Annotated in this window: 46 protein-coding genes, 1 other RNA gene and 1 pseudogene (1 of these 48 running past the window's edge); 27 read left to right on the top strand and 21 right to left on the bottom strand. The window is 46.0% G+C overall.

Features of this window, described 5'->3' with window-relative positions; translation table 11 throughout:
- Positions 1–217: 217 nt before the first annotated feature.
- Positions 218–1,717, bottom strand: a complete 1,500-nt coding sequence (locus tag QUA45_RS02625) for a GUN4 domain-containing protein (protein WP_333219246.1) — start codon at positions 1,715–1,717, stop codon at positions 218–220.
- Positions 1,718–2,404: 687 nt separating this feature from the next.
- Here QUA45_RS02625 and QUA45_RS02630 point away from each other — a divergent pair.
- Positions 2,405–3,778 carry a hypothetical protein gene (locus QUA45_RS02630; protein WP_333219248.1) on the top strand — a complete coding sequence of 458 codons (1,374 nt, stop codon included), beginning with the start codon at positions 2,405–2,407 and terminating at the stop codon, positions 3,776–3,778.
- On the opposite strand, the pseudogene QUA45_RS02635 reads toward QUA45_RS02630, so the two are convergent.
- A pseudogene (locus QUA45_RS02635) lies at positions 3,778–3,898 on the bottom strand (IS5/IS1182 family transposase); the annotation flags it as partial. The gene QUA45_RS02630 and the pseudogene QUA45_RS02635 overlap by 1 nt on opposite strands.
- An 859-nt stretch (positions 3,899–4,757) precedes the next feature.
- Here QUA45_RS02635 and QUA45_RS02640 point away from each other — a divergent pair.
- The 6 genes from QUA45_RS02640 (at position 4,758) to QUA45_RS02665 (ending at position 12,273) form a co-directional block, all read left to right on the top strand.
- Entirely contained in the window at positions 4,758–7,583 is a 2,826-nt protein-coding gene (locus QUA45_RS02640; RefSeq protein ID WP_333219250.1) for an ATP-binding protein, read from the top strand.
- The gene (locus QUA45_RS02645) at positions 7,580–8,971 is read left to right on the top strand and encodes a response regulator (protein WP_333219252.1); all 1,392 of its coding nucleotides are present in this window, start codon (positions 7,580–7,582) and stop codon (positions 8,969–8,971) included. The genes QUA45_RS02640 and QUA45_RS02645 overlap by 4 nt, the downstream gene beginning before the upstream one ends.
- Positions 8,972–9,169: 198 nt before the next feature.
- Positions 9,170–9,352: a hypothetical protein gene (locus tag QUA45_RS02650; protein WP_333095986.1), complete on the top strand. Its 183-nt coding sequence runs from the start codon at positions 9,170–9,172 to the stop codon at positions 9,350–9,352.
- Positions 9,353–9,678: 326 nt separating this feature from the next.
- Positions 9,679–10,146: a ribosome maturation factor RimP gene (gene rimP, locus QUA45_RS02655; RefSeq protein ID WP_333040953.1), complete on the top strand. Its 468-nt coding sequence runs from the start codon at positions 9,679–9,681 to the stop codon at positions 10,144–10,146.
- A gap of 276 nt (positions 10,147–10,422) precedes the next feature.
- Complete coding sequence (nusA, locus tag QUA45_RS02660) at positions 10,423–11,712, top strand: transcription termination factor NusA (RefSeq protein ID WP_333095988.1); 1,290 nt, start codon at positions 10,423–10,425, stop codon at positions 11,710–11,712.
- Positions 11,713–11,991: 279 nt separating this feature from the next.
- Positions 11,992–12,273, top strand: coding sequence for a YlxR family protein (locus QUA45_RS02665; protein ID WP_333066666.1), 282 nt, complete (start codon positions 11,992–11,994; stop codon positions 12,271–12,273).
- 74 nt (positions 12,274–12,347) lie between these two features.
- Here QUA45_RS02665 and QUA45_RS02670 read toward each other — a convergent pair whose 3' ends face one another.
- A complete protein-coding gene (locus QUA45_RS02670) occupies positions 12,348–12,635 on the bottom strand; it encodes a hypothetical protein (RefSeq protein ID WP_333077133.1) in 288 nt (95 codons plus the stop codon).
- 54 nt (positions 12,636–12,689) lie between these two features.
- On the opposite strand from QUA45_RS02670, the gene infB reads away from it, so the two are divergent.
- The 3 genes from infB to QUA45_RS02685 all read left to right on the top strand — a co-directional run bounded on the left by infB (position 12,690) and on the right by QUA45_RS02685 (position 17,470).
- Positions 12,690–15,857 carry a translation initiation factor IF-2 gene (gene infB / locus QUA45_RS02675; RefSeq protein WP_333095989.1) on the top strand — a complete coding sequence of 1,056 codons (3,168 nt, stop codon included), beginning with the start codon at positions 12,690–12,692 and terminating at the stop codon, positions 15,855–15,857.
- Positions 15,858–16,290: 433 nt separating this feature from the next.
- Positions 16,291–17,004, top strand: a complete 714-nt coding sequence (locus QUA45_RS02680; RefSeq protein WP_333219254.1) for a low-complexity tail membrane protein — start codon at positions 16,291–16,293, stop codon at positions 17,002–17,004.
- Between the two features lie 241 nt (positions 17,005–17,245).
- The gene (locus QUA45_RS02685; RefSeq protein WP_015178993.1) at positions 17,246–17,470 is read left to right on the top strand and encodes a hypothetical protein; all 225 of its coding nucleotides are present in this window, start codon (positions 17,246–17,248) and stop codon (positions 17,468–17,470) included.
- A gap of 507 nt (positions 17,471–17,977) precedes the next feature.
- Here QUA45_RS02685 and QUA45_RS02690 read toward each other — a convergent pair.
- The 7 genes from QUA45_RS02690 to QUA45_RS02720 form a co-directional block, all read right to left on the bottom strand.
- The gene (locus QUA45_RS02690) at positions 17,978–18,997 is read right to left on the bottom strand and encodes a glycosyltransferase family 4 protein (protein ID WP_333095992.1); all 1,020 of its coding nucleotides are present in this window, start codon (positions 18,995–18,997) and stop codon (positions 17,978–17,980) included.
- A 509-nt stretch (positions 18,998–19,506) separates the two neighbouring features.
- The gene (locus QUA45_RS02695; RefSeq protein ID WP_333095993.1) at positions 19,507–20,715 is read right to left on the bottom strand and encodes a DegT/DnrJ/EryC1/StrS family aminotransferase; all 1,209 of its coding nucleotides are present in this window, start codon (positions 20,713–20,715) and stop codon (positions 19,507–19,509) included.
- Between the two features lie 607 nt (positions 20,716–21,322).
- On the bottom strand, positions 21,323–21,898 hold the full coding sequence (locus tag QUA45_RS02700) for an alpha/beta hydrolase (RefSeq protein WP_333066676.1): 576 nt from the start codon (positions 21,896–21,898) through the stop codon (positions 21,323–21,325).
- Positions 21,899–22,492: 594 nt separating this feature from the next.
- The gene (locus tag QUA45_RS02705; protein WP_333057719.1) at positions 22,493–22,801 is read right to left on the bottom strand and encodes a DUF3493 domain-containing protein; all 309 of its coding nucleotides are present in this window, start codon (positions 22,799–22,801) and stop codon (positions 22,493–22,495) included.
- A gap of 168 nt (positions 22,802–22,969) precedes the next feature.
- Entirely contained in the window at positions 22,970–24,202 is a 1,233-nt protein-coding gene (locus QUA45_RS02710) for a DUF445 family protein (protein ID WP_333095994.1), read from the bottom strand.
- Positions 24,203–24,298: 96 nt separating this feature from the next.
- A complete protein-coding gene (gene ubiE, locus QUA45_RS02715) occupies positions 24,299–25,000 on the bottom strand; it encodes a bifunctional demethylmenaquinone methyltransferase/2-methoxy-6-polyprenyl-1,4-benzoquinol methylase UbiE (protein WP_333219256.1) in 702 nt (233 codons plus the stop codon).
- A gap of 213 nt (positions 25,001–25,213) precedes the next feature.
- Positions 25,214–26,158, bottom strand: a complete 945-nt coding sequence (locus QUA45_RS02720; protein WP_333219258.1) for a response regulator — start codon at positions 26,156–26,158, stop codon at positions 25,214–25,216.
- A 156-nt stretch (positions 26,159–26,314) separates the two neighbouring features.
- On the opposite strand from QUA45_RS02720, the gene QUA45_RS02725 reads away from it, so the two are divergent.
- A complete protein-coding gene (locus QUA45_RS02725) occupies positions 26,315–27,409 on the top strand; it encodes a RuBisCO accumulation factor 1 (protein ID WP_333219260.1) in 1,095 nt (364 codons plus the stop codon).
- A 93-nt stretch (positions 27,410–27,502) separates the two neighbouring features.
- On the opposite strand, the gene QUA45_RS02730 is transcribed toward QUA45_RS02725, so the two are convergent.
- The gene (locus QUA45_RS02730) at positions 27,503–28,510 is read right to left on the bottom strand and encodes a DUF4349 domain-containing protein (protein ID WP_333219262.1); all 1,008 of its coding nucleotides are present in this window, start codon (positions 28,508–28,510) and stop codon (positions 27,503–27,505) included.
- Positions 28,511–28,953: 443 nt separating this feature from the next.
- Here QUA45_RS02730 and QUA45_RS02735 point away from each other — a divergent pair, with 443 nt between their 5' ends.
- Positions 28,954–31,416 carry an ATP-dependent helicase gene (locus tag QUA45_RS02735; RefSeq protein WP_333219264.1) on the top strand — a complete coding sequence of 821 codons (2,463 nt, stop codon included), beginning with the start codon at positions 28,954–28,956 and terminating at the stop codon, positions 31,414–31,416.
- Positions 31,417–31,589: 173 nt separating this feature from the next.
- On the opposite strand, the gene QUA45_RS02740 is transcribed toward QUA45_RS02735, so the two are convergent.
- Entirely contained in the window at positions 31,590–33,428 is a 1,839-nt protein-coding gene (locus tag QUA45_RS02740; RefSeq protein WP_333219266.1) for a pseudouridine synthase, read from the bottom strand.
- A 282-nt stretch (positions 33,429–33,710) separates the two neighbouring features.
- Here QUA45_RS02740 and QUA45_RS02745 point away from each other — a divergent pair, with 282 nt between their 5' ends.
- A complete protein-coding gene (locus QUA45_RS02745; RefSeq protein WP_333219267.1) occupies positions 33,711–35,393 on the top strand; it encodes a tetratricopeptide repeat protein in 1,683 nt (560 codons plus the stop codon).
- Positions 35,394–35,939: 546 nt separating this feature from the next.
- On the opposite strand, the gene QUA45_RS02750 is transcribed toward QUA45_RS02745, so the two are convergent.
- The 3 genes from QUA45_RS02750 to QUA45_RS02760 all read right to left on the bottom strand — a co-directional run bounded on the left by QUA45_RS02750 (position 35,940) and on the right by QUA45_RS02760 (position 38,646).
- Positions 35,940–36,680 carry an MBL fold metallo-hydrolase gene (locus QUA45_RS02750; protein WP_333219269.1) on the bottom strand — a complete coding sequence of 247 codons (741 nt, stop codon included), beginning with the start codon at positions 36,678–36,680 and terminating at the stop codon, positions 35,940–35,942.
- Between the two features lie 321 nt (positions 36,681–37,001).
- Positions 37,002–37,811, bottom strand: coding sequence for an SDR family NAD(P)-dependent oxidoreductase (locus tag QUA45_RS02755; protein ID WP_333219271.1), 810 nt, complete (start codon positions 37,809–37,811; stop codon positions 37,002–37,004).
- Positions 37,812–38,493: 682 nt separating this feature from the next.
- Positions 38,494–38,646: a hypothetical protein gene (locus QUA45_RS02760; protein WP_333096004.1), complete on the bottom strand. Its 153-nt coding sequence runs from the start codon at positions 38,644–38,646 to the stop codon at positions 38,494–38,496.
- A gap of 109 nt (positions 38,647–38,755) precedes the next feature.
- Between QUA45_RS02760 and QUA45_RS02765 the strand changes: the two genes are divergently transcribed.
- Positions 38,756–39,070: an RNA-binding protein gene (locus tag QUA45_RS02765; RefSeq protein WP_333077113.1), complete on the top strand. Its 315-nt coding sequence runs from the start codon at positions 38,756–38,758 to the stop codon at positions 39,068–39,070.
- Positions 39,071–39,479: 409 nt separating this feature from the next.
- On the top strand, positions 39,480–40,091 hold the full coding sequence (locus tag QUA45_RS02770; RefSeq protein ID WP_333219273.1) for a hypothetical protein: 612 nt from the start codon (positions 39,480–39,482) through the stop codon (positions 40,089–40,091).
- A 176-nt stretch (positions 40,092–40,267) separates the two neighbouring features.
- On the opposite strand, the gene egtD is transcribed toward QUA45_RS02770, so the two are convergent.
- The 3 genes from egtD to egtC all read right to left on the bottom strand — a co-directional run bounded on the left by egtD (position 40,268) and on the right by egtC (position 43,759).
- Complete coding sequence (gene egtD / locus QUA45_RS02775) at positions 40,268–41,311, bottom strand: L-histidine N(alpha)-methyltransferase (protein WP_333096005.1); 1,044 nt, start codon at positions 41,309–41,311, stop codon at positions 40,268–40,270.
- Between the two features lie 380 nt (positions 41,312–41,691).
- Entirely contained in the window at positions 41,692–42,999 is a 1,308-nt protein-coding gene (locus tag QUA45_RS02780) for an ergothioneine biosynthesis protein EgtB (RefSeq protein WP_333219275.1), read from the bottom strand.
- Positions 42,971–43,759, bottom strand: coding sequence for an ergothioneine biosynthesis protein EgtC (gene egtC, locus QUA45_RS02785; protein WP_333219276.1), 789 nt, complete (start codon positions 43,757–43,759; stop codon positions 42,971–42,973). The genes QUA45_RS02780 and egtC overlap by 29 nt, the downstream gene beginning before the upstream one ends.
- Before the next feature lie 165 nt (positions 43,760–43,924).
- Between egtC and QUA45_RS02790 the strand changes: the two genes are divergently transcribed.
- The 3 genes from QUA45_RS02790 to QUA45_RS02800 all read left to right on the top strand — a co-directional run bounded on the left by QUA45_RS02790 (position 43,925) and on the right by QUA45_RS02800 (position 48,067).
- Positions 43,925–44,143, top strand: coding sequence for a hypothetical protein (locus QUA45_RS02790; protein ID WP_190736419.1), 219 nt, complete (start codon positions 43,925–43,927; stop codon positions 44,141–44,143).
- A 1,449-nt stretch (positions 44,144–45,592) separates the two neighbouring features.
- Complete coding sequence (locus tag QUA45_RS02795; RefSeq protein WP_333219318.1) at positions 45,593–47,158, top strand: methyl-accepting chemotaxis protein; 1,566 nt, start codon at positions 45,593–45,595, stop codon at positions 47,156–47,158.
- Positions 47,159–47,779: 621 nt separating this feature from the next.
- The gene (locus QUA45_RS02800) at positions 47,780–48,067 is read left to right on the top strand and encodes an RNA-binding protein (protein ID WP_333096010.1); all 288 of its coding nucleotides are present in this window, start codon (positions 47,780–47,782) and stop codon (positions 48,065–48,067) included.
- A gap of 269 nt (positions 48,068–48,336) precedes the next feature.
- Here QUA45_RS02800 and QUA45_RS02805 read toward each other — a convergent pair whose 3' ends face one another.
- Positions 48,337–48,783 (bottom strand): hypothetical protein, encoded by a 447-nt coding sequence (locus tag QUA45_RS02805; RefSeq protein WP_333096011.1) that lies wholly within the window; start codon positions 48,781–48,783, stop codon positions 48,337–48,339.
- 401 nt (positions 48,784–49,184) lie between these two features.
- Positions 49,185–51,671, bottom strand: a complete 2,487-nt coding sequence (locus QUA45_RS02810) for a putative PEP-binding protein (protein ID WP_333219278.1) — start codon at positions 51,669–51,671, stop codon at positions 49,185–49,187.
- A gap of 72 nt (positions 51,672–51,743) precedes the next feature.
- Here QUA45_RS02810 and QUA45_RS02815 point away from each other — a divergent pair, with 72 nt between their 5' ends.
- The gene (locus tag QUA45_RS02815; protein ID WP_333219280.1) at positions 51,744–52,430 is read left to right on the top strand and encodes a ComF family protein; all 687 of its coding nucleotides are present in this window, start codon (positions 51,744–51,746) and stop codon (positions 52,428–52,430) included.
- Positions 52,431–52,562: 132 nt separating this feature from the next.
- Here the strand turns inward: QUA45_RS02815 and QUA45_RS02820 are convergent, their stop codons facing one another.
- Positions 52,563–53,117: a 2'-5' RNA ligase family protein gene (locus QUA45_RS02820; RefSeq protein ID WP_333096014.1), complete on the bottom strand. Its 555-nt coding sequence runs from the start codon at positions 53,115–53,117 to the stop codon at positions 52,563–52,565.
- Positions 53,118–53,237: 120 nt separating this feature from the next.
- On the opposite strand from QUA45_RS02820, the gene QUA45_RS02825 reads away from it, so the two are divergent.
- From QUA45_RS02825 to QUA45_RS02860, 8 genes are all read left to right on the top strand, one after another.
- Positions 53,238–53,504: a YciI family protein gene (locus tag QUA45_RS02825; RefSeq protein ID WP_006632991.1), complete on the top strand. Its 267-nt coding sequence runs from the start codon at positions 53,238–53,240 to the stop codon at positions 53,502–53,504.
- 23 nt (positions 53,505–53,527) lie between these two features.
- An RNA gene (gene ffs / locus QUA45_RS02830) (signal recognition particle sRNA small type) lies at positions 53,528–53,624 on the top strand.
- 23 nt (positions 53,625–53,647) lie between these two features.
- Positions 53,648–54,028 carry a phasin-related domain-containing protein gene (locus tag QUA45_RS02835; protein ID WP_333040711.1) on the top strand — a complete coding sequence of 127 codons (381 nt, stop codon included), beginning with the start codon at positions 53,648–53,650 and terminating at the stop codon, positions 54,026–54,028.
- Between the two features lie 198 nt (positions 54,029–54,226).
- The gene (locus tag QUA45_RS02840) at positions 54,227–54,670 is read left to right on the top strand and encodes a hypothetical protein (protein WP_333096015.1); all 444 of its coding nucleotides are present in this window, start codon (positions 54,227–54,229) and stop codon (positions 54,668–54,670) included.
- A gap of 34 nt (positions 54,671–54,704) precedes the next feature.
- Positions 54,705–55,274 carry a Uma2 family endonuclease gene (locus QUA45_RS02845; protein ID WP_333096016.1) on the top strand — a complete coding sequence of 190 codons (570 nt, stop codon included), beginning with the start codon at positions 54,705–54,707 and terminating at the stop codon, positions 55,272–55,274.
- A gap of 96 nt (positions 55,275–55,370) precedes the next feature.
- Positions 55,371–56,717, top strand: a complete 1,347-nt coding sequence (locus QUA45_RS02850; protein ID WP_333096017.1) for a DNA phosphorothioation system restriction enzyme — start codon at positions 55,371–55,373, stop codon at positions 56,715–56,717.
- An 85-nt stretch (positions 56,718–56,802) separates the two neighbouring features.
- Positions 56,803–57,078, top strand: a complete 276-nt coding sequence (locus tag QUA45_RS02855; protein ID WP_333219282.1) for a hypothetical protein — start codon at positions 56,803–56,805, stop codon at positions 57,076–57,078.
- On the top strand, positions 57,075–57,671 hold the start of the coding sequence (locus QUA45_RS02860) for an AAA family ATPase (protein ID WP_333096019.1). Its footprint extends 1,470 nt past the window's final position; 597 of the gene's 2,067 nt are visible here — the first part of the coding sequence; its start codon is at positions 57,075–57,077; its stop codon lies off the right edge, out of view. The genes QUA45_RS02855 and QUA45_RS02860 overlap by 4 nt, the downstream gene beginning before the upstream one ends.

A 57,671-nucleotide genomic window follows, 5' to 3' on the forward strand; every position in this document is an offset into this window, starting at 1 on the left:
CCCTCAACTTGAGTACAAGTTTCAACCCTGACTCCAGGCAAGGCTAATAGATAGTCTAAATGGAAGCTCATAACGGTCAATGTATTAATAGGTACATTTTACACCATAAACTCAGGAGAGCCATTCCCAACTCAAAACTCTTTCATGACTAACACTTCGACTTCGCTTGGGGTGCAGCCTAACTAATAAATTCTGCCTTCTACCTTCTACCTTCCCTTTACAAATCCCGCCGCGACAGCAGAAACCAGATCCCACCCAAACCCAAAACACCGCACAAAACCCCGCCTTCCCACCCAAAAACAGTCCCCCCCGGCAAATGTCCAGGCTTTGCTTTAGAAGTAAAATTCAGCTCCGAATAGTATACCCACTGGCTGTTAACCCGCCAGCCCACTCGATCGCCAAACTTCTCCCAAACTGTAGCATCATAAACACCAGGCTTTCCCCCCAACTTTAGCCACAAACCCTTTTGCACAGAAAAACCAAATCTGCGGTGACTGTGCCGCACCCAAAGTTGATCGATAGTCTGCAAATCCTTAGCTGGAAACTTCCTAATATCTTCCTCGCTCAAATAACCCCGTGAAATTTGCTGCATCACCTCCAGCATTTTCACAGAAGTTTCCTCATCAGCACCCCGCCAATTTTTAGCAGCCAGCAGCCTTGCCAAGTGAGAATAATCAATACCTTTTTCCGACTCTAAATTCACAGAAACTAGCGGAGGAAGAGTCACAGGTTGAGTAGGAACAGAATGACTAACAACAGTTGCCTGCTGGGAATTTTCCAGCACGGGGACAACAACAACACGAGGTTTTAAAGCCTCCAGAACTTCCACAGCCGATTTGTAACGATCTTTAACATATTCCTGAATCAACTTATCCAAAACCCGGCCTAAATCCTCGCTAATTTGTGTTCCTTTTGGCAAAGCCTCCCTCCAAAGCCACCGGCCTTCAAGTGGATCGTAAAGGTCATCGTGAATGTCCCCATAGATATCCAGGTAAGGCATAACAGAAGTCAGCAAGCGGATGCAAGTCACCCCCAAACTATAAAGGTCGCTAGCAGGAACAGCCCTACCGTGACGCTGTTCAAGAGCCGCGTAGCCGGGAGTTCCCAACTTAGTTCCTGTTTTGGTCGGAGCAGCAGCTACTACCTGTTTAGAAACCCCAAAATCTATCAGCACTAACTTACGATCGCGAGATCTGCGGATCACATTCTCAGGCTTAATATCGCGGTGAATTACATTTCTGTCGTGAACAAACTTCAATAAAGGCAACAAGTCTAACAGCAGTTCGCAAGTTTTAATTTCGCTATAAGCACCGTAGTTATCTAACTCATCCTTTAAATTATTGCCATCAATAAACTCTTGGACTAAATACAAGCGTCCATCTTCCTCAAAATAAGAAATTAACTGAGGAATTTGCGGGTGCTTCAGTTCGTATAACCGCCTTGCCTCTTGTTCAAACAGTCGAACGTATTTTTTAAAATGACCGGGCTTCCGCTGAAATTCTTGAGGGGGTGATAACTGTTTTATCACGCACAATTCCTCAAATTTTCCATGATTAACAGCTCGAAAAGTCCTACCAAATCCCCCATCGCGCAGCGGCTCAGTTGCTGAATAAAGGTCTTTTAGCAGCAGCTTTGAACCACAATTAAGACAATACTTTGTGCCTGGTGGGTTCTGACGCTTGTCTCTTGGGCAATCGAGATTAAGGCAGTATGTCATATATTAAAAAAATGCGAACAAAATTATACTCAGGGTTTTATATTATTCAAGAGTCCGATCGCGAGCTGGTTTTTGTAGAGGCAAGACCTCGAACCTTACGGAGACGGCAGCCACCCTCGCCATCGGAGGGGGCGCTCTCACCAGACTGCCCCTGAGCAAGTATAACTCTCTTGAGGGTTGGACCTCAAACTCGAAGTCCATATCTAACCTTAGACTCCGCTCCGTGCAAAACATTTGATTTAGCGGTCAAAGAGCCACCAGATCAAACAGAAATAGTAATTTATTACCAGCCCCGTGAGTTCTGCAACGACAAAAAAACTGAGGATTCCGCCTGAGATATAATTTTATTGCCAGAGAGAAGCACCCTAACGGGAGCCACAGCTTCCGTCAAGTTCGATCTACTTTAATATCTTACCCGGATAATTTTTAACTTAACCAGGCATAATTAACAATCCAAAAATCCCCAACAAACGCACGTTAAAATCAATAATAGCTTCCTCGGACGCAATCCGAGCCAGACCAGACACTTAGCCAGTTTTCCCTGTTTCCTTTTTTCAGCTATTACCAGTTATATCTAATTCGATCGGTCTACTTAATTAGGAATCGCCAGTGACACCAAAACTACAGCCCTCTCCCACTCCAAACTCCCGCATAAAATCACCAAAAGTACCATGGTTCGAGCGGTTCATGGCACTGGTCGCCCTAGGAAATTTAAGTCTAGTATTATTTGACATAACTTACGTCCCCGGTCGAGATTTCTACCTCCGGCAACTGCCAGTTCTAACTCAAGTATACGACCCATTTAAAGGAATTAAACCCCACCGAGACACCCAGCAATATCTAGAAACCTTAGAAGAGTTAAAAATTCAAGTCGTGCAAACAGGGTTGCCCTCTCCCCAAGTAGCAGCAAAATTGCAGGAAATAAACAATCTGAGCGCGAAAATGATCGACGAAGATCCCTTTCGAGTAGCATCAAAAAGCGGCACCCTAGAAAAAATCAAAGACCGGATGCGCGATCGCGTCCCAAATCCGCAAGACTCCGCTAAAAAATCATTCCAAACATTCTGGAGTCCTGACTATTTAAACAAACAAGGCTGGCAAAAAGAAATCAAGTGGTTTGACACCAAAATCAAGCCATTAATCGCCACTAACTATTACCGCGAGATCGGAGAAAACGGCGAATTTACCGATAAATTCTGGCAAATCGACCTGCCATTCATTGCCATATTCGCGATCGAATTTCTCGCCCGTACCTACTTGATCGGCCGCCGTCACCGCAGCGTCACTTGGCGAGCAGCCATGCTCTGGCGATGGTACGACATCTTCCTGCTGCTCCCATTCTGGCGCCTGTTGCGAATATTACCCGTCACAATTCGCATCCACCAAGCCAAAATGCCAGATCTCCAACCCATACGCACCCAAATCAGCCGAGGTTTCGTCGCCAACTTCGCCCAAGAATTGACCGAAGTTGTAGTAATTCAACTCATCAACCAGATGCAACAATCAATTACCACAGGCGAACTCGCTCGTCAACTATTTCAATCTAAAAAACAGCGCTATCTAGACATCAACAATATCAATGAAATAGAAGCGATCGCCACCCATCTAGTCCAAATAACCGTCTACAAAGTCCTCCCGCAACTCCAACCCGACCTAGAAGCCCTCCTCCGGTACAATATTGAAACCTTCCTCAAACAATCCCCCCTGTATGAAGGATGGAAGCAAGTACCCGGCCTGGGAAACCTGCCTCGACAGCTAGCAGAGCAATTAGTTGCAGAACTTTCAAAATTAGCCACCCTCGGCCCCCAAGATGCCTACGAAGCCTTCAAAATCGCCAGCGAAGACCCCATAAGCATCAAACTCTCCAGCCAGCTAGTCCAACATTTCGGGCAAGCTTTAGGAACGGAACTGCAACAGCAGCAAACCTGGCAAGAAATACAACTGCTGCTGTGCGACTTCCTAGAAGAGTTTAAAATCAACTACATTCAGCGGTTGAGCGAAGAAGACTTCGAGAAAATTTTAGAACAAGCCAAAGAATTGCAACGGATAGCCCCGCGTTAGGGCAAGTCTCCCCAGGTGATGCCCCCTTGGTAGCGGTACAAGACCACTTCCACGAATAACCAATTGTAAGCAGACTGTCCCACCCACATCACCTTCACGTCGCCGCCACAAATCTTCGATCCTTTCCCACTGTTAATCCCGTAGGGCATAACGGCGACTTGTCATGCCGAGCGAATCCTTCTAGTCGGCTATATCTCTCCTTTACATCAACTGATGACAAACCCTAGCCTCTCGGATTTGAAGAACCTTAAAATCCTTGCCAGCCATGTGTTCACCTCTAATACCAAATTCACTATTAAGCTGAGATAGTGTCGCAGAATTAAAAGAATAGCCTCAGCTTTCTCCTCTGTTATAATCCCCTCTGCTCCAGCGCTCTACTTATTTTTTTCTTCTCCAATTAGCAATTAGCAATTACCCTGCTGTAACTCTTGCAAATGAAACTTGCGGGAATTGTAAAGTTTCATTTGCGATCGGCATTCTCTACGAGAGTCATCTGCAGGGTTGTGCATCAAATCTTCAGCGCGGTAGTGAGTTAGACCGCCGTTACGGTTCTCAGCGGCCTGCGTGTCATTTTTTTAGCGAGAAAGGTCAATTTTTTTTAGACGTATATTATATCACTTTATATGTAAGTTTGATGAAATTATACTTTTTAGTAGCACTGTGTAAAGTAAAGTTAAAAACTACTACAAATATCTCTAAACGAGGTAATCTATTAGATAGGATTTCTAACTGCTTTGGTAAGCGATAAAAAATTACAACGGCTATAAAAAATAAGGCGCGTCAGCATTTTAAGTCAGCTATAATTATAAAGCTTTCAGGGAAAATACGTAAGTAGCAATGCTTGTTCAAGTAAATTACTTTCTAAAAATTTACACTAACTCTTATAAATTGCTTTTCAATATATATTTCCTCAGCCTCATTTCACTAAATCCACTGAAAATTTTCAGCCAACTCGTTACCCCAGGAGTAACACCAATCAATGTCACAGACCTCTCCAACCACTTTCCTGTCAAACCGTTCAAAAAAAAAGGTGTCCCTGCGCCTGATTTTAGTATTGCCATTCGTCGTGCAAATCTTTGCTGCCGTCGGACTCACTGGCTGGCTCTCCTTACGCAACGGGCAAAAAGCAGTCAACGAAGTTGCTAGCCAGTTGCGGAGTGAAATTACGGCCCGCATCCAGCAGCAGCTCAACACTTACCTAGACACAGCCCCTCGCGTCAATCAACTGAATGCCAATGCCATTCGACTAGGATACTTAAATCCAGACGATTTGGAGAGTACGGAGCGCTATTTGTGGGAGCAAATTCAAGCCTTTCCTTCTCTGCCCAATATGGGTTTTGCTACTAAAACTGGAGAATTCATTGCCATTGAACGCCAAGAGAATGGCAAAGTAGTTTTTAAAATAGCAGACAAAGAGCATCGCAATGAACTTCATATTTATGAATCTGATAGCAAAGGCAATCAAACGAAGCTTTTAAAAATCTCCCGCAACTACAATATACTCACCCGTTCATGGTATAAAGACAGTGTACGCTTAGGCAAGCCCACATGGAGCGAAATTTTTTCGCTTACAGGTCAGAAAACGCTCTCGCTTCCTGCCGGACATCCTGTTTATGACGAAAGTGGCGAACTGCGCGGGGTATTCGTTGCTAATTTTCTGATCTCTTTCATCAGTGACTTCCTGCACAGCTTAAATATCGGTCGTTCAGGACAAACATTCATTATGGAACGTTCTGGACTCCTAGTAGCCAGTTCAACTCTCAAAGAAGCATTTATCACCAACAATGACAAGCTCGATCGCCTGAATGCTTTAGAGAGCACAGATGATTTAATTCGGCTGACAACAGCGCATTTAAAAGAACACTTTGGCAACCTCACTAAAATTAATAGCTCTCAGCAATTAGATTTTACGATCGCCGGCCAGCGGCAATTTCTCCAAGTTATGCCCTTTCAGGATAGCCGAGGATTGGACTGGCTGATCGTCGTCGTAGTTCCTGAAAGCGATTTCATGGATCAAATTAACGCCAATACCCAGACTACCATTTTGTTGTGTTTCGGAGCCTTGGCGCTGGCTACCGTTTTGGGAATCTTAACCGCACGCTGGATTACCAGCCCGATTCTCCATTTGAGCGCAGCTTCTAGAGCGATCGCCAGTGGCGACTTAGAGAAAAATGTGCAGGTAAAAGGTGTAGAAGAACTAGAAGTTCTGGGGCAGTCTTTCAACCTTATGGCACAACATTTGCGCGAATCCTTTGAGGCGCTAGCCAAGACCAATTCCGAGCTAGAAATCCGAGTAGAAGAACGCACCGCTGAACTCACGGAAGCCAAACAAATCGCTGATAGTGCCAACCAAGCTAAAAGTGAATTTTTAGCGAATATGAGTCACGAATTGAGAACACCACTTAATGGAATTTTAGGATACGCTCAAATCCTAGAACGCTCAAAAACGATGGCTCCGAAGGAACTCCAAGGCATCAGTATTATTCACCAGTGTGGCTCCCACCTGCTAACCCTGATCAATGACATCTTAGACCTCGCTAAAATAGAAGCCCAGAAATTGGAACTATACGCGAAAGATTTCCATTTTCCTTCCTTTTTGCAGGGAGTCGCAGAAATCTGCCGCATCCGAGCCGAACAAAAAGGAATTGCTTTTGTTTATCAACCCAGTTCTGACCTGCCTGCTGGCATCTACGCTGACGAGAAACGCTTACGACAGATACTAATTAACTTACTGAGCAATGCAATTAAGTTTACCGATGGTGGACGAGTGACTTTTAAGATAGAACATCTGGAAAAAGGGACAGGCGAAAAGGTACAAAGCCATCGGCAAAAGGTAGCCTCACCAATTCACAAAATTCGGTTTCAAATAGAAGATACTGGCGTTGGTATGACACCAGAACAATTAAAAAAAATATTTTTGCCTTTTGAACAAGTAGGAGACAGCAATCGTCAGGCGGAAGGAACCGGACTCGGTTTAACAATTAGCCAGAAAATTGTCGAAATGATGGGTAGTAGCATTCAAGTAAAAAGTCAGTCACGAACAGGCAGTGTTTTTTGGCTAGATTTGGAGTTACCGGAAGCGGCAGACTGGGCAAATACAGCCACGATTGCCAAGCAAAGAAAGCTGGTTGGCTACCAAGGTAGAAAGCAGAAAGTTTTGGTTGTGGATGACAAATGGGAAAACCTCTCGGTCATTGTGAATCTCCTGGAACCCCTCGGCTTTGAAGTAACCGAAGCTAAAAACGGTCAAGAAGGTTTAGAAAAAATAGAAGAGTTTAAGTTTGATCTGATTATCACTGACTTGGTGATGCCAGTGTTAGATGGCTTTGAGATGATGCGCCGTATCCGAAATTTGTCACACTATAAAGACGTGGCAATCATTGCTTCATCTGCCAGTGTATTTGCTACCGATCAACATAAAAGTTTGGAGGGGGGAGCCAACGATTTTCTCGGTAAGCCTGTGCAGGCAGAAGAGCTATTTGAGATGTTGCAAAAGTATTTAAAACTTGAATGGATATATGACGAACGAAAAAATGAAAAAATCAGCAATATTCCATTTTCCTCTGATCCTCAATCACTTTCTGAATCCAATTCTGTAGTTGCTCCCCCGCCAGGAGAAATTGAACTCCTACTTGAACTGGCGATGAGAGGCAACGTGAAAGGAATTGTGAAGCGCACTGAGCACATAGAGAAATTGGATCAGAAATTTGTGTCCTTTGCTGTTGAGCTGCGCCAGTTAGCCCAAGGCTATCAAGTCAAAAAAATAAAAGAGTTTATTACATCCCACAGAATAGAAAAAGAATGAAGGCAGCAAATATGGAAACAAGTAGCATCTTAATCGTCGATGATAATCCTAGCAATCTGGACGTGCTTTCTGAAGCTTTAGCGGGTTCGGGATGGGAAATATTGGTAGCAACTGATGGCGAAACTGCCATCGAACAGGCTGAATATAGTCAACCTGATTTGATTCTGTTAGATGTGATGATGCCAGGAATTGACGGGTTTGAAACCTGTCATCGGCTGAAGGCAAGTCCGTTGACTAACGAAATTTCGGTAATTTTTATGACGGCTCTTTCTGACGTAGGAGATAAGGTCAAAGGTTTTAATCTAGGGGCTGTGGATTACATTACTAAGCCCTTTGAACAAAAGGAGGTGTTAGCTCGCGTCAACCTCCATTTAAAGCTGCGTTCTCTTACTAAAATTCTTGCCGATCAAAATCTGGTACTCAAACGGGAAATAGAAGAAAGGCTCGCAGCAGAAGCAGCGTTACATCAGCTCGCGCAGGAGTTAGAAAAACGGGTGGAAGAACGAACGGCTGAACTTTCTCAAGCTTTGGATAATCTTAAAAAAGCTCAAGTGCAAATCGTTCAAAGTGAAAAGATGGCTTGTCTGGGTCAACTTGTAGCTGGGGTAGCTCACGAAATTAACAATCCAGTTAGTTTTATATCCAATAATATTCCGATTGCTAAGGAATATATTGCAGATTTGATCGAGATGACTCGGCTTTGCCAGCACAACTTTACTTCGACATCAGAACTTGAGGATAAGTCCCAGGAGATTGAGTTAGATTTTATTGTTGAAGATTTGCCCAAAATTATTGATTCAATGGCGGTAGGAACAGAGCGACTTTACAATCTTTCTAAGTCACTGCGTAATTTTTCTCGCTTGGATACATCGGCACTAACGCCAGTGAATATTCACGATGGGCTAGATAGTACCTTATTAATTTTAGGGCATCGACTGAAACCTAAAGGAAGTTTCCCAGGAATTGCAGTGATTAAAGAGTATGGGGAATTGCCGCTAGTAGAGTGTTATCCGGGGCAACTAAATCAGGTGTTTATGAATATATTGGCGAATGGAATTGATGCTTTAGAAGAGTCTACGATCAGTTGTCCGCTGTGCGGGGAAAAGAAACAGAGCAATGACACTCCACAGATTCGGATCTGCACGGAAATGCTTCAGGATGACAGAGTGGTGATTCGGATTGCTGATAATGGGGTTGGCATAACTCAGGAAGTAATGCAGCATTTATTCACGCCGATGTTTACTACTAAATCAGTAGGTAAAGGGACAGGTTTAGGTTTGTCTATTAGCCGTGAGATCGTAGAACGAAAACATGGTGGTAAGCTGACTTGCATTTCCTCGCCCGAATGGGGGGTAGAGTTTGTAATTGAGCTTCCAATTCAGCATTAGTAATGGGGATTTTTGAGGGTTAATCTTAGTTTTGCTGTTTTGTCAATATATCGTTAATCTTGCGATCGCCCCTGTCTAATCTACCAATCACCCTCACTGTCAAGCTCTTCACCCCCTATCAAGAAGCAGAGGGCTGGTCCGAACTGAAATTAGAATTTCCCAAAGAAACTCCCGTATCGCAAGCCCTAGAAGGCCTGAGTGCCACTTCCCCACTGTTCGAGGGGCGATCGCACCGGCTTCGGTATCAAGCAGGAATTGGCCCTCGCCCCACTCCAAAACGGTGATGAAGTCGTCCTCATTCCCTCTGTCAGCTCTCACCCTCTGCCCTCGGACACTCCCCCGATGGCGATCGGTTTGTCACCGGGCGGGCGATCGAGCTAAACTGAGAAGTGAGGCCTCCCTTCGATCAAGAAGAAGCCCTCAAACTTCTTGGAAGAAATTGTTTTACCTAGGAGTGGGTCAAGCCCACTTTTTTTGTTGCATTAGTCGCAGGAAAAGAGCTCAGGGCGTCTGATTTGCAAGTTGAGGACTGATTTAGTAGGGGTACCCCCCCGCTTGAGATCCCCTGCTGGGATGTTGGGTAAGTCCCAAAGTTGAAGACGAAAGTCGCAGCCACCTAATCAAACCACCTCAAAGCCAAGCAATCTCAACACCAAATTTTTCCTTGCCCGTGTCCGAGTTTAGGAGTTTTAACTTAAGTATTCGATATGACTCATCCCCTAATCCCACAAATCATTGACTTAGCTACCCCCGTTGCGGAAACACTGGGATTGGAAGTAGTGGGAGCAGTGTTTCACACCAACCAAAATCCTCCCGTCTTGCGGGTAGACATCCGCAACCTCCAACAAGACACTGGTTTAGCCGACTGCGAGCGCATGAGCACAGCCCTCGATGCTGAGTTAGAGGCAGCCGACATCATACCCGATGCCTACGTGCTAGAGATTTCCAGTCCCGGAATATCCCGATTGCTCAGCAGCGATCGAGAATTTATTACCTTTAAAGGTTTCCCCGTGACAGCCAAAACCACCGAACCCGACTCGCGAATCAAAGAGTGGAAAGGACTACTCCTGGGCCGGGATGAAACAGCGGTTTATCTCAATCAAAAAGGGCGACAGGTTAAAATTCCCCGCCCTCAGATTGTCAAAGTTGAACTAGACGAAGGAAAGGAGATGTAAAGGGAAATTTTGAGTTTTGAGTTTTGAGTTTTGAGTTTTGAGTTTTGAGATTGCCTCGCAGCAAGCTGAAAACGCTTGGCTGCGAGTTAATTTTTAACAATCCTATCTGTAGCAGCGGGTTGAATAGGAATAACAAATAAATTGTTACAGCACCGAGTTCCCCTAATCCTATTCAGTAACTCATCACTCCTCTGTCATCACTTTTTCTTGAAAATTTCCAAGTACGAATTACCGATTACCAGTTACTTATTACACAGCAAAAAAGGAGAGTTTTATATGTCAATGGTTCCCCTGCCCGGACTAAAAGAAATGGTCGAAGGTATTAGCAAAGAACGCAATTTACCCAAACACGCAGTCCAAGCAGCCTTGCGAGAAGCCCTGCTCAAAGGATACGAACGCTACCGCCGTACCCAAAAACTCGATCACTTCAGCGAAGAATACTTCGACAACTTTGATGTAGAACTCGATGCCGAACAAGAAGGTTTCCGCGTTTTAGCCAACAAAACTATTGTCGAAGAAGTCATCAATCCCGATCACGAAATCTCACTTTCCGAAGTGCAAGAAGTAGCCACGGAAGCTCAGCCTGGCAGCATTGTGCTCGTAGACGTAACACCAAATCAAAAAGAATTTGGTCGCATGGCCGCCATCCAGACCAAACAAGTTCTCGCTCAAAAACTGCGCGACCAACAGCGCAAAATGATTCAAGAAGAGTTTAAAGATTTAGAAGAAACTGTTCTTCAAGCCAGAGTGCTCAGGTTTGAGAGGCAGTCGGTAATTTTAGCAGTTACCAGCAGCTTCGGTCAGCCAGAAGTAGATGCCGAACTCCCTAAGCGCGAACAGTTGCCCAACGACAATTATCGGGCAAACGCTACATTCAAGGTTTATCTCAAAAAGGTAGGCGAAGGCTCAACTCGTGGGCCGCAGTTACTTGTTTCTAGAGCCGACGCAGGTTTGGTGGTTTACCTGTTTGCTAACGAAGTACCAGAAATAGAAGACGGGGTGGTGAGGATTGTCGCCGTAGCCAGGGAGGCAAATCCGCCCTCCCGGCACGTCGGCCCCCGGACTAAAATAGCAGTTGATACTCTCGATCGCGACGTAGACCCCGTAGGAGCCTGCATCGGAGCGCGGGGATCGCGGATTCAGGTAGTAGTCAACGAATTGCGCGGCGAAAAAATCGACGTGATCCGCTGGTCTCCAGACCCAGCAACTTATATTGCTAACGCTCTGAGTCCCGCTAGAGTAGATGAAGTGCGTTTAGTTGCTCCAGAAGGCAGGAGAGCTCACATTTTGGTCGCTGAAGACCAACTCAGTCTTGCCATTGGCAAAGAAGGTCAGAACGTCCGCCTCGCAGCCCGCCTAACAGGTTGGAAAATCGATATCAAAGATATTGCTAAGTACGATCGCGCGGCCGAAGACAGCAAATTGGCAGCAGAAGCAACTAGGCTCGAAGAACTAGCAGGCGACTACGATGCTGACGAAGCGGGGGACTACGACGGCGACGAGGAAACCGCAGAATTTGAGGAAGAGGAGGCAGCCGCCACGGAGGAAACCGAAGCCGCAGTCTAAAAACTGTGACATTTACCGAAGAAGAATTGAGAATTCAGGAGCCAGAATCCAGAATGGGTTCTGTGCGACAGGATGGAGGATCGAGGTTGAAAGTCCCCGATTAAAATCGGGGATCGCAAAAATTTTTTCCGTGACTGTTGCCCCTGACTTGGGGCATAGCGTATTTTGAATTCTGAATTCTTTCTTCTGAGTCCTTGTCATAAGATTTTCTCTCTTCGGGACACAAGCAGGACTTGTCCGCTAATCCCCTCTCTCCCCCTACTCCCCCTCTCACAAGAAATGAAACCGAACTACCGGTGCTGTGCAAGTTGTCGAAAAATAGCTCCTAAGGAAGCTTTTTGGCGAGTAGTCAGGCTCTATCCTTCTCATCAGGTACAATTAGATCGTGGCATGGGCCGTTCTGCTTACCTTTGTCGGGAAACAGAATGCCTCAAAGCAGCTCAGAAAAAAAATCGACTTGGGCGATCGCTCAAAGCGCCTGTGTCTGACGAACTGTACCAAACACTTTGGCAGCGTTTAGCCACATCTGACTGTACATCTTACTCTGGCTCACCCGGATGAAAAACCGACAATAGTTCGGCATCGACTGTATAAACCCTCTTGGCAGCCCTACCAGTAATTACCGGTAGCGCCAGCTATAAAACCCCAATCCGATCTGCCCACCAGTCTGGAAAGATTTGTGTCAGATTAGATAAGGGTAGGGTACTAGCAGAGGTATCCTCAAGGTGGAAAGGCAAACTTTGAAGCTTGAGAGAGTGGGTTTTGCCAAAACTCAGACTTCGGAGTTCCAAGTTGCCAAACAGACTTGAGAATTCTTCAACCGCAGACTTCAGCGAGTTGCATCTTTCTAGATAAAATTGCTGAGAGAGTACCGCAACCCCGATTCCTGACACTGAATCAATCACACCGAATGATGTCGTCATTAGCACAAAAAATCACAATGTAAAAACTGGTTGGCATAAAAGAGGGCAGAGTGGATGAACAACGGCAAAGTAAGAATTTACGAATTATCACGGGAACTAAATTTGGATAATAAAGACATCTTGGCAGTATGCGAGCGGCTCAATATTTCAGTCAAGAGCCACAGCAGCACAATTACAGAATCCGAAGCAGAGCGCATTCGCAAAACGGCGGAAAAATACGTAGCCAGTAGCCACTCTTCCCCCGGCAAGCCAGCTCCACCCGAAAGAGCAGCAGCGCCATCTAGAGAATCTGGCCCTCACCCTAACGACCAACAAAAAAAGCAGCAAATTTTAGAAATACGCAGTCCAAAAGTACGGCCGGCTGGTGCTTCCTCCCAGCCTGCAGGCAACGAGGAGAACAAAAACCAGCCCGCGGCAACCGTGGCAACTCCTCCCAAGTCGCCTGCAGCTCAACAACTCCAGCCTCCAGCTAAACCGAATATCAATAGACCTGTACTGTCGAAGCCAAATGTCGCAGTCTCCGCAGCTCCGTCAGAAGTGTCGGAAAATGTAGGTGCGATCGCCCCGGAAACCACCGCCCAGGCTCAGGCACCTGCGGCACCTCAACCGCCGTCGGAAAAGGCTCCAGATCGCATCCCGCAACCGCCGATCGCCCCTCCCGCGCCTTCGGCAAAACTCACGTCGCCGCCAGTCAGAGCGGCGTCCGAGTCGGCTAGCCGTAACCCACAAAGTCTGGGAAACAAGCCGGTACTCAAACTTGCCAAAACCGAGCAAGAGCAATCACAACATTCAGAAACTCTGGAAGCGCCGGCTAAACCGAGTCGCCCCAGCCGACCAGCACCGGGATCTGCTACCGAATCTCGCGACGCACAAAGACCGCGCCGGGAAGGCGCTGGTGGCCCAGTCAAAACTCAACTGGCAGATCGACCCCAGCCGGGTGGCCCGCGCCGGAGCCTTGCCCCCGCAACGTCAGCTACCGGGCTGCGTAGCCGCGGCGGTGACACCGGAGCCGCAGGGGATGACACGGATGACAATGAAGAAGATAATACGCCGTTGCTGGAGATTCCTCTCCTCAGCAGGCCAACTCTTCCTCGTCCTGCCAAAAAGACATCAGTCATTTGGGAAGAAGATGATGACGAAAACTCAGATGCGGCAAAAGCTGCCAAGGCTGTTAAGGCAAAACGTTCTCGCCTCAAACCCATAGACGAGGATGACGATGACTTAGAAAACGGCTTGGATCTGCCAGCACCAGTCACGGTCAGCCTGTCCCTAGCCCGCCCAGCTAAAGCGAAGGGACAAGCAGCACCCAAGTCAACACCAACTCCGGGCGCACCCGGCAGCAGCGGAAAAAATAAGAGACCAGGCCCTTCTCACGATAAAAGTTCTTCTTCGGGTTCGAGCGGGGGACGCGGCAACCGGGGCAAAACAGCCGAAGCTAAGGTAGAACGTCCAGAAAAGCTGCTGCTGAGCAGGCCGATGACCGTTCAAGAACTAGCACTTAGTCTGGCTGTTCCCGAAACCGAAATTATTAAGCGGCTTTTCTCTAAAGGAATTGCGGTAAATATTACCGAAACCCTGGACATTCCAGCGGTGAGGATGGTAGCCGAAGAAATGGGCGTAGAGGTGGAAACCCCAGAAAAAGTAGCCCCAGCTATCAAAGTGATCGAGATGCTGGATGCAGCGGATTTGGAATACCTCGAACGCCGTCCGCCAGTTGTAACGATTATGGGCCACGTGGATCACGGCAAAACTACCTTGCTGGACTCGATCCGCAAAACCAAGGTGGCTCAGGGAGAAGCTGGGGGGATTACCCAGCACATCGGTGCTTACCACGTGGATGTGGAACACGAAGGCAAGAGCCAGCAGGTGGTATTTTTGGATACGCCCGGTCACGAAGCCTTTACAGCGATGCGGGCTCGGGGAACACGGGTTACGGACATCGCCATCTTGGTGGTGGCGGCGGACGACGGCGTGCGACCCCAGACAATTGAAGCGATCAGCCACGCGAAAGCGGCGAAAGTGCCAATTGTCGTGGCTATCAATAAAGTTGACAAGGAGGGTGCTCAGCCGGAACGGGTGAAGCAAGAGCTTACTGAGTACGGCTTGGTCGCAGATGACTGGGGCGGCGATATCACTATGGTTCCAGTCAGCGCGATCCGAGGCGAAAACCTGGATACGCTGTTGGAAATGATTCTGACAGTGGCGGAAATGGAAGACCTCAACGCCAACCCGCACCGACCGGCTAAGGGTACGGTGATTGAAGCTCACCTCGACAAGGCAAGGGGGCCTGTGGCAACTCTGCTGGTGCAGAACGGTACTCTGCGAGTGGGCGATATTGTGGTCGCAGGCTCGGCTTTGGGCAAGGTGCGCGCCATGATCGATGACCGGGGCGATCGCGTAGAGCAAGCAACTCCATCCTTCGCGGTGGAAGTGCTGGGGCTGCGGGAAGTTCCTCGCGCCGGAGACGAGTTTGATGTCTTCGCAAACGAAAAAGAAGCTGCGGCGATCGCCTCTGGAAGAGCTACCTCTCAACGAGATTCCCGCCTGCTGCAAGGCGGCCGGATCAGCCTCAGCGGCTTCTCTCAACAAGCTAAGGAAGGCGTTCTCAAGGAACTAAACTTGATCTTGAAGGCAGATGTCCAAGGCTCCCTCGAAGCAATTGTCGGCGCTCTGACTCAACTTCCTCAAAAAGAAGTTCAACTCCGACTGCTGCTATCTGCTCCTGGGGAAATTACTGAAACGGATATTGACCTCGCAGCAGCCAGTAATGCTGTAATTATTGGGTTCAATACTACTCTCGCCACCGACGCTCGCCTCGCGGCTGACCAAGCGGGGGTAGACGTGCGGGAATACAGCATCATCTACAACCTCTTGGATGACATTCAAGGGGCTATGGAAGGCCTGCTGGAACCCGAATTGGTGGAAGAACCTTTGGGTCAAGTCGAAGTGCGCGCTGTCTTTGCGATCGGTCGCGGGGCTGTGGCTGGATGTATGGTACTCTCTGGCAAAGTCATCCGTAACTGTAAGGTGCGGGTGCGCCGGGGCAACAATGTCGTTTACGAAGGTGTCCTCGACTCCCTAAAACGGATGAAGGAAGATGCCAAGGAAGTCAATGCTGGCTTTGAATGCGGCATTTCCTTGAGCGGGTTTAGCGACTGGGCGGAGGGGGATATGATTGAAGCCTACCGGATGGTTACTAAACGCCGGACTCTCTCTCAATAGTTTTGAGTTGTGAGTGTTGAGTGGGAAGAGAATTTTGGAGCGATCGCAACCAAATTGCCGATCGCTCGCAACTCTTCTCTTCACTCAATACTCCCAAACTCATCACTCGCAACTTGGGTTTTTAACTTAGTAGCAGAAGGAAGAAGATTTTAGTTATCGAGGAAAGAATGAAGAAGCAATAAAAGCAAAGATGTTAGCAATTAACAAGGTCATAATTATCTTGGATGTTGCTGAAAATTCAAAATTTAAAACTAAAATAAGACTTACGCAAATCAACCGAGTTTCCTCCCAAAACGCTCGGTTTGACCGTTAGAAATGTACTCTTCGCACCTGGTTTCTGGGTCAAGAGTGCGTCCCAGACTCTCAAAATTCAAAACTCATAACTCATAACTCATAATTATTTAAAGTGCGTTCTTTTTGGTCAGATCCTTTTTTGTGGATTCACCTTTCTGGGGCTGCTACACTGCCGATTTTCCTGGGACTGTGCTTGCTGGGACTCGCAGTGGGTTCTCCCCTGCTCCCTGTCTGGTTAGAAATATTTTTAGTAGCTGTAGCAGGTATTTTTCCTGTGCTGTGGATGCAGTGGTTCCGCCCTTTTTACATTTTTAGTATTTTAGTTGTGGCAGTAAAACCGCAGAATTTAACTTCTGTGCAGCACCGGCTTCTGACTCGGTTTAAAACTAAGTTAAATCAAGGCATCGCTCTTTTTGTAGCTGTTTTGCTGGCAGTAATTTTGTGGCAGCTTTACCGATGGGCCCCCCTGGCGGCTTCGGTGGCTCCCTTTCCTCCTTCCTGGCGGTGGGCTGGATTGTTGTTGGCAGTTGCTGCTTTTTTAGCCAGCAATTTGTTTTTGCAGGTATCTGCTAGTGTCATGGCGGTTTTGCTGACGCCGGAATTAGAATTTGCAGCGACAAAGCCTCATGTTTTAGAAAAAATTCGGCAGGATTTTACGATCGCGCCTTGGCAAGTCGATCGACTTTTGCCGGCTTTGGCAGCCGAGACAACTGTCGCTGTGGCTGCACCCGCAGAGTCAATTGGGCCAGCATCCGGCATAGGGAACTTGTCAGTCGGCAGTATTGTCAACCCAACACCTGCTGACAACAACGGCGTTACATCTCTACCCGAAGACTGGAGCGAAAAAAAGTGAAAGAAAAAATTAAGAGGGGGACAATTGTAGTTTAAGCTACTTTAATTTGTACAGATGTATGCTGTGAAAAAAATAGGCAAGGCCCCTCTTCGGATAGAGATTATTAATAGTCTTAATATTTAATTTTTAACCGCAGGTTGTGGATATTTTAGGTTGGCTCTTTGGAGAGAAGAATCTATAATAGAGAGTGTCAAGGTCACCTTTCAATCCTTACAAGGGATTAAAACAGAGGTATAAAAATATGGCGAATTATCTACCGCTTGCAGAAGAACCTCAAGCCGCAGAGCCGATCGAGCTGTGCGAAGATTCTGAAATCTGGGGCAGTCTCAAATCCGCGATCGGCGCAAGTTCAGGATTTCAACGCTGGCAGCTAGAACTCAATTTTGAGCGTCAGCAGCAAAATGCCACCATCGATCAGCAAGTTCGTTCTTATCTGCGGGAAACTTTAGAAACTTTGGCTTATTGAGTACCATAAAACCAAATATGGCCACGGTTTGTGAATTTTACAGGCCAATTCTGCTGGCATCCCCTCCAATATGCTATGTGAGTGTCTAGAGTGAGTGTCGAGCTGAACTTCGGGCATCAAATTGCAGGGGACAGTATTTCTGCTTACGCAGTGCGGATTAATTTCGGCAGCCTACTGGCCACGCACTTTCAGAGATTTCAAGAGAAAATTAGCCTGAAACCCCCAGACAGAGAGACTGCGGCTGCTATCTGTTGACTGGGCTATTGCCAAAATTCTTTATAAGAATGCTGAACAAAAATAAAATTAACAGTGCTACAGTGGCAGTACATCAAACCATCCACATCAATCTGATTACAAACCTTTTACACCGTAAGCCCTATTTATTTTTCGGCGTTGCTGATTTACGGTATGAAAGGCTAAATATGCCAGTCATAGAAACCAGTATCGACAAAGCTTGGGGATTTTCAACCGATCTTTTTCATACCCTGATTAAGCAACGCCTATTTTTCATTTTGCGTTCATTTTCTGCAGGATCTGCTCTTGGCGCCTAGCAGCAACTTGTGGCCATGTCAACTCCAAAGCTCGCTGACGGGCGGCGGCTCCCATTTTAGCCCGCAAATCAGGAGAATTAGATAGTTTTCGCAGTCCCTCCACCCAGGCGTCAGTATCGTAGGGAGGAAGAATTATGCCCTCAATGCCATCACGCACAACACCACCTCCTCCCATAGGTGAAGCAAGAATGGGCAAACCATGACCCATTGCCTCATAGATGACGAGTGGGCTACCTTCCTCAAGACTGGGAAAGGCAAAAAAGTCAGCTTGGCGATAGGCAGAACTGTAGTCTAAAGCATAATCAAAGTAAACTACATCAGAACGTTTCAGCAAATCCCTGCAAGTTTGAGCGATCGCCGGTTCGAGTTTGCCAAAAATTGTCAGCGATCCATTAATGCCAGCTCGCTCCCAAGCCTGCAAGAGCAGGTGAACCCCTTTGCGGACGCAGGCAAAACCTAGGAAAAGGACGTTAACTTCCTCTGAAGGCGGTTTTGGGGATTGATAATTGGGAAAACGCTCTGGCGACCAACCTTCAGTGGTTAAAAGCAGTTTCTCTTCAGAAACTCCGGCTTCTTGAAACGATTTTAGTACTATCGGACTAGGACAAAACAGAAAGTTAATTTCCTTGAGTTTTTGCTCTTCTCTCTGAATTTTCTCTGGGGTAATGTCGTGTTGAGGTTGCAATCCCAAGCGAGAGTAAGCATCGTCAAGGATACTCTTAGCTTGCCTTTGAGAATTATTAACTCGCTCCCAAAAAATCGCCTTACTCTGCTTGTTAACGCTCTTTACAGTATCTACTGAGGTACCGGGCCACAAGTAGGCAACATCAAAATTTTTGAGCTCTTTGATAAAACGCTTCTCTGCCTTAATTCTGGGAGCACTAGGGCTGCGGTAATACAATGGTGTCAGAAATGACGGAATTGCTTCAACTATATTGGAGTTGCGGCACTCGCGATCGCAACTCGGGACAACCATAAGTGCCTTCAGATCAGGGCCTTGCCATTCTTTGCACACTGAAAAAAATACGTGGCTGATGGCTCGGTTATTACAATGAAATGGGAATAAAGCACTAAGTTTTAACATAGCATTAATTTTTAATCAACTCAATTTTGTCTGCTTTCATCTAAAAATTAGACCTCTTGAATAATAACTTGGACTGGTTCTCCTGTCCAATTCACACGAGTCATTTTTTGTGGGGGGCGTCCCGCCTGCTCAGCTTAATAAAGTGATAAAAAAGAATTTGGCAAGAAGCCTATTCACATAGGAGAGGAATGCTCAGTTTATAGAGCTGTCTTGTTTTATCTTGTTTTATTTAAAAGCAGATTCAGTAACCTGAGAGTGATTGTACTGTAAAACGATAACATTTAAGTAAAATGACTGCCAAGGCGCTAAAAACTAACAAAGCGTTGGGGAGTTAAAAAACATCCTACTTGCTTTTTCTAAAAAACAGCTAGGATGTTTTAATGACAACCGATTTAACGACTTTAGTCTGCTGTTGCTAAAACTAGACTTTTAGCTTGGCCGATTGCCAAACACTTTTTAACAGCCGCAATTACATCTTCCACATCTGCATCTGTTAATTTTGCCGAAATCGGCAAGCTAACTGTATGCCGCCCAATGTACGCAGCATTCGGATAGTCTTCCGGCTGCCATCCAAACATTTCTTGATAGATAGGATGTTCCGGCATACTCATGTAATGTACGCCGACACCGATATTTTCCGCATTGATAGCGTTGAGAAACTCGTCGCGGCTGATTCCTGCTTTGGCTTCATCTACCAGAATGGTGTACAGGTGATAAGCATGAATGGTATCCGGTTCGGGGTTGGCGGGCAAAGTAATGGGCAGATCCGCAAATGCTTCGTTGTAGCGCTGCCAAATCTGCTCCCGTCGCTGCCAATAAGGAGTAATTCGTTTCATTTGATGAATGCCGATCGCAGCTTGCAGATCCATCATATTGTATTTAAAACCGACTCCCACCACTTCGTAGTGCTGGTAACCCGAGTCTCCGAATCGCTTCCAAGCATCTTTGCTCATACCGTGCAGCGCTAAAATGTTGAGCCTGTCGGTATCTTCTTGACTGGCGACCAGAATCATTCCTCCTTCACCCGTCGTGATATTTTTGGTAACATAAAAGCTGAAGCATCCGAAGTCGCCAAATGTGCCTGCTTTCCGCCCCTTGTACTCTGTTTCCATCGCGTGAGCACAGTCTTCAATTAACTTCAAGTTATGACGGCGAGCAATCTCGCACAGCGCATCCATATCGCAGGAACGACCTGCGAAGTGAACAGGCAAAATGGCTTTAGTTTTTGAAGTTATTTTAGCTGCGACTTGAGCCGGGTCAATATTCATTGTCACCGGATCTACATCCGCCAGTATCGGTGTTGCCCCGGCGTGAATAATCGCATTAACGGTGGCACAAAAAGTCATTGGAGTAGTAATGACTTCATCCCCCGGTTTTAACGAAGCAGCGAGGATGCTCAAGTGCAGTGCCGCCGTACAAGAATTGACTGCAATCGCGTACTGGGAACCCTTGTAAGCATTGAATTCGTCTTGAAAACTCATGACTTTCGGGCCAGTACCCAACCAACCTGTTTTCAGGGTTGACACCACTTCTTGAATTTCAGCATCTTCGATCGCCGGAGCACCGAAAACCAAGAAACGGTCTTTTGAACGAATAGGATTGTAGTTCATGTTGCTAATGTTACTCAGTAAATACCGTCGGTATAGTGAAACTAGGCTATCTTGGCAAGTACGGTTTTATTGGGAATTGAGGTGCTGTTAATTAATACAGTCTCTCACCTTTTTTCAACTTTTTTTAGTCAAGAGTTTTGGCGTATAGGTTGCGTAATAGTGTCTTTTATAGCACGAGCTTACTAATTACCCGTGGTTTTTCCCAAGCGCCTGACTCTGACAGCGTTGATATATCTTAAGATAGATAATCTACAATGTCCACCCGATCGTATTTCAGTTTATGGGGGATACACAAGGTGTTTCCCTATTTTTCACTTACAGAGTTTTATGGATCAAAATATATATATTTTATTTGAAATTTGTGTAAAGGATGGAACGTTTATCCCGACACTTCTTTTACAGCCAACTTATACGATTTTAGATTTTAGGTTTGAGAATGCCTGATTCCCGTTAGGTTTGAAGCTTGTCTACTGTTGCATTCTTTTTTTAAAGTCCTGTCAAAATTAGGCAAATTTTGCACAAAAAAATGTAACTCCCCTGTAATTGATGCAGGTTCAGAAACATTGTGCGATCGCTAGAAGCAATCAACCATCCTTCACAACAGCAACTACAGTCTAGGCAGGCGAATCTTATTTAAAATATCTTGCAGTCGTTCTGAAACGCCTCCCAATTGTTCTGACAAAGCTACAAGTTTACCGTAAGCTTCAACTAAGCGATCGCCCTCAACATAAACTTCTGGAGTAGGATAATTCTTCATCGCTTCCAGAAGTGTAATCTCGTTATCATTAGTTGCAGACAGCACCAAGGCCTCGCGCAATGCTTCTCGATTTGCATTCCCAGAAGGAGTGCTAATTACCTGACCGACTTCATCGAGAATTATTTCCCCAACCTTGCTGTTAAGCGTCCGATCCAAAAAGCTTTGACTGACTTTTACCGGTCTCGTCAGACTGTTGCGAACCGCTTCCGGGTCTTTTTTTGCCTTTCCCAGCAGCATTTCTAACGCGGGCGACATTTGCCCAGTTTCTGCAAAAATTTCTAATTCGCTGACGGGTAAAGTCATTCGGATCGCACTGTATTTGAGCACTACCTTTTCGGCAGCCGCCGCAGCATTGCTGTAAAATACAATTCCCGCGCCTGCTGCAAAAAATAACGTCCACCGCCCTTGGAAAAATGATCGACCCATAGTAAAACCTCCCAACATCTTTTTCTACTTAGACTTTGACACATCTCATTAGTTACTGCACAGGCTAAGGTCTTCGGGAAATACCAAATTATTCGATCGCCCCAGCACTTATACCATTTGAGATTTGAGATTTGAGATTTGAGATTTGCGAATGACTGATGACGATCGTGGTTTTGAACACGGGTCTACAGTTGCATGATTTCGGGAACTGGTATTACCTATATCGGATGCTAGGCAAAAAAACTAGGTTCAGGGCGCTTGTACTGGCCTCCCTGTGCGGGGTGTGCACCCTACTGATTCTCTCTCCCAATCTCCCGCTCCTAGCAAAATGCCGAACGCCAGCTCTTCTATCAGTGAAGGCTGGCGCTGGGCTTAAATTTATTTTATATATTTAGGGTCTTTATGAAAGCTGACCCCAATTGAACGAATGACAAGCGGTTTATGATTAGGGCCTTTAAATTTGCTGACCCCAATTGAAGCCACATAATTATAATTACAGGGATCGCTGGCAAACCAGGATTTCATAATAATTTCTTTATATTTCTAACTTTTCCTTGCCTGAAATAGATTTTTGTCTCGATATGTAAATTTTTGTTACTTCGACTTCGGGGATCGACCCTCGGCGCGCTGCTCCCAGCGAAACAGGAACACCATCAGGGCCACAACTCCGACCTGGAGGGCAAAATTAGGCAAAGCAGAACCAATTTCCCGGCCCGAGGCAATTTTAGCGAGGAAAACCAAGCCGCCGATAAAGCCCGAAGCGCCACAAGCTACGTAAACAAACTGTCGCAGAGGCCGGTAGGGAGTGGCCATTTCTGCGGTTAAACGCTCGTATTGTTGGCGGCTGAGGTTGCGCGGGTTTTTTGGGATGTTTGTGCGATCGTCTGAATTGGGGGCTGGCATAGATGTAGGAAATAGGTAAATTAGGATTGGGCGACAAAAACCCCGTTTCTACCAAAAATCCTCTGGCTGACGGTGTAAATACTGCCGAAAAACGGGGGTTTTGGTACTGTGTTCGCAAGTCGAGCGAATATTATACTACAACAAATATCTCACAACTGCCGAAATAAATCACCGCTGAATCCAAACCACAACTGTCTGCAAACAGCCGACAAAAACACCCAAAAGACCTCCTAAATTTACAATTCCCTGCAACTCGCTTTGGACAATTCCCTGAATTGCTAACTCCAACTCTTCAGGAGAAGTACCTTTTACTCGATCGACAATCACCTGGTCGATATTCAAAATCGGGATAGCCTGAGCTACAATATTTTCTAAATCCCGCTCTAAATAGCGCTCTAAAACCAAAGCCAGTTCTTTGCTCACAATTTCCAGGGAAGCGCTCATCACCGCTGAAGTTTGCAATCGATTGAGAATCAACCGCGAAATATTTTCCCAATCAATAGATTTGCTCAACCCCTCAAGTACCTCTGTACCCCGCTGCTGAACGTAGCTGCGAACGCTGTCGCGCATAGTTTTTCGCAACTGTCTCACAGTAGAAACCGGTAAATTTTGCATCGACAAATTTTGCAGCCATTCCTGAATTCGCCCGCGAATTCCCAAAGAAACAGTTAACTCTGCTAAGCGCTGATTTGTCGCTTCTCTGTCATCCAGACAAAAAGTCCGCAGCCGAGTTAAAGTGTTTCGCAAACCAAACAAATTTGCTACTACCCAATAAGTGCCACTGGTTTTTTCTCGAAACCCTTCATCGATGATCGAAATATTGCGATCCGTCAAAAAGTCGATTAAAGCTTGCCGCAGCACTTCCGGGGGTATTACTACCTGCAACAACCACTCAGCAAGCTGAGCAGCCTGAGCTTCCGTTAGCTGAATCTCCAGCAAAACTTGGTCAAAAATTTGATTTAGCTGAGCTTCTAAAAAATCTTCCCGGCGCGCCAAAACTTTGAGAATTCGAGGCACAGATTCCCCCAGCAAATCTCGCAGAATGTTAGCGAGAATTTTAGCGGTTTTTTGCTCTGCGTCTGCTTTTACCTGATCCAGCGCCAACTGCAACAGCCAAAGAATTATTGACTGCATCCGCTCGGTTTGCAGGAGGCGGCGCGCTAAGTTTTGCAGCTCCTCCGGCGTCAGCAGCGAACCCATAATTGTGTCGGAAATTCGCTTTGCCAAGCGCTCTTGGTTGCGGGGGATCAAGCCTGGAGTGAAAGGCAACTGCCGCCCTTTGATGTAAATAGCTCGATAGGGGCGGAACAGCATTTTGATAGCTATATCGTTAGTGAAATAGCCAATAATTCCTCCCACTACAGGTGGGGCCAACAACAGCCAAATTTCAGACGGATTCATCAATAATTGGGAATTGGGAATTGGGAATTGGGAATTGGGAATTGTTAACTGTTAACTGTTGACAAGTGACAACAGTCAACTGACAACAGTCAACACTCAACTGACTAATACCAATACTCCCATCATAGCTCCGGCAATGGGGTAGTGGGTGGCGGAGGCAAATCCGGCTTGGCGGGCGATCGCTACTTGCTCCTGGCCGATCGGGAATTTTTCTAAACTAGGATTAATGTAAGCATATTCTTGGGTCATGCCAAATTGCTGAGCAATGGGCACTACGAGAGTTTCTAAATAAAACTGCTGAAAGCTCCGCATTAGGGAATTGCTGGGGCGGTGGAGGTCGAGAATAGCTGCTTTGGCACCGGGTTTGAGTACGCGGTGCAATTCCTGAAGACTGCGGGGGATATCAGTCACGTTACGCAGGCCGTAACCCATTGTGGCGCAGTCGAAGTAATTGTCAGCAAAAGGCAAGTTTAGGGCATCAGCTTCTACCCAGGAAATGGGACTTATAGGGGTGAGAAAAGGTCGATCGCGCCTGGCCGCCACGGCCAATTGTTCGGCGGAAAAATCTACTCCAAATACGCAACCGGTCGGCCCTGCTTGTTTGGCCAGCAGCAAAGCTAGATCCCCGCTGCCGCAGCACAAGTCTAAACAAGTATTTCCGGGGCCGGCACTGCTCCATTTCACCGCCATTTGCTTCCAAATTCGGTGTTGCCCAAAGCTCAACCAGTCGTTCAATTGATTGTAAACTGGTGCTATTCGATTAAATATAGTTTTAATTTGTTCGGGGTTATTAGTCATTTCTAATTTTTCATGGGTGATCGATAATTGGTAATTTATCAGCCGAAAAAATAATTAATCCGTGCTTTCATGTCATGCTGTCGCCAGTCATTAATGCTTTTTTATTTGTTAGCGAGCGGTGAGCTTTTGTCGAGAATCATTGGTTTGCTATCATTTTAAACTCAAGACTTAGAGCCGACTAAGGACTAATGACTGATGACTCATGACTGATGACTAATGACCCTGAAAACTCGTCAATACCAAAGCAACTTCTTGAGCGGCGAGGTGAACTGTTGTGAGTTCGTCGGGGCGCAGGGAACAAGGTTGCTTCCACTGCATGGAAATCAGGGCGATCGATCGACCTTTGTGAATCACTGGGATGCTCAGGTGAGCTTGAATGCCTGAGTTCTGATAGTGCTGCAGACTAGCTAGGGCGGTGTCGAGCCCAATATTCACAGCACCCTGAATAGTTTGAGAGCTAATTGCTTCTCGAACCAGAGGGTCATCTGCCAGCCAATTTTCCACAGTTGAACCCGTGGTGTGAGTGCCTTGGAGCGGTATTAAAACATTTTCTTCCACCAGTTGTAAAATGCAATAGTCCGCCAAAAAATTATCACTTATAGCAGTAGCAATTGGGTCTAAACTTGCTTCCAAACTCGGATAATCCACAGCCGTTTGCATGATTGTTGCTAACAGTTGTATTTGATTTTGGGCGCGATCCAATTCCTCAGTTCGCTGCTTGAGAATTTCATAAGTCTCGGCAGCCTTTTGAACCACCATTTTCAGTTCGTTCGGGTCCCAAGGCTTGGTGATATACTTGTAAACCTGTCCTGAGTTAATCGCATCCACCAAGTCTTCAATGTCCGTAAAACCAGTCAAGATAATTCTGACCGTATTCGGAAACTGCGGCACGGTTTTGCTCAAAAACTCCGTTCCCTTCATTTCGGGCATCCGCTGGTCGGAAATGATGACGGCGACCTCGCCTTCGATGCCGAGGACTTCCAAGGCGCGAATTCCGCTCTCAGCTTTGAGCACGTTAAAATCTCGTCGGAAAGTGCGGTAGAGTAAATCCAGATTGTCTGGTTCGTCGTCTACTACCAGCATTTTGGGCTTTTTCGGTCTGTGTAGGGTCATGAGCTGGCGTTTAATTTGATCGAGCTCTGAAATGGCATTATCCATAACAATACGATAAACTCCCCTTTGTAAATTTAGGCGAGCAACTATTCTGTAACAATAGTCTCATAACTCACTTACTATTAATCTATCGCTCTGCCGCGACACGAGCCTTGCCGGTATCCAATCACACATAACTTAGCGCTAGTTTTTGATTCAATTATGACTGATACACCGCAAGATTCATCCCCTCCTGCATCTGCATCCTCCACAAATGCTGTGGATGCCGAAAAGTTAATTCGATCGCTCCGCCGAAAAGAAGGCACTTGGGTAGAGTGGGGACAAGCCTGCACTGCACTCCTAAAAGCTGGCTACAACTCTCAAAGGATTTTTGAAGAAACTGGTTTTGAGCCAATTCAGCAAAATCAAGTAAGCGTCGCAGCCCAAGTTTACACCAGCATGGTAAATGCTGGGGCTTCAGAGGAAGTTCGATCGCACTTCTTGAAAAAAGGTAGCGATATCTTATACGAGTTTCGGATTCTCTCTCAAGTAGAGCGGGCCGGGGCGGCTGCTTTGATGCTAACCCACAATTTGGATGTTGACGATGCTCGCCAAGTTGCTAAAGCAATCAAGGAGTTTTCGCACTTCGGGAGTCTCCCTCAAGGGTTCACAGACACTCCCGGCGATGCTATGGCTTACCAATGCTGGCAATTAGCGAGACAGAAAAGCGATTTGCAAGAGCGATCGCGCTTAATTGCTCGCGGTTTAAAATTAGCTAGCAGCCAAACCGCTAGGGCGCAAATCGAGCAGTTGCTGGTCGATTTTACGGTAGTTCCGAGAAGGGAAGCGCCCCGCTTACCAGTCTACCGACTCGATACCGAGGAACAATTGCCCCGGATTGTCCCGGTTGTGGGCAAATTGCCGCTTTCTACGACAGATTTGCTGGCAGTGCCTTTGCCGGAGGAAATCGAGCCGTTCCGAATGGTAAAATTTTCTGGAGCCGGAGCTTGGGTGGCGATTCCCGGATGGCAAGTAATTTTGAACGCTGAAGATCCGGTGGCTGTTTTGGAAATGAGCGATAGATTGCCGGTACCGCTGCAAGGCAAAGTTGAAGAAGTTTTGATTATTGCCGATCGAGCCCAAAGACAGTGGGATGCTGACAGTTATTTCCTCGCCGATAACGCTGGCAATTTAGAATTGTACTGGTTTGAACAATCCCCGGATATTCCTATTTTGGGGCGAGTTGTTCTGGTGATGCGTCCCAAAAAGATTGTGGATGAAGACTATACCAAAGATGGATGGCAAATTGATGATTAGTCACTTGACTGTTGACTGTTGACTGTTGACCGTTGACTGGAAAGCTAATAACAACGAACAACTGACAACTGACAACTGACAACGAACAACTCACTACTGAGGCGGTTTCGGTTCTGGAGTGGTCGGATTAGAATGCTGTTTCTTAAATCGATTAAAGCCGTAAACCGCAGCCGCAATTAACAGAAAATAAGGACTATAAGCCAACAGCCAAATACCCAAAGCAAACAAACCGAGCGTCAATTCGCCCACAGAATGAGTCGCTTTCCCCCAAGTTTCCTGTACCCGCAAACCTAGAGAAGGTTCGGGAGTTTGTTGAGCAGATACTGCTGCTTCTAGAGTTAAGCTAATAGTCGAATAGGCTACTTGATTTCGCAAACTTTTTAACTGAGCGTCAATGCGTTCGATCGACTCCCGAATATTGCTCAACTCCTGAGCAGCTTTGAGCACGTCGCCGACAGAGCCCGATCGCTCCATAATTTTTAACACCATTTCCTCCGATTTGCGGAGGTTCCGCAGCCTAGCCTCGCTGTCAACTAATTGATCGGTAACATCCTCAGCCGTCAGAGAACGGTTCTCGACAGTTCCGAGTTTTGCCAAAGCCTCTAAAGTCGTTTCTAAACGTTCTTGAGGCACGCGAATCTCCACAGACGCCGTTTGGCGGACACTCGAATCCGGCGGCTTTTGATTTTGGAAACCCAAGATATCGCCTTGCTGTTTTTCGACAATATTAGTAACAGATTTAGTGCTGGCGTCAATAGATTTGACAACTAGACTGAGTGCGGCTTTTTTAATCAGTTGAGGACGGGTTGCTGGAGTTTCTGCTGCTTTTTTTGATGCACCAGGAGTTTTTGACCTTTGGGCTACTGGTTCGGGTGCGGGTGCGGGTGGTGGAGCCGATGCGGCAACTTGGTTTTCACGGATGCTAGATGAACCTGCGTCGCCTGGAGCGCTGCTGGTGTATGAATCTCCTCCGCAGCTTGGCAAAGCAATGGCTGAAGATAAAGTTAAGAATACTGCCACAGCAAAACGAGTTGTGCTGTTGTTGGCTGGGTTTGGGTTTGGCTTGGGCGGGGGGGAATTAATTTTGAGGTGAGTTTTCATTTGGGTGACTCCTATAAAAAAGGCTTGGGTATTGAATTTTATGCTGGTTTCAATTTAAGCTTCAATAGATAGCTTTAGTTTAGCCGATACCAAAATGGAAACGGTAGAGGTTGAATACTTTGGGATTTTCAACCGCAGATAAAAGCAGATGAAAGCCAATAAATATCGGTGTGATGACCGAAAACAATTTGGTCACAAGTGCCCGGATTCATTCGTGGAGGAAGAAAAAAGCTACTCGCTCCCGCCAGCCCCCGGATTTCTGAGCGTGGTCGCTTTATTCAAATCTAAAATCTAAAATCTAAAATCTAAAATCGATTGACGGTTTGGGTTCTGGGCATAGGCGATCGCAACTAAAGCAACTCGGTGTCTGATACCTTTTAAAAAGGCTGAACGCGACAAATATTTTTCTAATCTAAAATCTAAAATCTAAAATCTAAAATCGAATGACAGATGAATTTGATACTGATTTTATGCGATCGACAACCAATATCGATCGCCCGGATGTAGCCTCAGCGCTTTCAGAATCAGGGGTTGCGGCCGTTTTGCGATCACAAGCTTGCCTGAAAATTCGCGAAAGCTTGCGTGCGGGGCAGCAGGACATGGCGGATTGGCAAGGCGGCCCCCTTGCTGTTTCGGCGGTTCCGGGGGCCGGGAAGTCTACGGGAATGGCTGCTGCGTCGGCAATTGCGATCGCCCGCAACGGGCTTCACAGCCGCCGCCAGTTAATTGTCGTGACATTTACGCGATCGGCTGCTGCTAATATTAAAACTAAAATTCGGGAAAGATTGGCAGAATTGTCTTTATCTCAAGGCGGTTTTGCGGTGCACACTTTGCACGGTTTAGCTTTGAATATTGCGATGCGGCATCCTGATTTGTCGGGTTTAAATTTAGAAAATTCAACCTTAGTTACTCCCACTCAAAGTCACCGATTAATTCGTACCTGTGTAGAACTTTGGATTGCGGAAAATCCCCGCCGATATCAAGTTTTGTTGGAAGGACAGCAATTCGACGGAGAGGAAACGGAGAGGCTGCGGCGACAATCGGTTTTGCGGACGGAAATTTTGCCGCAGGTAGCGAAAACTGTGATTCACGAGGCGAAATCTTCGGGTTTATTTCCCGAACAGTTGTTAGAAATGAACGCTCTCGATACTGGGGACGGTTATGAGATTTTAGCAGTAGCTGGGGGTTTATATCAAAAATATCAGGCTTTGTTGAGGAGTCGGGAATTTATCGATTACGACGAGATGATTTTAGCCGCTTTGCGGGTGTTGGACAATCCGAGAGCGAGGGCGATCGAGCAAAAGCAAGTATTTGCTGTTTTTGAGGACGAAGCGCAGGATTCTACACCTTTGCAGACTCGGCTTTTGGAAACATTGGCGATCGATCCCGATCATCCTACTTTACCTCCCAATTTTATCAGAGTTGGCGACCCAAATCAAGCGATTAATTCTACTTTCACTCCCGCAGACCCGATTTATTTTAACCAATTTTGCGATCGGTGCGAAGTGGAAAATAAGTTAGCGACAATGGACGGCGCCGGCCGTAGCACCCAGGTGATTATCGATGCAGCTAACTTTATGTTGCAATGGGTAAATAGCTCGAAATTAGCGGGAACCGAACAGCCTTTTCGCGACCAAACTATTAAGCCAGTCCCCAGCCATGACCCGCAGCAGAATGCAAATCCGGCTCCCATTGGTCGAGGCTTAGAATTGCATACTCCCCGCGATATTTACCATACAGTTGAGTTAATTGGCAAGCGGGTAATTGAGTTAGTTGAGGAATTTTTACCGACCGATTTTGAATTTGGCAGTAATGGCAAAAATATCGAATCTGCCAGTGAAGCTAGCGATGGAGAAAATGGTGCAAAATTGCCGTTAGAAAATCTGAAATCGATGGCTATTTTGGTGCGGGAAAACAAACAAGGTAAGTTTATTAAAGAAGTGCTGGAAAATCCTCAAAAACACGGATTAAGCTTTGATTTGCGGAAATACGGCATTAAAATTGAGGATGTGGGAGAACGCGACAGACATTCTCAAGTACCTTGGGAAATCTTAACACTGCTGCAATTTCTCGATCGCCCCCACTCTCCAGACTACCTGAAAGCAGCCTTAAAGATTTTGAGCGATCGGCAACTGATCCCCAAACAAGACTACAATGCTTTTGCGACTAGCCCCGAGCAATTCCTTTACCCAGGCCCGCTAGACCCGCAGCAGTCAGACCCCGTTCGCAAATGCCGCTATTTTTGCTGCGGTTTGCTGCAAGCTAGCTTAGAACTGCCACCCTACCAAATCATTTCATTCTTAGCCTTAGCGCTGCAATACGATCAAACAGAATTAGCCACCGCCGACAAATTAGCAGAACGGGTAGCAATCCAAACAGCCGGCAACAATTCAATGCGTAATATTTTGGATGTACTAAGCGAAATTGTCAGTTCCGAAAGATTTGAACCTGTGGATGCAGACGACAAAATAGAAGAACGCTATACCAGCAAAGGTCAACTAACAATTATTACCATGCACAAAGCTAAAGGATTGGATTGGGATTGTGTATTTTTGCCGTTTCTGCACGAACAAACCATCCCCGGAAATTTGCGTGTTTTGCCGCAAGCCCGATTTTTAGGAGATTTCACTTTAGCAGAGGTAGCGAGAGCACAAATTCGAGCAAGTTTGCACGAAAAATATCCTTTACCAAATCTAGGCGAAGCCTGGGAACAAGCAGGTTATTTGAAAACAGCAGAAGAGTTTCGACTGCTGTATGTGGCGATGACGCGAGCAAAAAGTTTGCTGTGGATGGCGGCGGAGAAAAAAGGGCCTTTTACTTGGAACAAACCAGAGAATTTACAGGAGCAAAAACCTTGTCCGGTAATGCCTGTTTTGAAGCAGAGATTTCCGAGTAATGCGATATAAAAGAAGTAAGAAGTAATCAGTAATAAGTAGCTTGTTTCCAGCTCTACTCATGGGTGACAACTTAACCTGAAGTTCCCCGATTTGTTGCTCCGATTACCCAACAATAAATATGTGCTGCCTCTATCTGTAATTCCTACTGCTCAACTATCCTTCGTTGCCCGATCGCCCTTAGCTTAAAATGGTGTTTCTGCCTGTAAGTGCAGCTTTTCTCCCAACTGCGGATGCTCAAACGAAAGTTCCCGCGCGTGCAAGTGTAGCCTATTCGCAGCAGCCCGACATCCGTAAAGTCGATCGCCCAAAATCGGTATCCCCAACCCTCGAACATCCGCTGCATGAACCCTCAATTGATGAGTGCGTCCCGTCAGCGGCAAAAACTCGACGCGATCGCAATTTCCCTCCCTCGCCATTACCTGAAAGCGAGTAACACTGGGTTTTCCGCACTCCCAATTGACTTCCTGGTAAGGGCGATTTTCTGGATCGCCCCAAAGTGGGAGTTCGATCGTCCCCGCATCCATTTTTACACTACCCGAAAGCACCGCTTCATAAACTTTGTGAACCTGCTTTTTTGCAAATTGCTGCCTGAGTTGACTGCTAGTTTCTTTGTCTTGCGCCAATAGCAAAATCCCCGATGTTTCCCAATCTAAACGATGCACGACTGTCAAATTTAAACTATCCAGTAACAAGTTACGCAAACGACTGAAAACACTATCTTGATTTTCCAGATAACGACCTGGAACTGACAGCAAACCAGAGGGTTTATTGACTGCAATCAACCATTTGTCTTCATAGATAATCGGTAGCATTTGGGTAACGGGCAAGATGCCCGTTCCACAAAAAATATTAGGGTTTTTAGGGCGGGCTTCAACAGCCCCTAAATCTAGAGGTTCTGCGTCCACAATCTGTATTTTGGTAACGGGCAAGATGCCCGTTCCACAAGCAATAATATTTCTTGTGGGGAGTAGGGGTTGGGCTTCTAGCCCGCCCGTCAAACCCTCATTTATATTAGAAACAATCGGATTTTGAGCCAATCCTGACAGCAAAAAACCCATCAACGGCTGACACCGATCGCCACAAGCACCATAAAATTCTCCCTGTATCTTATCCCCCGATGGCGGCCCCCACCAAAACTCAGCCATTGCCAGCGGTTTCAGATTGTGTACTGCCGCGTAGTGGAGCAATTTTGGCGCGCAACAGTCGCCGGTGCCAGTGGGAATAGAATTAGTTGGCATCAATGAGGAGAGCGAACTCGATTTTCCCAAAAAATTCACGAGAGTGTAAGCGGCGTGCATTTGCGTCTGAAGTTCGCGGGAAAGTTCTTTTCGCTGCTGTTTCACCGCCCGCATCCGCCCATCGGCAGCTTCAATTAATTGTTTTAGCGGCTGCAATGTTTCATCCCGCTGCCGTTTTAATTGCCTGCGTTCCATTTTCTCCAAACGGCTTTCTTGATTCAGTTGTTCCAGGGCAATTTCTAGTGTTTCTGCTGCGAGAGTTTGACACAGTAACTGGCGTTTTTCGTCTCGCTGCTGCTTGCAATTGCGATGCCGATCGCTCAATACTTGCATTTGCACTTCAAACTCCCGAAATAAGGCTTCATACTCTTGTCGCTGCGGGAGTTGATTCAGTGCAATAAGTTCCTGTTTCATCGCCTCCAATTGAGTTAAGGTGCGGGCTTCCTCGCAAGCAACACGATCTCGTCCCGGAATCGGTGGCACCCAGCCCTCAACAATGCTGCAACCGTTCAGCAGCCCGGAAAATGCTTTGAGTATCCCCTGTTCCCCCGAAGGCATCTCCACCAGTAATATGCCGTACATCTTCCCTTCGCGATCGTAGGAATCGTCAGCCGCCAGGTACTGCATCAAACCCCGCGCGAGATCCTCGGACATTCGAGTGCGCGGCAGTCTCAGCAGTTCGCCACTTTGAGGACATCGGCCTTCGTACCAATAATTCGGCTGCGAGTCGATCGACTCCCAATCGCAGTCAGTGAAATCTAAAAGCGTGTGCAACTCTAGCATCTTAAATTTGGTTTTAAACTTGAATTAGGGCATATGTGCTTGTGTCCTCGATGCTTTCGGTCAATCGAAAATCGAAAATCGACTGACCGTATCTTACAGGGGTGTACCCAAAGTGAGAAGGGTGCATAATTTTATACCTACTCGAATTAAGTAAAAAGGATTTGTCGCACCAAGCCTGATATGCTAAATTTGTTTCAAAACAGCAGCGATATTAAGAAAAGCATAAGTTAATATATAAGACCGCAAGCTTGTTATCCCACTAAATTTTTATGTGAAAGGCGTATGCCAGACCTCTCGACTTCGGCTCCCGAAAACTCCTCAAACCCCCAGCCAGCCCTGCTGCCGCCGATTTTAAGAATTTTTGCAGCATTTCCCGATTACGATCGGGGCAATAGATTGTACGCATCGGGAAGGTACGAAGCGGCAGTGCTTTGTTACGGAAAAGCGGTTCAAATTAAGCCGGACTGGGCCAGGGCGTGGCTGAATCTGGGCAAAGCTTACAAGCAACTGCACTCCTACGCAGAAACCGTAGCCTGCGCCGATCGAGCTACAGCAATTAATCCCGAAGAATACTGGGCTTGGATGCTGCGGGGCACAGGGCTGTTAAGTTTGCAAAATCACTCAGAAGCGATCGCGGCATTCGACACCGCAATTCAAATCAATTCAGAAAAGCACGAAGCTTGGTATCAGCGGGGCAGAGTTTTAGAGGAATTGCAGCAGTGGGATGCAGCCGCAACCTGTTACAAGAAAGCAACCCAACTTCATCCGAATTTGCCCGCCATGTGGTATCGGCAAGGCAACGTGTTGGTTCAAGCGCAGCGCTACCCTGAAGCCGTGGCGGCTTTCGAGCGGGCGCTGAAACTCGTCCCGACTAATTGGGAAGCTTGGCTGAACCGAGGTTTGGCTTTGATGAAAGCGGAACGCTACGCTGAAGCTGTAACTTCTTACGATCGCGCCATTCAACTGCAACCACAAAATAGTCTGGCTTGGTTCAATCGCGGCATTGCTTCAGCAAAATTGCACAAATATGCAGAAGCGGTGACAGCTTACGATCGGGTACTGCAAATGCAACCCAACGACTGCGAAGCTTGGTTTTATAAAGGAATGGCCCTCAAACACCAGTGGGCCGACGCGGCAATTGCTTGTTTCGATCGGGCAATTCAAATTAATTCTTTTTATCCCGAAGCATGGATCGGGCGCGGTCAAACCTTGTCAGAATCGAGAGATTTTGAAGGGGCGATCGCTGCATTTGACAAAGCCATTCAAATTAATCCAAATTTCCCCGAAGCTTGGCTGGGTAGAGGCATCGCCCTAGCAGGATTGGAACGCTACAAAGAGGCAATTATCGCTTACAGCAATGCCCTACAAATTGAAGGTAATTTTCTAGAAGCTTGGAACTTGCGAGGCGAAGCTCTGGAAAAATTACAGCAATACGAAGAAGCGATCGCCTGTTTTGATAAAGTAATCTCTCTGACTTCACAAGCAGAAATTACATCAAAAGTAGGTTTGCAGCAAGGCGCAGCGCTGGAAAAATTGCAGCGTTACGAAGAAGCCGTCGCAGCTTACAACCGCGTACTAAAAATCGTGCCAGACAATTTTGAAGCTTGGTTGCAACGCGGCAACGCTTTATCAAAATTGCAGCAGTACGAACAAGCTCTAGCATCATACGATCGAGCAATTACTGTCTGGCCGGACAACTATCAAGGCTGGGTACAGCGAGGTTTGATCCTAGGGGAAATGCAGAATTATTCCCAAGCACTCGTCGCTTTTGACCAAGTGATTCAACTCAAGCCAGACAACTGGGAAGCTTGGGCGCAGCGGGGCGACGTTTTGCAAAAATTGCAGCGAACTCAAGATGCTATTAGCTCTTACGGAGTCGCCCTCGAAATCAAACCCGATTACTACGAAGCTCTAGTCAGTCGAGAAGAATTGAGACTCAAGGGCGCGATGTCAGGAAAGTGGTAAGGGGAAATTGACAAATAGTTTTGAAATTGCTTTGTTCCTCGTAAGACCGCGCTGGCGTAAAGCTTGAACTATTTATTTAACTGAAAACTAAAAAAACTTCCCTCTTCTCTCTTCCTCTGCGTTCTCTGCGCCCTCTGCGGTTAATAAAAAAATCTAATTCCCCAAACAATTAGTATTGCTATATCCGCCTGAATATCCAGAGCATAATTAGGGCTTGCTGAATTAGTTTTCCAAGTAAACACTGTATGGAGGGTGTTAGCAAAAAAAGGTGGAAGAGTGCAAGATAAACAGGTAAAATAGCACAAAATCCTTGCATCGCCATTTGCGATCGTGTACGGAAAATTTGAGCTTGTTCCCCTCCGGGCCTTGGACTTTGAACTAGCTTTCCGGCTCTAAATTGTCAGCCCTCAACCTTTTTTATACTGATACCCTTGCCATGAGATGTTGTAGAAAAAGATCGGACCAGTGTCGCGGACAAAAAAGCCTTGGATACGCCGATGGTCGATCGAACCATCAGAATCTGTTACCAAAAAAATGATGAAATTTCTAGTTTTGAGAGTTCCTAGACCCGGCAGTGAAGGCTTTTAACTCAATAGCATCGTGACTGCAAAACACGCGCACATCTTTACTATGCTGCACCGATAAGGCGTGCAGCCGGTCTTGATTGAGCAACCGAGCCTTGCGATCGACCTCCATCATCCATTGGTAGGCGCGCAAACCGGGTGTGCAGCGTCGGTTAGCGGCATCCATCTCGTGTCGGTAGAAATAGGCATCCCCTGCGTGCAGAAGCCAGCCATCGGGTGTATCAATGGCAATGCCAGCATGACCGCGCGTGTGCCCCACCAACGGGATTAACAAAATTTCCGGCGGCAGCCCGTCGAGGTCGCGGACAGCTTCAAAACCGAACCAAGGTTCGCCACCCGCCGAATAGTATTTCCAGCGTTTGACTTCATCCCACTGCCCCGGACGATAGCGCCTTTTTGTGATGAAACCGTGCCGATCCTGTGCGGCATCGATTTCAGCCTGCATGACGTGTACGGTTGCTTCCGGGAAATCCTCTAGACCACCGGCATGATCGAAATCGAGGTGGGTGAGCACAATATGGCGCACATCGCTTGGTGAAAATCCGAGCTGTTCAATTTGATGGATTGCCGTGTACTGGCGATCGAACTGGATGTTATTAAAATGGACGAAAAACGGGCTGAGCCGGGAGTAAGGCGACTCGATATCCCGCAATCCGAAACCGGTATCGATCAGAACAAGTCCCCGATTCGTTTCAACGAGCAAACAGTGGCATACGAGGTTAGCCGTCAAACCGCGACTGAAGCCATCGAAAAGCGCCCCTCCAATGGGACACATACAGCCACAATTGAGATGATGAATTTGCATAAATGTGCTGCACTAAATTACTTAGGCGGGAACCATTTATTCCTCAGTTCGCATCCAATGCCAATGCTGCATAATGCCATCGATGAACGCCTGAGAAAACTTCGCTAAATCGTCACTACTGGGAGAAGTAAACACGTTTTTATCGGCTGCAATCTTGCCATTATCTGCGATGTTTACTTTCTTTAAATCTGCACATAAGAATAGTAAGACGAGCGCGAATTATTTGTTAGCAGAACCCGGTTCAGTAAGCTGGCGGTGCATTTCGGCATTGACGGTATCAGGCAAAACTTTGCTCGCGCTGGCTAGAATCTTTGTCTTGAGTGAACCGGCGATAATGTCGTCCTTACCCGCCATCAGCGCCTCGAAGCCCTGCTTGGCAACTTCGGCCGCGTCGTCTTTCTGGTCTGCGCCCGCCTTCGTGTCGTCCATTCCCGCCCGATGGAAGAAATTGGTATTCGTCGGTCCTGGCATCAGCGCGGTAACGGTGACGCCTGTGTCCTTTAACTCGTTACGCAGCCCTTCTGAGAAAGAGTGTATAAATGCTTTAGATGCCGCGTAGACTGCCTCGAACGGGCCGGGCATTAGGGCGGCAATTGAGGAAGTGAATAGAATCCGTCCCTGGCCGCGATCGACCATATCCTTAACTACCCGTTTAGCCAAATGCACAGACGAGACAACGTTGAGGTTAATCAGATTTAGTTCGTCCTTCAAGTCTGTCTCGCGGGCAAAGTCGCCCCCGACGCCGACACCGGCATTAATTGCGATCGCATCCACTGGCCGATTAGTCGCTTTTATCTGGTTGTAGAGCGTCTCAACACCGTTGTAGGTAGCGAGGTCTGCCTCCACTGTCTCGACTTTGGCACCGAGCCTCTCAAAGGCTTGAGCTGCTTCATTGATGCTCGCTCCGGTGGCGGTGACTAGGAGATCGAATCCGTTTTGAGCGAACTGTTTGGCGAGTTCGTAGCCGATACCGTTAGAGGCACCCGTCACGACAGCCAAGGGCCGGGTCAACGAACTGTTTATAACCATCTAAAATCCTCTGTAACTGCTTCACACTCGTTTGTCTAGGCTTGCTTTTCTCTGTACCAGACAATCTTTGTGGACTGTGGGCTTTCAACTTTTACAATGCTAGGGAGGTAGGAGTGCGATCGCATCTTTCCCAGGACATAAGCTTTTAGGCATTTAAATACGGTCTAATCGAAAACAAACTTCATGCAATTAGTGTAAAAATGACAGCCGAGAATCATCTTAGAGAAAGAGCAAATAGAGAAACTACATAAAGCCTTAAAAAATGAATAAAATGGAAATCTTATTGAAATAATTATATTTAGATAGCAATCCTTGCAGGATTCGTAAATTTTTTACCCCACCCCAACCCTCCCCGCGAGTTCGGGGAGGGAGTAAGAAATTCACAAATGATGCGAGGATTGCTATATATGTATAAAAAAATGCGCGTAGATATGGCTAATAACTCTTTTGATAATTATTTGGGAACCGTTATTCTCTGGTGCTAAATCGGAGGCGATGAGAAACGGGAGATGAAAGAGGGGAGATTGACTCGGAAGATTAATCCTGGGCTAAAAACATTTATCTCTGGGGGAAGGGGGAGGATGCTTGCCAAGGGAGAACAGTGCGTGATGTTAGTTATAAGTGAATCTCAGGCACTGTTCTCAATCAGACCCAATCAACCTGGTAACAGCGACGAAAAATCTCAGATATCAGGTCGATCGCGCAGCAAGAAACCAAGCGCATGACGCCCAGAGTGTAAGATGTCAGTTATCACGAATACTTTCGGTTGCCAATTGCCCGATCGCCCCCAAAATTGAAAATTATCACAGCCAATTGCTGATTCTGCTGGCTTCATGTTATAGTGGTTTCCCAAGAATTAAATTCGGTTGCGTAGTTTGTTGGTATTTATTTACAAGCGTCTCTCCGAATCTAAGTCTCTGCACCCTAATGATTCTGGAGATTTTATGTCGATTTACGTGGGTAATCTTTCATATGAGGTAACATCAGACGACCTCAACGAAGTATTTGCCGAGTACGGTACTGTAAGCCGCGTCCAAGTGCCAGTGGACCGGGAAACAGGCAGGATGCGGGGTTTTGCTTTTGTGGAAATGGCAAGCGAGGCAGAAGAAGCAGCAGCCATCGCAGCTCTAGACGGTGCTGAGTGGATGGGCCGCGACTTGAAAGTCAACAAAGCCAAACCTCGCGAAAACAACAACAAACGCTCTTCGGGCGGCGGCGGTGGCTGGGGCGACAACGATCGCTCTTCACGACGCTACTAAGCTTTGACACTGAAAATTTGAGTTTTGGTAGTTGACGGCAGGTGCGAATGCTGCTTTTTTTTCCAGTTGTTCGATCGACCCATCAAATAAAACTCCCAAACCTCTAAATCAGTTTTGCCCCCTCTTTGGAGGGGGCTTTGTTTTTGGCGAAAAATCCCGCCAGGTACGTCTGCGATGCAGTTCCCACTCTAGTTCGTGATTCGATACCCTCTTAACTGCTTTCTTTAAGAGGCTGTCGGGATTTCGCGGTTCGACTCCTGTAAACTATCAAACTAGAATTAAGCAGCAAGAAAAGTTAGAATAACGGCAAAACTGAATATTGCCCAGAACAGCAAAACTATCTTTACCGAAGATTAGTAGAGAAAACCAGCCGAATATCAGCCAATATCTTGATTTTGCCTGAATAAAGATGTCCAAGGTCTACAGCACGGCGGAACTCATTAAAATCCTCGAAGAAGAGCGCCAAGCCTGCTTGCATGGGCGGCGCCTCAACTTGACTCAAACTCCTGCTACAGGCAACCCCGTGATTGACCGCTTTCTCAAATCTGAGGGAGTTCAGAAGTTCACTGCTTATCAAAATTTTAAGGCTGCCGTACACGAATACCAGCGGGAACATCAAGTTTCTGGGATTGTCTGGCGGGAAATGGCGGTTAAAGGCAATACTCTACGCTATCCGGCAGTGGATGACGAATTAATAGCTCTACCGGTTGATTTGATTACGTTGAAGGCAGCTAAGATTGCTATGTTGGAATTCTGGCAGCAGGTAACAGCCGGGATGGATTTGTATTTAAGCATTAACAGCGGGAAGGATTTTCGATCGATCGAGCCGGTTGATGTAGAGGCTATAGCCCAGCGCACAGAATGGGCCAGTCTCTCGAAGTGGGAAAAGTTGGATTTTCTAGAAATTTTGTTGCAGTTGGGCTGGGGGAAGCCGGAGGAAGCTTATTATAAGCGGGGATGGCCGACATCGGGCAGCGAGTACATTCACGCCGTCAAACCCGGACAGCGGCCGATTTGTTAATTAGTCAGTAGTCAGTAGTCATAGTGCTGTCCCCGCTCGCGAACGTTATTAGTCAGCAGTCAGTAGTCAGTAGTTACTGATTATTGGGAGATATTCAAAACAAATAACAAATAACAAATAACAATTGGCAATTGGCAATTACCAACTGCCAACTGTCAACTGTCAACTGTCAACTGTCAACTGACATCTGACATCTGACAAAGCATCAAGCCAAACCACTGATTTGGATCTGTCCAAACTTGCACCGGCATTAAACCACGCTGCGAAAGTTCTGTCTTTACAGTATGGAGATTAAACTTGCGCGATATTTCGCTGCGGATAGTTTCTCCCGCTGCAAATTCAACCGTTAAATTAAGAGAACGCAACTGAACTGTTTGCGCTTTTTTACTTTTTAAGTGCATTTCAATTTGACATTCCTCTTGATTGTAAAAAGCCCAATGCTCGAACTGTCCTAAATCAAAATTTCCCTCATATTTTCGATTTAAATGTCGCAGCATATTCAAGTTAAATGCTGCCGTTACTCCTTGACTGTCATCGTAGGCAGGCTCTAAAATATCCTTAGATTTGTCCAAGTCAATTCCCAGCAAAAAATACTCTCCCGGCTGCAATGCACCGACAATTTGCGAGAAGAACAAATCGCATTCTTGAGCGTTGAGATTGCCGAGGGTACTGCCGAGAAAGCAAATCATTCGGGTTGGCAACGGCGACGGTGCAATTTTAGCTAAGGCTAATTCGTAGGTGCTGACAAGTCCGTGAATCTGGAGCGACGGATAATCTGCCAACAGTTGACAAGCGCTGCTTTCTAGGATACTAGGACTGATGTCGATCGGCAAATAATGCAGGGGATACTCCAGTTGACTGTAAGCATCAAGGAGAATCCGAGTTTTGGTGGAACTGCCGCTGCCGAGTTCCACAATTTCGCAGGGGCCCGTTAAATTTGCGATCGCCCCCGCGCACCGCTGCAAAATAGCCGTCTCAGTGCGCGTCAAATAGTATTCCGGCAACTGGCAAATCAACTCGAACAGGTTTGAGCCGCGATCGTCGTAGAAATACTTGGGAGGCAGGGATTTGGGGGTTTGAGTCAACCCGCTAACTACATCGCTGCCAGCATTGATTTCTGCGGGTGTCAGTGCCGCAGCGCTCACCAGTCGCTCTAAGTGCAGTCGGTTTTCTTTCGTTGAGGCTGAGTTTGTCGTGTCGGACAGTCTTGGGGATTTCATAAAGTAATTTTTAGATGCACATATCGGTATAGCACGCAGTCACGTTGCCAAATATCGCGCTCAAGTCAGATTTTTCATACCGATCTCTGTTCTGTATTTTCTCACCGGATGGCGATCGCATCCACAATTAAAACTTAAAATTTGTCTACAAAAATTATTAAATAATTAACAAAACTTGTTTTACTTGAGCTTGTTACATGGAAAAAAGTTGGGCATTTCACAAACCAGTTTTGTCCCCAATTCGCTCTCCAGCCCTTTATTTGATGTTCGTCAAATAAGCTTTATAAGACAAGTATTAAGGAATTTGTTAATCTGAAAAGCCCGATGACTCAAATCCTTAATATGAACAAATGTGATAGTAGTTATAATGACATAGCGAACTACTTAGCGCAGCGAAAACCAGCAATAATTTGCCGCACGCCCGGATAGTACCAATTCCGAAAGGTCGATCGCAGTGCCTGCGGAAAAGTAGCCCAACTACCCCCTTTCAAAACCCGGTGTTCTCCATCAAAATAAACTTGAGAATATCCCCTGTAAGGGTAACTTTCAAATCCCGGATAGGCGTCAAAGGTTGAAGCAGTCCACTCCCAAACATTCCCCAACATATCCCAGCAGCCGATCGCGCTTGCTCCTTTGGGAAAGGCATCAACTGGCGAGGTATTGGCAATATTATTGCCGTGATTGCACAGGCTGCCGTTTGGCGGTTCTTCTCCCCAAGGATAGATGCGATATGTTTGATTTGTGGCATTCCAACTCGCAGCTTTTTCCCATTCGGCTTCCGATGGCAAACGCTTGCCGATAAAGTTGCAGTAAGCTTCGGCTTCGTACCAACTGACACCGCAAACTGGATGGTTGTTGAAAGCTGGATTTTCTGACCAGTAAAGCGGTTGAGAGACGGCTTCGGCTTGCAGCCATTTCCAGCCGTCCGCTGACCACCAATCAGGGTTTTGATACCCGCCGGATTCCATGAAATCTCGGTATTGACAGCAAGTGACCGGATAGCGATCGATTGAGTATGCTTCTAAATAACACAGGTGGCGCGATCGCTCGTTATCCAAAGCCTCAGCAGCATCGCTTCCCATGTAAAATTCTCCGCCCGGAATTTCAATCGCCGGGGAATCGGTAATTGGTAATTGGTAATCGGCAATTACTCCTCCCTCTTTCTTATTCCTTCTATCAGTTACGTCCCGGAAATCCGTTAAATCCGTTACCAAATCCGTTGCCGAACTTCCTTCTTCCTTCTTCCTGTGCATTTGCAACACGAAAGCAACAGTTTCGCAGTGCTGGCTTTCGTGTTGAATAATAAACCGCCAGAGACGTTCTTGCTTGTCGATCGGCGCTACTTCCAAATAATCTAACACCTTTTTTCTCACCGCGTCCAGATATAATTCAACTTCAGGTAACGTCGGCAGAAAAACCCGTTGTTTTTTCGGCAAAATATCAGCAGCAAACAGTTGGTGATAGTGAGGAAAGACTGGTTCCAAGCCAGCACATCGTTGCAACAGCCACAAATCCTCCGTATAAGCAATGTGACCTAAGTGCCAGCCAACTGGACTGAAATCAGGATGAGCTTGGCGGCAAAAAGTATCATAATCGATGTCTGCAAATAGCTTGAAAGTGCCGTTGCGACACTGCTGCAAATCGCGATAAATTGCCTCTCTACAAGATTGGATAGATTTCGATATCACGCTCTACTCCGGTACTGATAATGCTCTGGACTGGACACTCGTGCCAATTGCCAGCAAATAAAGGTTCAGAAGCAATGATGACAGAATTAGGGAAATTCAAATCGTCTCGCAGCCAATAGAGGGAAGGAGGGGTTTTTTGGGAAGCAAAGCGAGAGGCAACGAGCTGGTGTCCGTCACTGATAATGATATTAGCTGAAAATTCTACTTGGTGAAAGTTTGCTAGCTCTGCCACAGTTTTCAGCGTGTTTTGCAAAGCAGCTTCTAGAGTCAGATTTGCTGCTGTCAATTCATTGACAAACAAGCCGAAGATATGCTCGGAATCTGTAGTGCCGTTAATTGATTGATAAATGGTATCGCTAAGTCGATCGCGAATTGGTCTGTAAAGAGTTTGACGAAAATTCTTCACGAAGCCGTTGTGTACGAACAGCAGGCGATCGTTCTGAAACGGCTGACAGTTGCTCAAATCTACAGCTTGTCCTGAAGTTGCACTGCGAACATATCCGATCGCGCATCCGGATTCAACGTATCGACTGATACTCGGAAGGTTAATGTCGCTCCAAATTGGCTGTACATTTTTATAAGTAAACGGGTCAGTATCTAGGTGCGGGTGATACCAACCAAGACCAAAACCGTCAGCATTGAGTAGGCCAGAAGTCATTTCGCGGGGATCGTAACTCTGCACAATTAGGGAATGTTCCGGCTTGTACAGAATAGCATCGAGTAAAATCGGCTCCCCGAGGTAGCCAAGCAAACGGCACATAAAATTTTTACAGCAATTTAATTAGCATTGTAAGTCATTAGCCGAAAAATTGCCCGAGCGCGCATCTTCAGCGCTGGAAACAGGGTTTTTTGTATGCCGCTACCAGCATCGCAGTACAAACGATACAGTTAAGGTAGAACCCCTGCAGCACAAGGAGACTCTTGAATGTTCCTCGACGAACTCATCCCAATGGCGAAAGAATTGATCGAACAGCCGATCGCCTTCGCGGGCGGATTTTTATCTGGCCTGCTTCGACTCAACCTTCACGAAGATCCCGTTAAAAGCTGGATCGACGAGCAAGCTGGTTCAACTTCCTACACTACTCCCCCAGCCGAACCCACCAACGGTAAAAGCACGGGGCCTCAGTCAATCTCGATCGACTAAGGAAAAGCAGTAACATCCTCCCAACGCCAAACTGATTACAGTTATGGCGTGGGCTTCCAAACATCACAGTTTGGCTTTTCGCGTTTTTCTCTTACCGGATTTGCACACTTGGCTAGACTGAATTTCTCTGTGTCCGCTAAAAAATCTGGACAGACACTTAGACACTTTCGATTCCCGTATAGCCTTTCTCAGATAGATGAAGTACAATAACAGCAGTATGTAAATCAGTTCCAAATATTTTGCTGAGAAAGTTGACGGAATGCAAACTCTATCGCCTTTTCTAATTATTGATAATGTGTTGTTTTGATAAAACTGAAAATATATTTAAGTTTTAACCATAACTTCTCAGGTTTGTGATAAATCGGGCGAAGGGGGCGAAAAGTATATTATTACTTTAGCCCTTTTTCTTGACTAATTTATTTACTTATTTTGCCTATTTGTACGATCCTTATCCATCACTACCAAAGCATTTTTTATAATTTATGTAGGTGACCGGATTGTAAAATGCTCTAAATGTAATTGTATTATGTTCCTTCTTAAGTTAACTTAACTTATAGAAAAAAGTTGACTATTAGGTAGTATAATGTTTGTGAAAATATTTTACACATTTTTTCCTTTTAGGTATCGCCATTAAACCTTTTATTGATAGACTTAAAGGAAAGTTATTCAAAATTTTAATTGTTTTTATTTTCAACAAGCTGCGCTAAAATTATTAGTTGTACTGCCTTGATTTTACATAATTGCATAAATTAGCTCGCCGAAAAATATTTTTGGTTTTATAACCCTGTTTAAGTAATCTTTTTTTTGACAAAACTGAGAACTCTCCCAAACAGTTAGCTATGAATTTTTGTGAGATTGCTTACCTAAAGATAAACGTCGATAATTTTTTGTCCAAAATCAATATAATCAGCTTTCATTGCTAGTAATCTATGATATTTGCGATGGGCGAATAAACCTGCTGTGAGTGGAGGGGACTTCCCCTCCACTTATGGTGATGCTGTGACTATTGAGCGCATTAGAGTTCATTTATCTTATATTTTACTGTTATGAATACGTTAGCACTATGATACCTCATCTGTGTCACAAAGCCTATATCTGTGTACTCCTAACTTAATTATAATCCTACCACTTTTTAGAGTTAGCGTCTGCAGGCTTGGTTTGTGTAAAGCCAGGTTTTAACCTGTAGACTAAAGGGGTTTATAAAAATGAATTCAGCATCACGACCCCCAAAAAGCTACCGTAACTGCGTCGTCAACCAAAATCGATAGCGATTTTCAGGCTCAGGAGTTACTTATCAATTAATTACTAATTTTATAAGGTAAAATATCAAAATAAAAATCCTAATCGGTACTGGCTCTACCTGAGACAAGCTATAATATACAAGCTCTGTTCATGAGTTCAGCGAGGATAACTGTAGTAGAAGGAAGCAGAAATAGTATGTTGAGACAAATGAATTTACAAACCAGACTTGTGAGTGCATTTCTAATGATGGGACTGTTAGTATTTTTCGTTGCCTGGGTAGGATGGAGTTCAACATCTAATCTCAGTCACCACATAGAGACTCTCGGTAACAATAACTTACCGAGTATTGAAGCTTTATTGAAAATAAACGAGGGACAAACCCAAATTGAGTCATCAGAGAGAGCGCTAATTAATCCGGCACTCAGTCAAGAAGAAAGGCAAGATGCCTTAAACAGAATGGACAAGGCTTGGCAGCAAATTAAAGATGGGTTTAAAGCATACGAAGCCACTCCACGTACCTCAGAGGAAGACGCACTCTATCAACAAATGCTTAAGTATTGGGAGGAGTGGGAGCAGGAAGATCGAGAATTCCTGCGAATTAATCAAGAATTTGAAAAAGTGGGAATTTTGAATCCTTTGGCTTTGCAGCTAAACCTAATTAATCAGGGTAAAAGTAAGTCGCCAGAAATGGCAACAGCCAAGACAGCTAGTAACCTTTTGAATAAACTTAGGCAGCAAGCTAAATTAATTCGCTTTAAATTTATTAATTCAGAAAAGACCACTTTAGCAGTGGTTGAAGCCAACAGAAAGCAAGCCGATGATGCTTATATAGCCGCATACAATGATAGCAATAATACTAAAGTAGCTGTATTGTTAGGTATGACATTTGGACCGCTAATAGCTATTATTCTAGGCATAGCTTTAAGCATAGCGATCGCCAAACCTTTAGATAAAGCGCTGAAAGGTATTATTAATATGATTGTCAGTTCTTCTACCGAGATCGCTGCGACAATAGAGCAACAGGAACGTATTGCTGTACAACAAGCTGCTTCTGTTAATCAAACAACTACCACCATGGATGAATTGGGCGCATCATCGAGGCAATCAGCTATGCAAGCCGAGTCAGCTCTTGAGAATGCCAGTAATGTCTTAAACTTGGCAGCAGAAGGCAGTAAAGTAGTGCATAAAACCCAGCAGGGAATGTTGAGTTTGACTGAAAAAGTCGGAGCTATCGCCGATCAAGTTTTACATTTGAGCCAGCAAACCAATCAGATTGCTAATATTACCAATTTAGTCAGCGATTTGGCCAATCAAACTAATATGCTGGCAATTAACGCTACAGTGGAAGCAGTACGCAGCGGAGAACAAGGAAAGGGGTTTGGGGTGGTGGCGACGGAAATTCGCAGACTGGCAGATCAAAGCAAAAAATCGTCGGATCAGATTAATGATTTGATCAACGGTATTAAGAATTCTATTAATAAAACAGTGATGGTAACAGATGAGGGAAAGAAAACTTTAGATAATAGCCTAAAATTGACTGAAGGTACGGCGGATAATTTTAACAATGTTGCTAATGCTATTAACAGTGTAGTTGTGAGCAGTCAGCAAATTTATCTGAATACCAAACAGCAGGCGATCGCTATTGAGCAAGTGGTAGATGCGATGAATGTTCTGAATAAAGGAGCAACGGAAACAGCCAGCGGTATTACCCAAAGTCGAATTGGCACTCAAACACTTAACAAAGCTGCTTTAAATCTTACATCTTTAGTTTAATTGAGAAAAGTAATATGCTAAACTAGCGATTAAGGAGATGGGGACAAAATTTTCCCTATTCCCCATTTCCAATTTCCAATTCCCAATTTTGCCAAAGTATTGAAGGTGAGATATCCCCCTATATGAAAGGGCTGGGGAAGTTTGAAGTATCTTTTCTAAAAGGGCTATATAGATGTGTATAGCAATTATCAAGTACAAATTTAGATTAAAGAATTGAAGAAATAGGGAATTGGTAATTAACTGGGAAGTACCTCACGAAAGTTGAGAACTGCTATATCAACGATCGTTGCCCAGAGCAACTTAATATATTATACCTTGTTAGTCGCTGTGTTTCCCAAGATGCTTTGTGATTCGTCGTCCACCCATCAGTGATCTGATTAAAATCAAGTATTGTTCAGGGGCGCGATTCCTCGCCGCCCCAAAACTCATATCCTGACTCGCCCTGCGGACGAGTGACGATATGAGTTTTGATTAAGCTAACTATTGCAGCCAGTACAAAGGGTTGCTCAGTGTGGCAAACCCTTTGAGTCAGAGTCGATTGCCCAGTTGTATGCTAGATAGCACTTGACAGTTAAATTAAAAGGTTATTATGTATAGCACAACAAGTTCAGTTCGATCGACATGACTATCTACATTGGAAATCTGTCTTACCGCGCCACCGAAGAAGACCTGAAAGCAGTATTTGCAGAATACGGCACAGTCAAGCGAGTTGTCTTGCCTACCGACAGGGAAACCGGTCGGATGCGCGGTTTTGCATTTGTTGAGATGATGGAGGATGCCCAAGAAGACGCTGCAATTGCCGAATTAGACGGTGCAGAGTGGATGGGGCGCCCCTTGCGAGTGAACAAAGCTAAACCGAAAGAAGAGGGAAATCGAGGCGCAAGTATCAAGAGAAACGACGGATATTAGTCTGCGATGCGGCGGTTGACATCCTCTCGAAACCCACCTGATGCACCAGTGCGCCACTAGGGCCCAATTGCAAGCAGCAGTTGATTTTGGGGATGAAATGTCAAATCCGCTGCACAAAAACATCGATTTTTTGTGGGCTGCACTTGATTCATAACTGTTTGAGAAAGACTGAATTTATGCACGCTAATCTAGAAACCCGATTTCTTCCGCGATACCTCGCTGCTAAAAGCAAAATTTATCAGGAGAAACCGGGTTGATGAGCGTTAGTCTTAGAAAGAGTAAACTCGCCCTTTTTCATCAATATAAACTGACCGGTCTTGCCTAGTGCGGGGGTCTGATCTGGTGATGCGAATCGTCACAATGTTTGTCTGCGAGTCAACGTTATAGTCGTATTTCAAAGTTGCGGTTCCTCCTGTGGCATTAATCGGAATATTGGCAATGTCGCCGGTGCGATTGCTGATGCGAACAACGATGTTTTTGCTGGCTCCGACGGGCAAGGATGACAAGCTGGCACCTGATGGACCGTATTCTAAGTTTAATCCCGTTTCATTTAACAGTCTGAGGGTAATGTTGCGAGTATTGTCAACTTGCGCTTGAGGTTGCCAGAATCCGGGTTTGGTGCCACCGTCAGTTGCAGGTTGAGATAATGCTGGATGGGGATGCAGAAAGCCCAGGGCGGCAAGTATTGCTGCGGTTGCAATAATTTTTGATTTCACTGTTGGTACCTTCGGGTCAAGAGTTGGTGATATTTCTATCCTAGCTTTAAAATCAAACCTTTTGATAGCGCAAGAAGGAAGAAGGAAGTTCGGCAAGGGATTCGCTCGACGGATGTAACGGATATAACGGATGGAAGTCGGAAGAAGGAAGAAGGAAGAAGGAAGAAGGAAGAAGGAAGAAGGAAGAAGGAAGAAGCAATAAAAGCAAGGGTTTGATCGATTAAAAATGTCCTCACCGTCTGGGCGGTTGTTATATAATTAGAAACTGGGTTTCTGTAGTTGTGAATAGTCTGGGAGACACGGGTTGTCTAGAAACCGGATTTCTGAGGGGGTGGCTGCTTGCCAAAGGTATGATTGAGATGAGAAACCGGATTTCTCAGGCAAAGTGCGTCCGGAAGTGGTTAATTGTTAATTATCGATCGAGCGAGTTCTAGGAGTAGGCGCTGTTCGGCGCGGACGATCGCCCTGGAAGTTTGTTCTGCTGCATCGACATTGACCGAAATAGACGAAATGCCCCACCGCACGAAGGATTCCACTGTATCGGGATACAATGCGGGAGCGTCGCCGCAGATTGAGCAAGGAATGCCGGCGGCCCGGGTCTGTTTGATTAATTGTTCGATCGCCCTCATCACTGCTCGATCGCGCCCGTTGAATGCACCTGCTACCTGGTCGGAGTTGCGGTGAATTCCTAATAGCAATTGGGTTAAATCGTTGGTGCCGATAGAAATTCCTTGAACTCCGGCTTTTACGTAATCTGGCAATAAAAATAACACCGAAGGAACTTCCGCCATAATCCACAGTTGAAATTCGGCTGAGCGGTTTTTCCAAACTGTTTCTAAGCGCTGGCGACAGTAGATAAACTCGTCAACCGATCGCACGAAAGGCAAAATTAAATTAACATTCGTATGGCCTGACTCGCAGACTTTTTGAAGGACGCAGAGTTCCCAATCAAATAATTCCGGTTCAAAGGTATAACTGAAACTGCCGTGGTCGCCCGACTCGCGTAAATCGAGAGATCGATAAAATATTGGCCGCGGCGAAACGGCAGCCGCAAATAAGCTGAGGCAATCCGCCATGCGATCGACAAATTCCGATTGGCGGCCGTCTTGTAGCCAAGTTTTGGGGTTTTGACAGTCCAAAGCTTCTAATGCCATTAATTCCGATCGCAGCAATCCGATGCCGTCTATTGGCAGATTTTTGAGGCGGTCGATCGAACTTGTTTGGCTGACATTAACTAGCAGTTGAGTCGCCGTTGGTGGGCCCCAAACATATTGAGTAGACTCAGATTGTTGAGATTTAGGCGCCCAATTGGACGATCGATCGGAGGTAGAAGATTGGTGCTTGGCTATTGACATTTTCGCTGCTGTACTGTATATATCTGTCTTTTTTGCTGTGTCCCGAAGTCGGCCGCTGTCTGCTGTCTGGATCGCATCCTGTTGCGCGAGGGCAAAAACTTCTCCGCTATCGCCGTCTACCAACACCGAATCGCCCGAGGCGATCGCCCGAGTGGCCCCGGTCACTCCCACAACGGCGGGAATCCCCAATTCTCTCGCTAAAATGGCGCCGTGACCTGTCATACCTCCTTGTTCCGCAACCACCCCAGCAGCAACCTTCAGCCAAGGCAGCCAATTCGGCTCGATTGTCCGGGCTACTAAAATGCCTCCGGCTAAGAATTCCGCGTTTTCTGGGTGGGAATTAGTCATAACTTGGGCAATTGCTTCGGCTTTTCCTGATGCTGCTGCCACACCTCTGAGTATGGCAGGAGTTCGGGCTGGGGCGATCGAGTTTGGCTGCGGGAGGGCGATCGAATTTTCCTTTAGTGGCGCGACTTTTTTCCCTTTCACAAGACGAACTTGAGTGAAATAAAACTGCGGTTCGCCGCTGTTTGCTGTCTGGTTTAGCGTCCACTCTAAAATTAAATCTGAGTCAAATTCTGCGATCGCTTTTTTACTCAGTTCAATGATTTCTTGCAGTTGCGATTCCTCTAAAACGTATTCTGTTTGTGCTTCCTCTCCCAGCGCTAAAACTTGCACGCAACAATCAGCAAAATCAGGAATTATAAATTGAGAATCGGGAATTGGAAAAGCACCAAACTTGCCCAGCAGCAGTTTTTTTTTCGGTTCACCATCGCCGACTTTGAGATTGTAGGCTAATGTTTTGTAACCGATCCGCTGGAATTTAACCGCGCTTGTTTCCGGCTGCACTTGATAGTAATCGGGGATGGTTTCTCCCCTAGCGAGGGACAATCCCAAACCGCTGGTGGCTTGGATTTCCCACTGTGCGCCCGCCTTTGTTTTCACCTCGCCCGCGGCGACCGCTTCTTGAAGTGGCTGCACCAAAACTGCGGGATTGATTTGCTGTACCCGCAGGCCGCACCGCTGCCAGTAAAATAGACTTCGGGCTCTGAACATTTCTGCCCAAGCTCGTTTGAGTCCGGCCCCAATGGCTTCGGGTTCTGCCCGTACTGCCTGAGATTCCAGAATGCCGACTGTTTTCGGGTTCCAGGAAGTCAGGGAAGGGCGAAAAATTAAGGCTGTGGAGTTTAAGTTTGACTGTGAGTTGAGTTGACTAACAGCAGACTCTAGGGTGGAGAGCAGTGAATCTGGCAGTTTGCCGGCGAGGATTTGGTGGCGGATGCTGCGGGCGATCGATTGCAGTTGTCTGGGTTCATCGACATTCAAGTGCAGGGAAGAGTGTGGCCAGTCAGCAAACAGCGGTTCTAGGCACTCGATCGACTCTAAAAACTGCCAGAATGTGGTAGCCGGCACGACAAAACCCGGTACAACAGGATGATTTTTCTGGAGCAAACAGCTCAAGTAAAATGCTTTTTCTCCCACTGTATCTCGGTCTGAAGGTTTAATTTTGTCTAACCAGTAGAGGTTTTTCACGCTGCGAGCCTGTTCGTGGAAACTGATTGAAGTTGAAAGTTTTTCCCATTAATCACTTACGACAATTTTAGGATGAACAAGCGACAATGGACGGGATTAGTCAAATCTTTTCTCAATCTATTTCTTAAGTCTAACTGTCCTCTTTGTCAGCGACCAGCCGCCGGAGAGTTTTGTTTGTACTGTCACAAGCAACTTCAGCGATGTCAGTTAAGCGATTCCGGTCGATTTTGGAATTCACAGCAGCGTGTTTTTGTGTGGGGTGAGTATCGCGGGGCTCTCAAACGGGCGATCGCAGCTTTGAAATATGACGGCAATCCGCAATTAGCGAAACCTCTAGGCGGCTGGCTGGCAGAAGCTTGGCTGAGTTTTCCGGAATTAGCTATAGACAATTTAACAGTTGTACCGATTCCCCTGCATCAAGAAAAGCTCAAGGAGCGCGGTTTTAACCAAGCGGAACTGTTGGCTGAAAGTTTTTGCGAGGTGACTGGTTTGCCTTTGCAGCGGCACGGTTTGGAGCGGGTGAAAAATACTCAGGCTTTATTCGCTCTGACGCCACAGCAGCGACAAGCGGAAATGAAAAATGCTTTAAGTTTGGGAAAAGATTTTCGTCGTCGGCTCCCGCGCGATCGAGTGCTGTTAGTTGATGATATTTACACTAGCGGTACTACGGTTAAGTCGGCAATTAAAATATTGGAACAGTCAGGAATTTCTGTTTATGGAACTGTGGCACTTGCAACTCCGAATAAGAGCGATCGATAAGTTGTGGCTGACTTTAATTTTTAACAGGTTTGTAGTGAGGAAATGATATCGATCGGGATTTGCTAATAAGATTTTTTTGGGAAAACGAACCCCGAAGATGCTAAGGACACGAAAAAAGAGAAGGGAGAGAGTTTAGGCCGAAAGCGGGAATTGGTTGCGGATGTTCCAACGGCTGCCGTCGTGAAGGAGTAAAGTTAATGCCGAAGCGGTAAACTCAAAGTGGAGCGATCGCCCGGAGAATTCCAACCAAGCCGTTTGAAAATTCTCCTTAGTTAAATCGCGAAAGGCTACTGTCATGTGTGGTACAAATGGGCGAGTCTGAGAAACTCGATCGACAATTCCCAAATTTGTCTCCAAATAACTCATCAAATCTTTGTGAATTTCCAGCAATTCGGGCGATTTGACAACATCAGCGTAAATGACGCGGGGCGCGAAAGCAGCAAAACCGGATAGATTAAGGGGAATTGGCAGTCGGTTTGCAGAAAACTGGTTCAAACTTTCTTCTAATTTGGGAACATCGTCTGCTAACCATTCAAAAGGAGGTTGCAGCGTGATGTGCGGCGGCGACTTCAAAGCACCGCGGCTGTTGTAGTGTTCCGCAAAATATAGTTTAATCTCAGTAATCTGGTGTTCAATATCGGGAGGCGGCACTAGGCCAATAAAAAATCGCTGTTTTGACTGGTTCATCGGATAACATCGCAGTTAAGAAAGGATGGTGCAAAATGGAATATAGAGCATTTGCCCTAGATCCCATTGCCGATCGCCCATTCCCAATCTAAAATATAAAATCTAAAATCCCAAATAAAAATGCCTTGGTTTGTCAAAATTGAGCAAGGAATTGTCGAAAAGCCTGTCTTTGACCAATACGTGCCAGCTCACAGAGCTTATGTCCGAGAGTTGATTTCTAAAGGACACCGAGCGAAAACTGGCTACTGGGGGCGGCGGGGCGGCGGTATGTTGCTGTTTGAGGCGGGTTCGATGGATGAGGCGAAGGCGATCGTCGCTGAAGACCCGCTGGTGAAGAACGGTTGCGTTATTTATGAAATTTATCACTGGTGTGTGGTTGAAGAATAAATAACTGTGTTATACTCATATATGAACTGGACCCACGCGATTCCAACGCCCAAATCTTGTCAGGACCGGAAGGTAGCAGCAACACGGGATGCTTGTAATAGGCGTGGTCTCCGGTTCACCCAGTTTTATGAGGTGTAGCTCCTATGCCTGGTTTCGGAGATATTTTACAAAAAGCAGTGTACCTTGGTGTCGGGCTAGCTTCCTACGCTGGTGAAAAAGCTGGCAGCAAGTTAACTGAATTACGCACTGAAGCCCAAAAGCTGGCAGACGAATTGGTGAAGCGGGGCGAGATGTCCACGGAAGAAGCTCGCCGCTTTGTTGATGACATGGTGCAACAGGCTCAGCAGCAGCCCCCCGTAGCATCGGCTGGGAACGAAAAACCCGCTGAACCTCGACGGATTGAAATTATTTCTGAGGAAGAAGATGTCTCGGCAAAAGATGCTAAAGAGACAGGCGGCGTAGACAAGCTCCGCGAACAGGTGCAGAATTTACAAGAGGAATTGCGGCGGCTGAAGCGGGATTAAACTAAAAAAAGCTCGCTGCGTAAAGCATGAAGGGAACTCAGGATAATAATCTTGAGTTCCCTTTTTGAATATCTCCCCTGTCGGATGTGGACGGATCTCAGGCAATAGGTAATAGAATTGAAAGTAGGTGCAAGCACTTCACATGAGGCTGGCTGCACCTGTCTGTAAAATATTTTGTAATAGCCAACTGTCAAATTCATGGAAGATTGGTCTAAAGATTTTTTTGGAGCAATGGAAAATGCTGTTTCTGAAGTAGAGCATTTTTTCAGCGACATCAGCGAAGAGTTTGTCGAAATGCTGGACGTTTTGGCAAAAATGTCGGAAGAGTTTACTGAACAAGTACAAAATAATCTGATTAACGACATTGACGGTTATTTCAATGAATTTGACGGTTTATTTAATGAATTTATCGAACCGATAATTGAAATTTGCCGCGACTTCGACCCGCAATTTGATGAGATAGATTTGTCGATGGTGACTTATGTAGACCCTTCGCCGACGCAGCAGCCGGCTTGTCGCGGTTGCCGCAACTATCACGGTCAAGTTTACGGGGGAAATTTGTTGGTTTGTGCGATGCACCCTACTGGTGTGGAATCGGAGAGTTGTGCTGATTGGGAAACTGACAGCGATGCAGATTTTTGATAGCCCAGTTGAGTTGTTGAGGGGTTAATGGCTTATGGTAACGTCAATTCAGTCTCCGTTAAAGATTTCTTTGGAAGAGTTTCTGCTATTGCCAGAGACTAAGCCTGCTAGCGAGTATGTTGACGGTCAAATTTATCAAAAAGCTATGCCCCAAGGAAAACACAGCACGTTACAATTCGAGTTTCCATCTGTTATTAATCGAGTTGGCAAACCGCAGAAGTTAGCTTATGCGTTTCCAGAATTGCGCTGCTCTTTTGATGGAATTTCTATTGTTCCAGACATAGCAGTGTTCGAGTGGCCGCGCATTCCTCTGAATTCTCAGGGAAAGATTGAAAATAGGTTTGAAATTGCGCCGGATTGGACAATTGAGATTTTATCGCCGGAGCAAAGTTCAACTCGCGTAATTAATAAGATTCTGTTTTGCCTCAAGAATCACACTAAATTGGGTTGGATGATTGACCCGGAAGAAGAATTGGTAATTGTTTTTAAACCGCAGCAGGAACCTGAGATTAAAGAGAATGAAGATATTTTACCTGTACTGGATGTGCTGTCGGATTTGCAACTGTCGGCGGCAAATTTGTTTGAGCTGTTAAGTTTTAATTAGAAATGAGTTACAGTTGAGTCAGGGTAAGTTGGCATCTAACGACATTTAAAGGTGAATCGCTCAACGGCTAATAATTTGCAACTTGGATTTCCGAAAATGCCGCCATCGCTGCAATTGCGACAGTATCAGCGAGTGGCGGTTGCTAATTGGTTTGCGAATCAGGGACGCGGTACGCTGAAGATGGCGACGGGTAGCGGGAAGACGATTACTGCACTGGCGATCGCCACTGAATTATACAATAAAATTAACCTGCAAGTCCTGCTCGTAATTTGCCCTTACTGCCACCTAGTGAATCAGTGGGCGCGCGAATCCGAGAAATTTGGTTTAAAACCTATTTTGGCTTTTGATAGCGCCCGCAGTTGGCAAAACAAGCTGGCTGCGGGTTTGTATCAAGTGCGATCTGGCGATAGAGCATTTCTCACAATCATCACTACTAATGCTAGCTTAATGGGAGATAGTTTGCGATCGCAACTGCGCTATTTCCCCGAAAAAACCCTGATTATTGGAGACGAAGTTCACAACTTAGGCGCGCCCCGTTTAGGAGAAAGTTTGCCGCGCAATATTGGACTGCGGCTCGCCCTTTCCGCCACCCCAGAAAGGCATTTCGACGAAGAGGGAACCGAAGCTATTTTAGATTATTTCGGTCCGGTTTTGCAGCCGGAACTCACCTTAGCCGACGCCATCCGCCAAAAAGCATTAGTACATTATTTATACTATCCAATTTTAGTAGAATTGACCGAAGCCGAAACCCGCAAGTATTCCCGCTTAACTCAAAAGATTGGCTGGGCGCTTTGGGGCGATGAAAAAGTAGAAGAAAACGATGCTTTAACGACTTTATTAATGCAGCGAGCTCGCTTAATTGGGGCAGCGGCTAATAAATTAACAGCTTTGCGAGAATTAATGATTCACCGTCTCGACACAGCCCACACTTTATTTTACTGCGGCGACGGTGCGATCGAAGGAAGTGCGCGCCGAAATAACCACCGCCAGCTAACAGAAACCGCGAAGTTATTGGGTTCAGAATTAGGCTACCGAGTTAACACTTATACTGCGGCAACTCCTTTAGCAGAAAGAGAACGATTGCGCCAGCAATTTGAGAGTGGAGAATTGCAAGGTTTGGTAGCGATTCGGTGTTTGGATGAAGGCGTTGATATTCCAGCAATTCGCAATGCTGTAATTTTAGCAAGCAGCAGCAATCCGCGCCAGTTTATTCAGCGCCGGGGACGCATTTTGCGGCCGCATCCGGGGAAGGAAAGGGCAACTTTATTTGACATGATAGTTTTGCCTCCAGATTTGGGCAGAGAAACCTTAGAAGTCGAGCGCAATTTGCTGCGAAAAGAGTTGAAGCGGTTCTTGGAATTTGCCGATTTAGCTGACAATGCTGGGGAAGCTAGAGTCAAATTGCTGCAACTTCAGAAGCGTTACGGGCTATTAGACATTTGACATTTATTAAGGTTCGGTTTATGTTTGAGAATAGAGAATTATTTGAGCGCAGTTTGAGTTGCTAGTTTTTAATATTTGAAAAAAAATGACTGAAAATCTGCATGAAAATCTGATTATGGCATTTAGATATGAAGATAGTGCGATCGCAGCCTTACCGACAAGCATTTTAGCAGAAAAGCGTTCTTCTTATCAAACTCATCAGGAATTCAGCGACGTACAACAACCTATTACTAGCGCGCCGCCCGAAGTTCGACAAATTATTGAGCGGGTATTGGAAATTGAAAAAGATAAGTTGTACATGAGAGCTCCCCGCCACATTAACGATGACATTTTAAAAATAATTAAGGAAGCAATTGTATGAAGTTAATATCAATTACTCTGTGCAACTTTCGTCAATTTTACGGCAAAACTCCGGAAATTAAAGTAGCTTGGGGTAGGCAAAACATTACAGTAATTCACGGTAATAACGGCGCGGGAAAAACGGCATTAATGAATGCCTTTACGTGGGTACTTTACGGACAATTTAGCGCGGCTTTTGCGGCAGAAGAACAATTAGTAAACAAGCGCGCTCTGGCTGAGTCGGAAATGGGAAAAGCCGTAGGTTGTTGGGCGGAAATTGTGTTTGAACACGACAGCACGCGCTACCAAGCAAAACGCATCTGTCGTGCTTATAAAAGTGAAAATACTGTAGAACATGGCAAGGCTGAATTGTTTCTGAGTGTAGCAAAAGATAACGGTCTCTGGCTGAAGCCGGATCAGCATCCAGATGATATTATCGGGCGGATTTTGCCGGAAAGTTTACATAAATATTTCTTTTTTGATGGGGAGCGCATCGAGCAAATTGTCCGCTATGACAAGAAGGCAGAAATTGCAGAAGCTACTAAGGAGTTGCTGGGGGTGGAAGTGTTGAATAGATCGCTCCGGCATTTAGGAGAAGCAAAAAAATCTCTAGAG

It is taken from the genome of Microcoleus sp. Pol12A5, from assembly GCF_036701435.1.
Lineage (GTDB): Bacteria > Cyanobacteriota > Cyanobacteriia > Cyanobacteriales > Microcoleaceae > Microcoleus.

Coding starts and splice junctions, on each gene's coding strand:
- QUA45_RS02625 (WP_333219246.1), bottom strand. CDS start 1,717: ATGACATACTGCCTTAATCTCGATTGCCCAAGAGACAAGCGTCAGAAC.
- QUA45_RS02630 (WP_333219248.1), top strand. CDS start 2,405: ATGGCACTGGTCGCCCTAGGAAATTTAAGTCTAGTATTATTTGACATA.
- QUA45_RS02640 (WP_333219250.1), top strand. CDS start 4,758: ATGTCACAGACCTCTCCAACCACTTTCCTGTCAAACCGTTCAAAAAAA.
- QUA45_RS02645 (WP_333219252.1), top strand. CDS start 7,580: ATGAAGGCAGCAAATATGGAAACAAGTAGCATCTTAATCGTCGATGAT.
- rimP (WP_333040953.1), top strand. CDS start 9,679: ATGACTCATCCCCTAATCCCACAAATCATTGACTTAGCTACCCCCGTT.
- nusA (WP_333095988.1), top strand. CDS start 10,423: ATGTCAATGGTTCCCCTGCCCGGACTAAAAGAAATGGTCGAAGGTATT.
- QUA45_RS02665 (WP_333066666.1), top strand. CDS start 11,992: ATGAAACCGAACTACCGGTGCTGTGCAAGTTGTCGAAAAATAGCTCCT.
- QUA45_RS02670 (WP_333077133.1), bottom strand. CDS start 12,635: ATGACGACATCATTCGGTGTGATTGATTCAGTGTCAGGAATCGGGGTT.
- infB (WP_333095989.1), top strand. CDS start 12,690: ATGAACAACGGCAAAGTAAGAATTTACGAATTATCACGGGAACTAAAT.
- QUA45_RS02685 (WP_015178993.1), top strand. CDS start 17,246: ATGGCGAATTATCTACCGCTTGCAGAAGAACCTCAAGCCGCAGAGCCG.
- QUA45_RS02690 (WP_333095992.1), bottom strand. CDS start 18,997: ATGGTTGTCCCGAGTTGCGATCGCGAGTGCCGCAACTCCAATATAGTT.
- QUA45_RS02695 (WP_333095993.1), bottom strand. CDS start 20,715: ATGAACTACAATCCTATTCGTTCAAAAGACCGTTTCTTGGTTTTCGGT.
- QUA45_RS02700 (WP_333066676.1), bottom strand. CDS start 21,898: ATGGGTCGATCATTTTTCCAAGGGCGGTGGACGTTATTTTTTGCAGCA.
- QUA45_RS02705 (WP_333057719.1), bottom strand. CDS start 22,801: ATGCCAGCCCCCAATTCAGACGATCGCACAAACATCCCAAAAAACCCG.
- QUA45_RS02710 (WP_333095994.1), bottom strand. CDS start 24,202: ATGAATCCGTCTGAAATTTGGCTGTTGTTGGCCCCACCTGTAGTGGGA.
- ubiE (WP_333219256.1), bottom strand. CDS start 25,000: ATGACTAATAACCCCGAACAAATTAAAACTATATTTAATCGAATAGCA.
- QUA45_RS02720 (WP_333219258.1), bottom strand. CDS start 26,158: ATGGATAATGCCATTTCAGAGCTCGATCAAATTAAACGCCAGCTCATG.
- QUA45_RS02725 (WP_333219260.1), top strand. CDS start 26,315: ATGACTGATACACCGCAAGATTCATCCCCTCCTGCATCTGCATCCTCC.
- QUA45_RS02730 (WP_333219262.1), bottom strand. CDS start 28,510: ATGAAAACTCACCTCAAAATTAATTCCCCCCCGCCCAAGCCAAACCCA.
- QUA45_RS02735 (WP_333219264.1), top strand. CDS start 28,954: ATGACAGATGAATTTGATACTGATTTTATGCGATCGACAACCAATATC.
- QUA45_RS02740 (WP_333219266.1), bottom strand. CDS start 33,428: ATGCTAGAGTTGCACACGCTTTTAGATTTCACTGACTGCGATTGGGAG.
- QUA45_RS02745 (WP_333219267.1), top strand. CDS start 33,711: ATGCCAGACCTCTCGACTTCGGCTCCCGAAAACTCCTCAAACCCCCAG.
- QUA45_RS02755 (WP_333219271.1), bottom strand. CDS start 37,811: ATGGTTATAAACAGTTCGTTGACCCGGCCCTTGGCTGTCGTGACGGGT.
- QUA45_RS02760 (WP_333096004.1), bottom strand. CDS start 38,646: ATGAAGCCAGCAGAATCAGCAATTGGCTGTGATAATTTTCAATTTTGG.
- QUA45_RS02765 (WP_333077113.1), top strand. CDS start 38,756: ATGTCGATTTACGTGGGTAATCTTTCATATGAGGTAACATCAGACGAC.
- QUA45_RS02770 (WP_333219273.1), top strand. CDS start 39,480: ATGTCCAAGGTCTACAGCACGGCGGAACTCATTAAAATCCTCGAAGAA.
- egtD (WP_333096005.1), bottom strand. CDS start 41,311: ATGAAATCCCCAAGACTGTCCGACACGACAAACTCAGCCTCAACGAAA.
- egtC (WP_333219276.1), bottom strand. CDS start 43,759: ATGTGCCGTTTGCTTGGCTACCTCGGGGAGCCGATTTTACTCGATGCT.
- QUA45_RS02790 (WP_190736419.1), top strand. CDS start 43,925: ATGTTCCTCGACGAACTCATCCCAATGGCGAAAGAATTGATCGAACAG.
- QUA45_RS02795 (WP_333219318.1), top strand. CDS start 45,593: ATGAATTTACAAACCAGACTTGTGAGTGCATTTCTAATGATGGGACTG.
- QUA45_RS02800 (WP_333096010.1), top strand. CDS start 47,780: ATGACTATCTACATTGGAAATCTGTCTTACCGCGCCACCGAAGAAGAC.
- QUA45_RS02815 (WP_333219280.1), top strand. CDS start 51,744: ATGAACAAGCGACAATGGACGGGATTAGTCAAATCTTTTCTCAATCTA.
- QUA45_RS02820 (WP_333096014.1), bottom strand. CDS start 53,117: ATGAACCAGTCAAAACAGCGATTTTTTATTGGCCTAGTGCCGCCTCCC.
- QUA45_RS02825 (WP_006632991.1), top strand. CDS start 53,238: ATGCCTTGGTTTGTCAAAATTGAGCAAGGAATTGTCGAAAAGCCTGTC.
- QUA45_RS02835 (WP_333040711.1), top strand. CDS start 53,648: ATGCCTGGTTTCGGAGATATTTTACAAAAAGCAGTGTACCTTGGTGTC.
- QUA45_RS02840 (WP_333096015.1), top strand. CDS start 54,227: ATGGAAGATTGGTCTAAAGATTTTTTTGGAGCAATGGAAAATGCTGTT.
- QUA45_RS02845 (WP_333096016.1), top strand. CDS start 54,705: ATGGTAACGTCAATTCAGTCTCCGTTAAAGATTTCTTTGGAAGAGTTT.
- QUA45_RS02850 (WP_333096017.1), top strand. CDS start 55,371: ATGCCGCCATCGCTGCAATTGCGACAGTATCAGCGAGTGGCGGTTGCT.
- QUA45_RS02855 (WP_333219282.1), top strand. CDS start 56,803: ATGACTGAAAATCTGCATGAAAATCTGATTATGGCATTTAGATATGAA.